Origin of the sequence: Brucella sp., assembly GCF_032066345.1 — a bacterium.
GTDB lineage: Bacteria > Pseudomonadota > Alphaproteobacteria > Rhizobiales > Rhizobiaceae > Brucella > Brucella pseudogrignonensis.
Genome location: NZ_DAMBKZ010000011.1, coordinates 115,024 through 168,893, shown reverse-complemented (window position 1 = coordinate 168,893; position 53,870 = coordinate 115,024). Strand labels below are relative to the sequence as shown.

Here is a 53,870-nt window from a genome sequence, read left to right as displayed (position 1 = left end):
GATGTTGACCAGAATGCCCTGGACAGCCGGATCGGCGGTGATGATCTTGAACGCAGACGTGACTTTCTCCTTGGTAGCGCCGCCACCAACGTCGAGGAAGTTAGCTGGCTCAGCACCGTAGAGCTTGATGATGTCCATGGTTGCCATGGCAAGGCCTGCGCCGTTGACCATGCAGCCGATGTTGCCATCAAGAGCGACGTAAGCGAGATCGTGCTTGGAAGCTTCGATTTCCTTTTCGTCTTCTTCCGACAGATCGCGCAGTTCCTGAATGTCTGGATGACGGAACAGTGCATTGCCGTCGAACGATACCTTGGCATCGAGAACGCGCACGCGGCCATCGGTCATGACGATCAGCGGGTTGATTTCCAGAAGGCTCATGTCCTTTTCGGAGAATGCCTTGTAGAGGATCGGGAACAGCTTGAGGCCGTCTTCACGCGCTGCATCCTTAAGCTCTAACGCATCGGCGAGCTTGTTGGCGTCTTCATCGGTCACGCCCTTGGCAGGATCGATAGCAACGGTGATGATCTTCTCAGGAGTTTCTTCAGCAACAGCTTCAATGTCCATGCCGCCTTCGGTCGAAACGACGAAAGCAGGACGGCCAACGGTGCGGTCGATGAGGATCGAGAGATAAAGCTCGCGCTCGATGTCTGCACCATCTTCGATGTAAAGACGGTTGACCTGCTTGCCGGCTTCACCGGTCTGCTTGGTCACGAGCGTGTTGCCGAGCATTTCCTTTGCATGGGAAACAACTTCTTCGATCGACTTTGCAAGGCGAACGCCGCCCTTTGCATCAGGACCGAGTTCCTTGAACTTGCCCTTGCCGCGTCCACCAGCATGGATCTGGCTCTTGACGACATAAAGCGGGCCTGGAAGCGTCTTTGCCCATTCTTCCGCCTGTTCGACGGAATAAACAGCCACACCATTGGCGATTGGGGCGCCGAAAGTGTGAAGCAGGCGCTTGGCCTGATATTCGTGAATATTCATCTGGTTGTCCTCTGCGGATTAACAGCCGGAAAAGGCCGGGCTGCTCTCAAGAGCGATCCGGCCTAGTCTGGAACTTATTTCAGTGACGGAGCGATACCGACGCAAGCTTCGCAAAGACCGGCAACAGATGCGACCGACTTTTCGAACTCGGCCTTTTCGTCCTTATCGAGATCGATCTCGATAATACGTTCAACGCCGTTGGCACCGATCACAGTTGGAACGCCGACATACATGTCCTTGACGCCATACTGACCGGAAAGCTGTGCTGCGACTGGCAGAACGCGCTTCTTGTCCTTGAGGTAGGATTCAGCCATCTGGATTGCAGAAGCAGCCGGTGCATAGAAAGCAGAACCGGTCTTGAGCAGGCCGACGATTTCTGCGCCGCCATCACGGGTGCGCTGAATGATCTTGTCGAGCTTTTCCTGGCTGGTCCAGCCCATCTTGACGAGGTCTGGAAGCGGGATACCGGCAACGGTCGAGTAACGAGCGAGCGGAACCATGCTGTCGCCGTGGCCACCAAGCACGAATGCAGTGACGTCTTCGACCGACACGTTGAATTCTTCCGACAGGAAGTAGCGGAAACGGGCGCTGTCCAAAACGCCAGCCATGCCGACAACCTTGTGTGCTGGCAGACCGGAGAACTTCTGCAAAGCCCAGACCATCGCATCAAGCGGGTTGGTGATGCAGATGACGAAAGCTTCAGGCGCATATTTCTTGATGCCTGCGCCGACCTGTTCCATGACCTTCAGGTTGATACCCAGAAGATCGTCGCGGCTCATGCCCGGCTTACGCGGCACGCCTGCGGTTACGATGACAACGTCTGCGCCTTCGATTGCGGCATAGTCGTTTGCACCGGTGAACTTCGCATCAAAACCGTCAACAGGTGAAGATTCTGCAATATCCAGTCCCTTACCCTGCGGAGTACCTTCCGCAATGTCGAAAAGGACGACGTCGCCGAGTTCCTTCAGACCAGCAAGATGAGCGAGCGTGCCGCCAATCATACCGGAGCCGATGAGGGCAATCTTGTTGCGTGCCATGTTGTTTCTTTCCTCAAGTTTGATCCAGAAACGCATGAAGCTATCCGGTTTCCTCCCGGAAAACGCGTCTGCGCTGCGAGGGTTCGATAGGACTCTTTGCAAAAAAACTCAACTCATTATTTTGCGACCAATGTTTTCAATCGGTTAGATTTATATGTTCTTACGTAAACGTAAGATATTTTGGCAAAATGGAGGCAACTGAGTCTTATCGTCCGGCTGTTACGCATTGCTCAGAACACGCCAGCCTGGCCGTCATTCATTTTTAAAGGCCATTCACGTCTACAGGAGGAAACACGATCAGCAAACAACCGCATTCAACCCAAGCTCTTGCCAAAGCAACATAGCCCTCGAATGCTATAAGTCGAGTCTGTGGCAGTTCGATGATGGAGCGCATCCCAAAAGCAGAGGAATGCGAACCGTCTCAGCCTGCTGATTTTTCTGCAAATGCTTCCAGATATTCCGCGCTCTGCATTTCAAACAGGCGGGAAGCCGTGCGGTCAAACTCAAAAGCTTCTACGCCTTTGCTTGCTTGATAAAGCTTTTCAGGCTGGGCTTCGGCAGAGATGAACAAACGCGCGTGATGATCGTAAAGCACGTCGATCAGCAGAATGAAGCGCTTGGCCTCATTGCGACGCGAATAATCGAGCACCGGCACATCCTCAACAAACAGCGTCTGATAGCGTGTGACGATGGCGATATAATCGTTGGCTGCAAGCGGCTGGGCGCACAGTTCATTGAAGGTGAAGCGCGCGGCCCCCGGCACTGCATGACGCACGGGAATATCGCGCCCCTTGATATGCACCACGTCTGGCTGTTCTTGCTGACCATCCTTATGCGCGGTCCAGGCGGCATCCATGCGCTTGGTCGTCTCGGAACCAAGCGGCGTCAGATAAACCGGCTGACGGTCGAGCTTTTCAAGTCGGTAATCGGTGCGTGAATCGAGATTGATCACATCAACATGCTGTTTAAGGATATCGACAAAGGGTAGAAACAGCTGACGGTTCAACCCGTCGCGATAAAGATTGTCGGGCGCCACGTTGGATGTCGCGATCAGCACCACGCCGCGCGCAAACAATGCATTGAACAGGCGCGACAAGATCATCGCGTCGGCAATGTCGGTCACAGTAAATTCGTCGAAGCAAAGCACCCACGCCTGTTCGGCCAAAGCTTCAGCCACCGGCGGGATCGGATCTTCCTGTTTGGTTTCGCCACGCTTCAGGGCCTGACGATGCGCATTGATGCGCTCATGCGCATCAGCCATGAAATCATTGAAATGCGCACGGCGTTTGCGTTCGACCGGCAAAAGCTGGAAGAACATATCCATCAGCATGGTCTTGCCGCGACCAACTTCGCCATGAACATAAAGTCCTTTGACGGTGGCAACTTCCTTGCGCTTGCCAAACAACCAGCCCAGCGCACTCGATTTGCGCGAAAGACGTTTGGTGCAAACTTCCTCGATCAGACGGTCATAGCGTGCAGTCAATTCAAGCTGTGCGGGATCGGATTCGACCTCCCCTGCCTTGACCAGCGCGTCATAATGCTCGCGAACCGAGGGGAACGCCTTCAAATTACCGTCGAAAGACATGATTGCCTGTCCCACCGCTCAATTACGAAAAAGGCGGAGCGTCTCACGACTGCCCCGCCTGTCTTTAACTCAATAGGCTTATCAACGCGACAGCGAAACTGCCTGACCGCTCGTGGTCTGACCGTCGAATCGGCCCTGACCGGAAGAATAAAGCGTAGCGACCGTGCCGCCATTCGCATCATAGAGCGAAAGCTGCTTGCCATTGACCGACCAGGAAGCGAGGCTTCCGAGTTCACCCGGGCAGCGCAGCGGACCAGCGCGATAGCCCTGACCATACTTGGTCTGTGGCGTTGCGATCTTACAATTCTGACCGGCAAGCGATGCATTCCATACGCCTGCGACTGTGCCCGGCGTCAGATCAGGTGCCGATTCGGGCGGCAGGCTTGCAACCTGCGTTCCGGCCGCTGGCTGCGACATGTCGGTCGTCGGCGCCGTCGGAAACGAGTTAGGAGCGTTCAGATTACCAGACTGTACGGAACTGACGGGAGCAGAACGCAGCGGTGCTGGTGGCGGTGGCGATGCATTGTTGTCAAAACCTCCGACTCGGGAGCTTTGGCAACCGGCCAAAATGACGCCCGCCGCAGCAATGCTGAGCAAACTTGCTTTTGAAATTCCCATCTGGTTCTCCAATTTCGCCAAAAGTCCTGGCATGTTCGTGGGGCTGACTATTCGGGGGAGTGCCCCTCGCACCGTCGAGTTTGAAAGCTCGACCTAAAAACAATATTGCACCGATAAAATGGCGATATGGTTAAAAAATCAACAGCAAGCTACCGTGAATTTATGCAAAAGCATCCATAGAAGGCTTGAAATAGCTTAGAAATTTTCAAAATGGCGCAGGAAGGACACAGTTTTTAGGTAAACACCGATCCACAAATTCAGTAATCAGACCGGGCTTGAGCCAATAACGCGCCGGTACTGGCAATTTGTGGGCTTTTCCGCCATATAGAGCGCATCCCGAAAAGTGTGAAACGGTTTTCGGACAAGATGCGCGTTAAAACAAATGCTCGGAACGCCGATCTGATCCAGTCAGAACGAAACACGCTCCAGAGCCTTTCCGATATAGACAGGACCCGGAACCAGCAATGAGTAAGGCCATCTTCGCCAAGATGAACGGACTGGGCAACAAAATCATTGTTGCCGATATGCGCGGACGCAGCGATCGTATCGCTCCGACTGCTGCCATCCGTCTGGCCGGAGAAGAGGCAACTTCCTTTGACCAGATCATGGCCATCCATGATCCAAAGACGCCCGGCACTGATCATTATATTGAGATCATCAATTGTGACGGCACACAGGCGCAAGCATGTGGCAACGGCACACGCTGCGTTGTGCAGTGGCTTTCTAATGAAAGCGGAAAACAGGATTACACTTTCCAGACACTGGCTGGCATCCTGACCGCCAATGAGCACGAAGACGGGCTGATTACGGTCGATATGGGCAAGCCGCATTTCGGCTGGAAGGAAATCCCCCTCGCACATGAAGTGGACGACACCAGCGCCATTGATCTGTCTGCTGGCCCTGCCGATGCGCCTGTTCTGCAAGCGCCGTCGATTGCATCCATGGGCAATCCGCACGCGATCTTCTGGGTCGAAAACGATGTCTGGTCCTATGCGCTCGATCAATATGGGCCGGGGTTGGAACATGATCCGATTTTCCCGGAACGCGCCAATATTTCCATCGCTCAGGTCACATCGCGCGACAGCATGAACCTGCGCACATGGGAACGTGGTGCGGGCCTTACCCTCGCATGTGGTTCTGCCGCCTGCGCTGCCGCCGTCTCAGGCGCACGTACTGGCCGTACCGAACGCAACGTCACGGTCAATGTCCCCGGCGGCCCGCTCAAGATTGAATGGCGCGAAGACGATCACGTCATGATGACCGGTCCCGCTGAATGGGAATTTGATGGCACATTCGATCCCGCAACCGGCGAATGGGAGTACGCCCCTAATCAGAGCAGAGGTGCTGCCTGATGGCCGTTGAAGTCGTAACTTTCGGATGCCGCCTCAACACCTATGAATCCGAGGTGATGAAGCGCGAGGCGGATAGCGCCGGCCTTGGCGAACTCAAAGATGGCGCGATCATCTTCAACACCTGCGCCGTTACGGCAGAAGCCGTACGTCAGGCACGTCAGGCCATCCGCAAGGCACGCCGCGACAACCCGGAAGCGCGCATTATCGTCACCGGTTGTGCTGCGCAGACGGAATCGGCCAAATTCGAGGCCATGGATGAAGTCGACCTCATTCTGGGTAATGAGGAAAAGCTCAAGGCCAACTCCTATCGCATGTTGCCCGACTTCGGCGTGAACCAGTTCGAAAAGGTGCGCGTCAACGACATTATGGAAGTACGCGAAACCGCGAGCCATATGGTCGATGCGATTGAAGGCCGCGCGCGCGCATTTGTGCAGGTGCAAAATGGCTGCGATCATCGCTGCACCTTCTGCATTATCCCTTATGGTCGCGGCAATTCACGCTCGGTGCCGATGGGCGGCGTGGTCGATCAGGTCAAGCGCCTTGTCGATAACGGCTATCGCGAAGTGGTTCTGACCGGCGTGGACATGACCTCTTACGGTCCCGATCTGCCGGGAAGCCTGCGTCTCGGCAAGCTGGTGAAGACTGTTCTCAATCAGGTGCCGGATTTGCAGCGCCTGCGCCTGTCATCCATTGATTCCATCGAGGCCGACGAAGACCTGATGGAAGCAATCGCCAACGAAAAGCGCCTGATGCCCCATCTGCATCTGTCGCTTCAGGCAGGCGACGACATGATTTTGAAGCGCATGAAGCGTCGTCATCTGCGTGATGATTCCATCCGATTCTGCGCAGATGTACGCGCACTTCGCCCTGACATCGTGTTCGGTGCCGACATTATTGCAGGTTTCCCGACCGAGACTGAAGAGATGTTTGCAAACTCGATGAAGATCGTCGAGGAATGCGGGCTGACGCATCTGCACGTCTTCCCATACAGCGCACGCGAAGGCACACCGGCTGCGCGTATGCCGCAGGTCAGGCGCGAAATCGTCAAGGAACGCGCAGCGCGGTTACGTGGCGTTGGCGACCGAGCTTATGAAAAGCACCTCGCTTCTCTCAATGGCACTGTGCAGCGCCTGTTGATCGAGAAGGAAGGCATTGCCCGCACGGAAGGCTTTACGCTGGCCGCTGTTGATCAGGGTAACGCTGGCGAAATTATCGAACGAATTGTGACGGGGCATGACGGTGAAAAACTCCTCACCCGTCAGACAGAGCCGCAAGCGGCTTAAAGCTTAAGGGCATCAGATTTCATGGCAATGGGTTTCATCAAGAAAATGTTCTCCTTCGGCAAGAAGGAGGTTGAAGAAAAGCCGGTCGAACAGCCCGCTCCTGATGCCGTGGAAGCGGCTTTAGAAACACAGCTTACTGAAACCGTCGAAGCGCCTAGCGAAACCGAAAACACCGTCGTTGAAGTGGTTATTTCCGAACCGGAAGCACCAGTGATCGCCAGTGAGCCTGAGCCAGAGCCAGAGCCTGAGCAGATTGAAGAGCCTGCCGCTGAACCGGTTGAGGAAGAAAAGGCAGAACCGGAGCATCCGGTTGCCGAGATCGAAATCCCGATTGAACAGCCACCGGTGATGGAACCGATCGTGGTTGAAGCACCTGTGCCAGAGCCCGTTGTCGAGCCAGAGCCAGAGCCTGTTGCTGAACCCGAACAGGTTGAAATCGCGAAAGCTCCTGAAGTTTCAGAGGCACCCGTTGTTGAGGAAATAGTCGAGCCCGCAACTCAGCCAGAGGCAGCGAAGCCCAAAAAGGTCAAGGTCGCAAAGGCCGTTGAAGAACATCAGGAAGAAGCGCCGGTCGAGGCAGCGCCGGAGCCAAAGCTTTCCTGGTTCGAGCGCCTGCGTCGCGGCCTGCTGCGTTCGTCGAATTCATTGAGTGATTCCATCAGCGGTATCTTCACCAAGCGCAAGCTCGATGAAGACACTTTGCAAGATCTTGAAGACGTGCTCATTCAGGCCGATCTCGGCCTTGAAACGGCTATGCGTGTGACCGATGCGCTGTCATCCGGCCGCTATGGCAAGGACGTGACTGGCGAAGAAGTGCGCAACATCATGGGCGCGGAAATCGAAAAGGTGCTTGGGCCCGTCGCAAAGCCTTTGGAGCTTGATCTCTCGCACAAGCCGCATGTCATTCTGGTTGTCGGCGTCAATGGCACCGGCAAGACAACGACCATCGGCAAGCTTGCCGCAAAGCTCACCGCTGGCGGCCTCAAGGTCATGCTTGCGGCTGGTGATACTTTCCGCGCCGCCGCCATCGAACAGCTCCATATCTGGGGCGAGCGCACCGGTTCCCCGGTTGTTTCGAGCAAGCTCGGGGCCGATGCAGCGGGCCTTGCCTATGATGCATGGAAGCAGGCCAAAGATGCAGGCAGCGATGTTCTTATCATCGACACTGCAGGCCGTTTGCAGAACAAGGCCGAACTGATGGACGAACTCGCCAAGATCGTTCGTGTTCTTGGCAAACACGATCCGGAAGCCCCACACACGGTTCTCCAGACCTTGGATGCCACCACCGGCCAGAATGCGCTCAATCAGGTCGAGATTTTCAAGAATATCGCTGGCGTCAATGGCCTCGTCATGACCAAGCTTGACGGCACGGCACGCGGCGGCATTCTGGTGGCCATTTCGGCCAAGCATAAGCTTCCGATCTATTTCATCGGCGTCGGCGAAGGCGTCGACGATCTTGAACCATTTGCGGCCAAGGATTTTGCCCGCGCCATCGCAGGAGTTGCCTGATGGAGCATCCCGTTTTCGAACGCGATCCGTCGCAAAAGACCGAAGCAGAACGCAAGGAAGTCCCGCCGCTGCTCAAGCTTGCGCTGGAACTTGGACCGCTGCTGGTGTTCTTTTTTGCCAATGCGCGTGGTGAAAGCCTGATCGAGCGCTTTCCGGTGCTTGGCCAGATTGGCGAACCGATCTTTCTGGCAACCGCGCTCTTCATGGTTGCAACCGTCATTGCGCTTGCCATTTCATGGTCGATGACACGCACCCTGCCGATGATGCCGCTCATTTCCGGCATCGTGGTTCTGGTGTTTGGTGCGCTGACGCTCTGGCTGCACAACGACACCTTCATCAAGATGAAGCCGACCATCGTAAACACGCTGTTTGGCGCGATCCTGCTCGGCGGGCTTTTATTCGGCAAATCCTTGCTTGGCTATGTGTTTGATTCGGCTTTCAAGCTGGATGCAGAGGGTTGGCGCAAGCTGACTTTCCGCTGGGGCCTGTTCTTCATCTTCCTGGCAATTGCCAATGAAGTGGTGTGGCGCAATTTTTCGACCGATGCCTGGGTTTCCTTCAAGGTCTGGGGCATCATGCCGATAACCATTGTCTTCACGCTTTCACAAATGCCGCTTATTCAGAAGCACACTTTGCCAGAAGCTAAAAAAGACTAAGACATTTTGAGGAGGATGCCATGTTACGCTTGGACATTGAACAATTCATCTGCCGCAGCGATAATTATGGCGTTCTCATCCATGATCCTGAAAGTGAGCTGACCGCGGCAATCGACGCGCCGGATGCGCACGCAATCGAAGCGGCGCTCAAGCGCCGTGGCTGGACGCTCGACTTCATTTTCACGACGCATCATCACCTTGATCACGTCGAAGGCAACGAGGCGCTGAAAGCCAAATTCGGCGTCAGCATCATCGGACCAAAGGCTGAGCAAAGCAAAATCCCGACACTTGACCGTACAGTTCAGGACGGCGACGAGTTCACCTTCGGACTTTTCAAGATCAAAGTGATTTCCACGCCCGGTCACACGGCTGGCGAGATTTCCTTTTATCTGCCGGAAGCAAAAGTCGTGTTTACAGGCGACACGCTTTTTGCACTGGGCTGCGGTCGACTGTTTGAAGGAACACCGGATATCATGTTCCAGTCGCTGCAAAAGCTTGTGGCGCTACCGGGCGACACTGCCGTTTATTGCGGCCACGAATATACGCAGAGCAATGCACGCTTTGCCCTCACCATCGATCCCGACAATTCGGCATTGAAGGAACGTGCAGCCGAGATTGCGCGGCTTCGCGCAGCTGATAAGATGACCCTGCCCACAAGCATAGCGCTTGAAATGGCAACCAATCCATTTCTTCGCTGGCACGATGGCCGCATTCGCACGCGGCTTGGAATGCAGGGCGCAACTGATGAAGCGGTTTTCGCGGAAATCCGTAAGCGCAAGGATTTATTCTAGGACATTACCATGATGACGATTTCTCGCTTCAAACAGTTTCATGCAGCAGCTCTGCTCGGCCTTTCTCTTGCGATCCTTCCGCAGTCAGCGAACATGGCCTTTGCCGAAGACATTCTGGCAATTGCAACGCCACCGCAGACACCAGCTGACATCAACAATTTCAAGCTGACCGAAGACCTCCTGACGCGTATGGAAAAAATCCATACGCAGCTTGAGGATATGCAGCTTTCACCGACTGCCGAAGAAGGTCAGGATGCGCAGCCGTCGATGGATTCCATGGTCAAGAGCATCGAATCGCGCCCGCAAGTGGTTGAGCTGATGAAGGCGGAAAACATCGAGCCACGCGATTATCTTCTCGCCTATTTCGCCATGATGAGCGCGCTTGCAGCAGCCGATGCCGAAGAAGAAGATCAGCTTGTCGATGAAGTGAAGCAGATCAATCCCGAGCACCTCGCCTTTGGCAAACAATATGGCGACCGCATTCGCGAACTGATCGGGGAATAGAGTATCAAAAAAAACCGGCGAAGTTTCCTTCGCCGGTTTTTTCTTTCAAGATGATTGCCTTAGCAGCCGTAGTGCGTTGATTGTCACCAGAACGGTCGCGCCGGTATCGGCCAGAATTGCCGGCCAGAGGCCAGTGATCCCCAGCACCGTGGTCACAAGGAATACCGCTTTAAGACCAAGTGCGATTGTAATATTCTGATGAATATTACTCATGGTCCGCTTCGACAGATCGACCATCGCAGCCACATCACCGACGCGACCATGCAGCACCGCTGCATCCGCAGTTTCCAGCGCCACATCCGTACCGCCACCCATGGCGATGCCAACATCGGCCGCAGCAAGCGCTGGCGCATCATTGATACCGTCGCCAACCTTGGCAACAACCTGACCCGCATTGCGAAACTCGCCAACGATCCGCTGCTTGTCTTCCGGCAGGAGTTCGGCACGCACTTCGATGCCCAGATCCTTGCCGATAGCTTCTGCCGTGCGACGATTATCGCCGGTCAGCATAACGGTACGAATACCGGCATCCTTCAGCGTCTTAAGCCCAGCAATCGCATCCGCGCGCGGCTCGTCACGCATGGCGATGGCACCTGCAATTTTGCCGTCTGCAACCAGAACAGAAACCGTCTTACCTTCATCATTGCAGGCAGCAATCCGCGCCGCCAGATCGTCCGGAATGGCAGAGATTTCATTGGCAGCCTTGCGCGAACCCAAGAACAGCTCAATGCCATCAGCTTTACCTGACACACCCTTGCCGCCATGTGCCTTACCTGCCGAAACGGCTGAGAGTTTCAGGCCACGCGTATCAGATGCACCGACAATCGCTAAGGCTAACGGATGGCTTGAACCTGCATCAAGTGATGCAGCCAGACGCAAGACTTCTTCTTCCGAAAGTGCGCCAGGCAGAACATCCGTTACCTGCGGCTTGCCTTCAGTCAGCGTGCCGGTTTTGTCGAAACAGGCGGTCGTAATCTTGCCTATGGTTTCAAGAACTGCGCCACCTTTCAGCAACAGCCCGCGCCTCGCACCAGCCGAAAGCGAGGCGGCAATGGCTGCAGGCGTCGAAATAACCAGCGCACAGGGGCAACCAATCAGCAGAATGGCCAGGCCTTTATAAATCCATTCGCCCCATTCAGCACCCGCGACTAGCGGCGGCAGAATGGCAACCAGAGCCGCCACGACAACCACACCCGGCGTATAGTAAGTCGAGAAGCGATTGATGAAACGCTCTGTGGGTGCTTTGGCTTCCTGTGCTTCCTCAACCAGCCGCACAACACGCGCAATCGTGTTGTCCTGCGCTGCGGCTGTCACTTCGACCCGCAACAGCCCGTCGCCATTGATGGTGCCTGCAAAGACGCTGTCGCCGACTGCCTTGCCGACAGGCGTGCTTTCACCCGTGACGGGTGCTTCATCGATTGCACTTTCACCAGAAATAATCTCGCCATCAGCAGGCATACGATCACCGGGACGCACCGCAATTACGTCGCCCACGCTCAGCTCTTCCGCTGGTACTTCTTTTGTGGAGCCATTGCTTTCCAAAAAGGCGGTCTTCGGCACCAATGCCGTCAGCGACTGAATGCTTGCGCGCGCCTTGCCTGCGGCCACACCTTCCAGCAATTCACCAACCAGAAACAGGAAGACGACAGCGGCAGCTTCTTCGGTCGCACCGATGATGACAGCGCCAATGGCCGCAATAGTCATCAGCATTTCAATCGAAAACGGCGTGCCATTGATGGCTGCGGAATAAGCACGCTTTGCAATCGGTATGAGGCCGATCAGCATTGCAGCCGTAAAGGCCCATAATTCAATCGGCGGATAAAGATGGCCAACGATATAGGCAACCACCAGACCACCGCCACAGGCGAGCATCATCTGGCCCTTGCCGCTCTGCCACCAGCGCTTCGGTTTTGAAGGCACCTTTGGCTGAGCTTTGAGCGCCCCTGTCGATTGCGCGCTGGCTTTGTAGCCAAGTGCCGTAACCTTCGCGGCAATCTCGTCAACACTGGCCGAGCCGTCATGATTGACGGTCATGGTGCCATTTGTCACGGAAACAGACACATCCTGCACCCCGCCGACACGACGAACAGCCGTGTCAATCTTGGCGGCACAGGAGGCACAATCCATACCTTCAACGCTGAAGCGTAAACTGTCGGCGCCCGCTGCGATCTGCTTTGCTTCGGGTTCGTCATGAGCGTGGTCGTGCTTGTGGTCATGATCATGGCCGCTACAGCCTGCATGGTCATGGTTATGGTCATGGTCGTGATCGTGATCGTGATCGTGATCGTGATCGTGATGCTCATGCTTGGCAGGCGCTTTTTCGTCAGCCAATGGTTCGATGCCATAGCCAAGACTACGGACCTTTTTGGCAACACTTTCCAGATCGCTGCTGCCATCATGGCGCACCGTCATCATGCCCGTCGTCACGGACACGGAAACATCTTCCACGCCCGAAACGCGGCGCACAGCCGTATCGATTTTTGTCGCGCAGGAAGCGCAATCCATGCCTTCAACGCGAAAACGGTTTTGTTTCAAAATCTCGTTCATGACCTGCCCCTATCGAGACCACTCTTGAATTGTCTGAAACAAGGTCTACATCCTCTAGTGACTAGAGGAGCAAGAGAAAAAATGATTACCAATGTTCCGATTGGCGAAGCATCGAAAGCCAGCGGTGTGAAAGTGCCAACTATCCGTTATTACGAGCAAATCGGGCTTCTCCCGGTGCCTCCGCGCACGGAAGGAAATCGCCGCCTTTATGACAATGCCGATATTCAGCGGCTGTTATTCATCCGCCATGCGCGCGATCTGGGCTTTGAAGTGGATGCGATCCGCACGCTTTTAGACCTTCAGGACAATCCCGGCCAGTCATGTGCTGCAGCTGATTCTATTGCACGCGCGCGCCTGATCGATGTCGAGCATCGCATCACCAAACTATTGTCTTTGAAAACTGAACTTTTGCGGATGCTGGATTGCACGGCACATGGCCGTATCGACCAGTGCCGCGTTATCGAAATCCTGGGCAATCACGATGAATGCGTACATCCGAAGCACTAAACTTCAGACGCAACCATCAATAAGCGGCCATCGCCTTACTGAATCTTCTCGAATCGAGTCGCCTCGATTTTCAGCGTCCCGAGCTGCGTGCCTATGCGGGCAACAACCGGCGCATAGATGCCGGAATTGCCTAATGAAGCGAAAGAGATCGTCATCTTGCTGCGCGTGCTCAGATAGTCGATGGCCTTCTTGCCCTTCTGGTAGCCTGAGATCGGCACGAACTTGGCCGAGCAGATCACCGATTCGCCCGTAAAACCTTCCGTCGTGAAAGATTCTGTGCCATTGAACGCCAATCGAATATCGGCACGGGTCTGACCATCGAAAACTTGAAGCGTGCGATTGCACACGGCTTTTGGATCTTTTGTTGGAATCATCAGCGCACTGAGCGGGTCACTCACATTGACCAGATCATTGGGGGCTGTTTCCACCCAAGGATCGCGCTTTTTAACCGGCGGCAGATTTTCCGATTCGGTCACATTACCACTCGAAAAACGTATCTTGGTACTCTTGTTCTTTCGCCCATGCTTGTAAGCAAGATCAAAAGCGGATGGAATAACTTTACCCTGAACCGAGTTGCCGCCAACATAGACGGTGCCGTCCGTATCATCGAAAACGCGCGCGATGCCTGATGTCTTGAAGCGGCCATTCACACCGTAACTCGAACCTTTGACGGTGGTTTCAATCGCAGAACGCGCGATCGAAAGGCCGAACATCGAGATTTCATACTCTGTTCGGTAGAGAGCGTCTGCCTGAGCGCTGCTTATTGCAGCCACACTCGCAATCGCCAATCCGGTTAGCAATGCAACACCCCGCCGCGCTGCCCCATTCTGCATCCACTCGCTTTTCACCGGCTTGAAGAAATGCGATCGCTCGATCATGCCAGATTTTCCTTTCACGATATTCGCCCCGTGAAGCACCGTGCACCCGCACGAACAGTGCCCCAGCAATCCAAATCCACGCATCGCGTCAGCAAAACCGATTCTGTTTTTCCGACCCATGCTGTAGTTTGTCTTTGCGCTTTTGACTATAAATGGCTCCAAATCTGCGTAGAATTCTCTTTCAGCATTAACTGTCGAACAGCAAAAATCGGCGAAGTTATGATCGGGAGGGTCTTCCGATACCGCAAAAGGCCGTAAATGCGCGCCTTTGGGCCATCATGACGGAATCTATCTTGACTGTAATCGCTACTCTCACTATAGAAACGCGACTTTCCCAATAGGCCGCCTGTCCGAGATCGCGCGCCAGCAGCAGAAATACTGCTATGATTGCGTTGAATTCGGACATTCGAGTCGGGGCCTGAGAAACAAAAATTTGAAGGTGAGACCAAAATGTCCCGCGCTTGTGAATTGACCGGCACCTCGGTCCAGTACGGCAACAATGTAAGCCACGCGAACAACCGTACGCGTCGTCGCTTTCTGCCGAACCTCTGCAACGTTACGCTGATGTCCGAAGTTCTCGGCCAGAGCTATCGTCTGCGCATCTCCGCTTCTGCTCTGCGTTCGGTTGAGCATCGCGGTGGTCTTGATGCATTCCTCGTCAAGTCTGACGACAAGGAACTTTCGCAGCGCGCTCGCCTGCTGAAGCGTCAGATCGCTAAGAAGCAGGCTGAAGCTGCTGCATAAGCAATCAGCTTTTTAAAGTTTGACAAAAAAGGCTGACTCGCGTCAGCCTTTTTTGCTGGTTCCATCACCCAGGATAAAAAAATGCCTATGACAGGTCCTTCTTTTGCCCGGCTATTGCCGGCGGTGATAGCGATGTGTGCAGCTGTGGCTGCATCGAACATCCTTGTCCAATATCCTTTCCAGCATTTTGGCCTTGGTGAACTGCTCACCTATGGTGCTTTCACCTATCCGGTCGCATTCCTCGTCAATGATCTGACGAATCGCCGCTTCGGTCCTTCAGCCGCGCGCAAGGTCGTCTATGCCGGGTTTGTGCTGGGCGTCCTCATGTCGATCTGGCTTGCAACCCCGCGTATTGCCATTGCATCCGGCTCGGCATTCCTGATCGCACAGCTCATGGACATTACAGTCTTCAACAGCCTGCGTCAGAAGACCTGGTGGAAGGCGCCCTTCGCAGCTGCAATGTTCGGCTCGGTCGTTGATACGATCCTGTTCTTCTCCATCGCCTTTGCTGCAAGCTTTGCGTGGATCGACGCGATGACCGGCATGCCCGATTCGTCGCTGGCAGAACCGGCCTCGTTCCTTGGCCTTGGCGTACCCCTCTGGGCTTCGCTGGCTTTCGGTGACTTCTTCGTAAAGGTCGTGATGGGAACGCTGATGCTGGTGCCTTATGGTGCCATTCTGGCGGTTTTCGCACCGGCACTCTATGCGCCAGACCGAGCCAACACCGCGAAAAACACTCATCTTTAGAAGTCACGATCCGTTTATCTGAAAAGAAATTGGTTTTTCTCAGCGAGTAAAGCCTATAAGAACCGCGCTTCGATAAAAAGACGGATGATCGTCCGTCTTTCTTTATCGGAGCCATTTTCTATATTGTTCACAAGAAGCATGATCCGCACAGATTTACTTCTTTAGCGGTCTTAATGCTTCTTCGTTGAGATATTTATATTTAGATAAGGATGAATTAGATGTCCTTTAATAAGGAAGAACTTCCACTCGTCATTATTACCGGCGCAAGTTCTGGCATTGGCCTGGCTACTGCGAAGATGTTTGCTGATCGTGGCCATCCGCTGCTGCTTCTTGCACGTCGACTGGACGTCATAGAAAAGCTCAATCTGCCAAACACGCTCTGCAAGTCGGTCGACGTAACCGACCGAAAGGCGCTAGTAGCGGCAGTTCAGGAAGCCGAAGCCAAGTTCGGCCCTGCAGATGTCATCGTCAACAATGCCGGTGTCATGTTGCTGGGCGATGCAACGAAGCAGAACCCGGATGAATGGGACCGGATGCTTGAGGTCAATGTCAAAGGCCTTCTTAATGGCATCCATGCCGTCTCGGCAGGCATGGTGGCACGCAAACATGGCACCATCATCAACATCAGCTCGGTGGCAGGTCGCAAGACATTCGCTAATCATGTGGCCTATACGGCCACGAAATTCGCCGTACACGGGCTTTCTGAGAATCTGCGTGAGGAACTCTCGCCGCATGACGTTCGCGTTGTGACGATAGCTCCAGGTGCCGTCGAGACCGAACTTCTCAGCCACACCAACGACGCAGGCATCAAGGCAGGCTATGAAGCGTGGAAGAAGGATATGGGCGCGCCTGTGCTTTCAGCGGACGACGTTGCCCGTGCCATTGTCTACGCCTATGACCAGCCACAGGGCGTTTGCATTCGCGAAATCGTGCTCGCGGCAACCCGCCAGCAGGCTTAAAAGAAGCCCGAAAGCGCAGTCCCAAAAGTGGAATCCGGTTTTAAGATAAAATGCGCGCCACAAAGACCCTCTATCTTATGCCAAAACTCCATGAGTATGATTCATGGAGTTTTGGTTAAGCTCGAGTGGGCAGTGGTCTTTTTCAAGGCGCGATGCGCCAGCGTCTCGGCGCCTTGCTATTATCGGCCACCTGCGCGACGGCGTCCACGGCCTTTGCCTTCTGCGCCCCGTTCTTCGAACAAGGATGCAAGCTGCTCGGTCATTGCACCGGCCAGCTCTTCCGCGTCCACGATGGTCACGGCACGCTGATAATAGCGGGTGACGTCATGACCGATACCAATAGCGATCAGCTCAACCGGCGAACGGGTTTCGATCTCTTCGATGACCGCGCGTAAGTGGCGCTCAAGATAATTGCCCGGATTGACCGAAAGCGTTGAATCATCCACCGGCGCACCGTCGGAAATCATCATCAGGATCTTGCGCTGTTCAGGACGAGCCAACAGGCGCTGATGCGCCCAGATCAGCGCTTCACCGTCGATATTTTCCTTGAGCAGACCTTCGCGCATCATGAGGCCGAGATTGCGTCGTGCGCGGCGCCATGGCGCGTCTGCCCTCTTATAGATGATATGGCGCAAATCGTTGAGGCGGCCCGGATTGGACGGCTTACCACGACCCAGCCATGCTTCGCGCGACTGACCGCCCTTCCAAGCCTTGGTGGTGAAGCCGAGGATTTCGACCTTCACGCCGCAACGCTCCAGCGTGCGGGCAAGAATATCGGCGCAGGTCGCTGCAACCGTGATCGGACGACCACGCATCGAACCGGAATTATCGATAACCAGCGTTACGACCGTATCACGGAAATCCGTATCGCGTTCCATCTTGTAGGAAAGCGGCTGTGTTGGGTCGATAACGATACGCACGAGACGTGCACTATCGAGATAGCCCTCTTCCAGATCAAAATCCCAGGAACGGCTCTGCTGCGCCATCAGACGGCGCTGTAGGCGGTTTGCGAGACGTCCAACAACGCCCTGCAGATTGGCCAGCTGCTTGTCGAGGAAGCCGCGCAGACGATCAAGCTCAGCCTCATCGCACAGATCGGTGGCTTCTACTTCCTCATCGAATTCGCGCGTGAAAACATTGTAATCGACATGCTCTGCGAAATTGGCAAAAGGCTGGTTCTGACGGCGCGTGTCGCCCGGCGTTTCCGCATCGACATCTTCGCTGTCGTCCATATCGTCGGAAGCCGCATCGGCGGCGTCCATTTCGCCCTGCTCACCTTCTTCGCTGGAACTGTCCGATTCTTCGCTTTCAGCCGAATCAGAGCCTTCCTGGCTTTCTTCGCCGCCTTCCTCGTTTTCGTCTGAGTCGGGCGTCTGTTCGTTATCTTCGTCCTGCTCGTCGCTTTGCTCTTCCTGAGAAAGCTCCTCGGCCATATCCATGGAAGCGAGCATATCGCGCACGGTGCGCGCAAAAGCCTGCTGATCTTCCAGATTTTCGCCAAGACGGGCAAGCTCTGCACCAGCCTTTTGTTCGATCCACTCGCGCCAGAGATCGAGCACAGGGCCAGCTTCGGCAGGAGCTTTGCGACCGGTCAGTTTTTCGCGCAACAGAAGCGAGATCGCTTCTTCAAGCGGCGCATCTTCCTTGTCGGTCACATCGGAGAAATTGGCGCGGGCATATTTATCTGCGAGCATAGTCGCAAGATTATCGGCAACACCGGCCATTGCGCGGGCACCAATGGATTCCACACGCGCTTGCTCGACCGCATCATAGATTGCGCGCGCCTGCTTGCCTTCCGGCGCAAGGCTTGCGTGAATACGGGCATTATGGCGCGCCTGACGCAACGCCATGGAATCACCCAGACCGCGCGTAACGGCAACATCATGCGCCGTCGGACGTTTTGGCAGATCGGGCAGGCGGGCACGATTGGCGGTCAGCGCCGGACGATCATTGCTGAAAGCCACTTCCAGCTCATTCTCGCCGGAAATAGCGCGCATGGTCGCGGTCATTGCCCGCTTGAACGGTTCGGAATCAACCGGCCCGTTTTTACGCTCGCGCGAATTATCGCCTATTGCTGACTTCTGGCCCGACATCTGCCTATCCTGACTTTATACAAAGCACCGCCGCCCGTTATGGGCGGCAGGTTTCATCCAGCCTTATGCCAATACGATATTGGCAGCAGATTCTGGAAGTTCCTCACCGAAAGCACGCTGATAGAACTCAGCCACCGTCTGGCGCTCAAGCTCATCGCACTTGTTGAGGAAGGTCAGGCGGAATGCAAAGCCGACATCATTGAAGATCGCGGCATTTTCAGACCATGTAATGACGGTACGCGGGCTCATCACGGTCGAAAGATCGCCGTTGATGAAAGCCTGACGGGTCATGTCGGCAACGCGAACCATCTTGTTCACGATCTCACGGCCTTCCGCATTCTGGTAATGCTTGGCCTTGGCGAGAACGATGTTCACTTCGTTATCGTGTGGCAGATAGTTGAGCGTGGTGACGATCGACCAGCGGTCCATCTGGGCCTGGTTGATCTGCTGCGTGCCGTGATAAAGGCCGGTCGTGTCACCCAAACCAACGGTGTTGGCGGTCGCAAACAGACGGAAAGCCGGGTGCGGATGGATAACGCGGCTCTGGTCGAGCAAGGTCAGACGGCCCGAAGTTTCCAGAACGCGCTGGATCACGAACATGACGTCCGGGCGACCCGCATCATATTCGTCGAAAACCAGAGCAACATTGTGCTGATAGGCCCAAGGCAGAATGCCGTCCTTGAATTCAGTGACCTGCATACCGTCTTTTACGACGATTGCATCCTTACCGACGAGATCGATACGGCTGACATGGCTGTCGAGGTTGACGCGAACGCAAGGCCAGTTGAGGCGTGCAGCGACCTGTTCGATATGGGTCGACTTACCGGTGCCGTGATAGCCTGAAACCATCACGCGGCGGTTAAATGCAAAACCTGCGAGGATCGCGAGCGTCGTCTGACGGTCGAAAAGATAATCCGGATCGCGTTCCGGCACATAGGAATCGCCTGCCGCATAGGCCGGCACCCGCATGTCGGAATCAATTCCGAACACTTCGCGCACCGAAACCGTTGTATTCGGCAAATTGGCTATATCCCGCTCAACCTTGTTCATCATGCCTCCAGAGCGGCAGGACTGTCCGGCCGCGACATTCAAATTCGATCAGGGAGCCTTTCGGTGAACCGGATGACGCCCTTCTGTTCAGTTGCGGGCATCCGTAATCGCATCTGCGCGCAAGCGCAGTAGATGAATGTCCGTCAGGGCATTGAACATGCCCTGATACTCGGCCTCATAAAGCCCACAGAGGCTTTAGCAAAAACCTGCTGTCTTGAGCAATTGATAAGCCTGAATGACCTCGCGAAATCTTTCTTCAGACCCGCGGTCACCACCATTTGCATCGGGATGGTGTTGCTTCACAAGTTCTTTATAGCGCGACTTGATCATATCGCTAGTCGAATTTGCATCAAGACCGAGCGTCGCAAGCGCCTTTACTTCCAAAGTGCGCGGTTTGCGCTGCACAGCTTTGGCAGTGCCGGGATTGCTTTTCGCATCTTTGACGAAATTGAACGGATCGCGCAGACGATTGTGATAGGCAGCCGAACCCGAACGACGGGTCGCCATATCCGGCGACGTGCGTGCGGAAGCGGTGGAGTTGGATGCCGTCGACCAAGTCGGGCGATTGCCAGTGATCGCATCCTTCTGGAATTTCGAGATTTCACCGTCGGACAAACCGGAGAAATAATTGAAATTCTTATTATATTCCCGGACATGATCCACGCAGAAATGAAGGTATTCACCCTCGCGCATGCGCCCGACCGGCGCACGATGCGTGCCCGGCTTATCGCAACCGTCCCACTGGCAGCAGGGACCGCTGGACTTCTTTTCCGCTTCCTTCTTGGGACGGATGCGGATGCTGTCGAAAAGTTTTGAGTGCGTTGTCATCGAATCGGATTATGCGAATTAAGAGTGACTAAACAAGAATTGACATTTCATCCTGAATGGTTTTGGCCATGAATTCAGGGCGAAATTTTGATGCAGATTGCAATTCCTGTGCGGATTTGCCCCACGGGTTGCCGCCGAGGCGACGTCTATATGAGGCACAACGTCTATATGGGGAGAACTGGCCAAAATGTCCATTCACAATAGCAAACAATCTTCAATGGAAGCCAAGCTTAATGCAGCTTTCTCTCCGGAACGGCTTGAAATCATAAATGAAAGCCACCTCCATGCAGGCCATCATCACGAAGATCGTGGCCATCATGAGGTCTATGATGGTACCGGCGAAACACATTTTCGCGTGCGCATCGTATCTGCCAAGTTTGAGGGTATGAGTCGTATCGCTCGCCATCGCGCCATCAACGATCTTTTAAAAGAAGAGCTGGAAACCGGCGTTCACGCACTCGCACTGGAACCTACCGCACCCGGTGAAGCGACGCGCCGCTGATGTTTTATGCTGACGCCTTAAGCCATTTGCGCAGACGACCACGCGCATTGGCATAGGGCGATGACGTGTTGAACTGGATCATGCGGCCCAGCGTATATTTTTCATACCAGAGGACGCCGTAAAGCTCAGTGTCCGCGCGCGCCTCGATTAAGGTCAGCAGCGCATTCTTTGCCGTTTCAAATCGCGATAAAAGCGCTTCAAAGGATAGCGTTTCGTAATCCCGGTAAAACTTGGCCGCTAAAGCACCAAGTTCATTCCATTTGAAACCTGTTTCCGGAAAATCGACTGTAAGCCCCTGATCGCGCCGTTCGCACCATTTGAGCACCAGCTCGTTCCATCCGGTCAGATAGGCGACGAGATCATGCACGCTCATCAGCGTGCCCTTTGCATGACCTTCCATGGTTCTGGATTTGGCCTGCTCCGGCTTAACGCGTGAAAGATCGAGCACGAGCCGTGCATAAGTTGTTTCAATTGCCTCAAGCAGTTCCTGTTTGCTGGATGGCACAGCCATCAGGATGAAACCTTCGCAACGACGACACCAGAAAGCGGTTTGCCATCGGCATCCAGCGGCACGATGCGCAAACGCGTGAGGCGGTTCTTTTCCTTTTTCAGCACCGAAAAGCGCTTTCCGTGGAAGGTAAATGCCTGCTTCACTTCCGGTATGGTCTGCGTTTCATGAATCACCAGACCGGCAACGGTGGTCGCTTCCTCATCTGGGAGCTTCCAGCCGAGCGCGCGATTGAGATCACGGATCGGCAAAGAGCCATCGACCAGAATGGAACCATCCGGCTGCAACCGCAGACCCTGCATGTCGATATCGTGTTCATCGGAAATGTCGCCGACGATCTCTTCGAGAATGTCTTCCAGCGTTACCAATCCCTGCACATCACCATATTCGTCAACAACGACGGCAATATGCGCCTTGCGGCGAAGAAACGCGTCAAGCTGGTCCTGAAGTGTGGTTGTGTCAGGCACAAACCACGGTTTGCGCGCCACTTTCATGATGTCGATGCGGGAAAAATCATTATCGACATCGTAAAGCGCGCGCAGCAGGTCCTTGGTATGGATGATGCCGACGATATTATCGATCTCATCCCGCCAGACCGGCATACGCGTGTGTGGGCTTGCAAGAATATCACCGACGATCTGATCGGCAGGCGCATCAGCATTGATCGTGCCCATGGATGTGCGATGCACCATGACATCGCTGACTTCCAGTTCTTTAAGATCCAGCAGACCGCCAAGCTGATCACGATCTTCCTTGATCAGCGATTTATCGCGGTGCAGCACTTCGACCGCACCGCGCAATTCTTCCTGTGCGGAAAGCATCGAACGGCCGGATGCGAGATTAACACCGAACAATCGGAGAATTTTGCGCACGATCCAGTTCACCAGCCCCGAAACCGGGCCGAGAAAAGTTACAACCGCTGAAACAGGGCGTGCAACATTCAACGAAAAGCGGTCAGGGCTGGAAATGGCCCAGGATTTGGGCAGTACTTCAGCAAAAATGACCAGAATGATGGTCATCGCCAGCGTCGAATAAGCCACCCCTGCATCACCAAACAGGTGCAAAAAGATATTGGCAGCAATCGACGAGGCAAGAATATTGGCGAGGTTGTTGCCAATCAGAAGCACACCAATCAGCCGGTCGCGCCTTCCAATGAGATATTGAACCACTGTTGCGCGTTCATCGCCATTATGCGCGTAAGTGAGCATTCGGGCGCGGGATGCGGCGGTCAGTGCCGTCTCCGCGCCGGAAAAAAAGCCCGACAGAATGATGCAGAGCAGGATGATGCCACACATGATCCACAGCTCGAAAATCATTCTCGTATTCCTTTCGGGGTCAGACGGAGAGGTGTTCCTTCAGAAATTCCAATACTGCTGCAGGCGGTACGTCCTTGGCAATGAAGGATTGACCGATGCCGTGCGTCAGAATGAATGTCAGCGCACCACGCGCCACTTTCTTGTCCTGTGCAATATAATCCATCAGCTTTTCAGCATCCGGCAGGCCACCCGGTACTTCATGCAACGATGTCGGCAGCCCGACGGCTTTCAGATGCGCTTCAACGCGTTCGGCAGCCTCGACGCCACAAAGGTTCATCTTGACCGAAAAGCGATGCGCTAAGGCCATGCCAATGGCAACGCCTTCGCCGTGCACCATACGGCTTGAATCATAGCCGGTCGCGGTTTCAAGCGCATGACCGAATGTGTGTCCGAGATTGAGCAAAGCACGGTCACCATTCTCACGCTCATCGCGCGCCACAACCGCGGCCTTCGAACGGCAGGATTCGGCAATTGCTTGTGTGCGCGCAGCACCACCTGCAAAGACTTCACCCCAGTTCTTTTCAAGCCAGGCGAAGAAATCCGGACGGTCAATCAGGCCGTATTTGGCCACTTCTGCATAGCCTGCACGGAATTCACGCTCGCTCAGCGTATCAAGCACTTCCGTATCGGCCAGCACAAGCTGCGGCTGATAAAACACGCCGACAAGGTTCTTGCCAAACTGGGTGTTGATGCCGGTCTTGCCGCCAACGGACGAATCCACCTGTGCAAGCAACGAGGTTGGCATCTGAACGAAGTTCATGCCGCGACGCACGATACCGGCAACAAAGCCTGACAGATCACCCACAACACCGCCGCCAAAAGCCACAACCGCATCACCACGTTCGAGACGAGCAGCCAACACGGCATTGGTCACAGTTTCCAGTGTCGAGAAGGACTTTGACTTCTCACCGGGCGCCACAATAACCGGCGTGGATTCGATACCTGCACGGGCAAAACTGGCCGTCAGAGCTTCGAGATGAGCCTTGGCAACATTTTCGTCGGTGACGATTGCCACACGAATCCCCGGCAGACGCTTTGCGACTTCTTCGCCAGCGCGCGCGATCAGGCCTTTTCCGATCAGAATTTCATAGGATCGGTCCCCCAGCGAAACCGGAACTGTCACACTGTCGGCGCTCAAAGGGGTATTCATGCAGATAGTCTCCTAATGCATGTTGCGGAAAATTTAGAAGCGGTTTTCCGATAACGACATGCGTAAAAACAACAAAATAGAGCGAGCGTGGCGTTTAAGATTAAGCGCGACACGCTCTATTATCAGGCTTCGCCCTTGGTGAGATGCGCGGTGAGAACGTCGATCAGTTCACCGGCAATCACTTCCTTCTTGTCGTCCCGCGTCATCACATGCAGATCAGCGAGCGCATAAACCGGATAGCGCACGTCCATCAACCGCTGCATCACGCCGCGCGGATCGTCATTCTTGAGAAGTGGGCGGTTCTGACGGCGCGAAACACGATCCATCAGCACATCAAGCTCGGCATTCAGCCAGATGGACACGCCATTGGCAGCAATCGCCTCACGGGTTTCGGCATTCATATAGGCACCACCACCAGTGGCAAGCACCATCGGACCATCTTCAAGCAGCCGCAGGATAACCCGGCGCTCCAGATCGCGAAACTCGGCTTCGCCATAGGCATCGAAAAGTTCGGGCACGGTCATACGGGCTGCAGATTCAATCTCATTATCCGCATCTTTAAACGGCAGTCCGAGCATGGTTGCGACCTTGCGGCCGACGGTCGATTTTCCTGCGCCCATCAGCCCAACAAGAACAACGACTTTCGCACCAAGAAGCTGACGGACAGCATCCGCTTGCTCGTTAAGATTTGTCTGTTTTGTTGTGCTGCTCATTGACCTCATCCATTTCCTCCGGTTCCACATGAAAAACCGTGCGGCGTCAATCGCTTTCATCGGCTAAAATGAACCGGACATGGGTTTTTATGCGCCGGAACTGCCCGTCCTTGCTTTCGTCTCAATAGCACAGCATAAACGCTTCATGCCCACGCTGACGCGCATCATTGCCTTGCTCGCTGTTATTGCTGCCATAGTCTATGGCGCAATGTTCTCACTTGCCAACTTTGTGAAACCGACCACCCACGAAATTACGGTCGAGATTCCCTCATCAAAACTGAAGCAGACCGTCGTGGCACCGCCGCCGCCTGCCATATCGGACAATGAACCGGTAACAAGCGAAACGGGACAGGAGTAATATGCGCGCTTCACTGGCCATCGAAAACTTTCTTGAAATGATGAGCGCTGAACGTGGAGCTGCGGGCAACACGCTTGAATCCTATCGCCGCGATCTAGAAGCTGCGGCCGATGTGATGCAGACGCGTGGCGTTAATCTGGCAGAAGCGAAGACCGAAGATGTCCGCCATGTTCTCGATGGCATGTCGAACGAAGGCTTTGCCGCCACCTCGCAGGCACGGCGTCTTTCGGCACTCAGGCAATTCTTCCGCTTTCTTTATTCCGAAGGCTTCCGGCAGGACGATCCGACCGGCGTTATCGATGCCCCTAAAAAGCAGAAACCGCTGCCAAAGATCATGAGCGTCGAAAATGTCGGCCGTCTTCTTGATCGCGCCGATCTTGAGGCAAGGGAAGCGCCGGAACCGGCTGAGCGTATCAAGGCGTTGCGTCTGCACGCACTACTTGAAACGCTTTATGCAACGGGCCTGCGTGTCTCGGAGCTGGTCACGCTTCCAGTCAGTGTGGCACGCACCGATCATCGTTTTCTGATCGTTCGCGGCAAGGGCTCGAAAGAACGCATGGTCCCACTGTCGCAAAAAGCGCGTGAAGCACTGCAGAACTTTCTCTCTCTGCGCGATTCATTGCCCGGCTATGACGACAATCCCTGGCTGTTTCCGGCTTTCTCCGAAAGCGGTCATCTGGCGCGACAGGTCTTTGCGCGCGAATTGAAAGGGCTTGCAGCACGAACCGGCCTGTCCAGCGCCTCGATCTCTCCGCATGTGCTGCGCCACGCTTTTGCCAGCCATCTTTTGCAAAACGGCGCTGATCTGAGAACCGTGCAGCAATTGCTCGGCCATTCGGATATTTCTACCACCCAAATCTATACGCATGTTCTGGAAGAAAGACTGCATAAGCTGGTAAGTGAGCATCACCCGCTTGCCGATTAAGCGCTCTGCGGGTAAGAGAATTTCAGAAAAATTTGCAAGATGCGCATGAAGTAAATATGTAAGGCGTCGTAAAACAGCCGTTTTCTAGCGTGTTTTATGGCCAACATCTCTGGAAACGCACAATAGTCAGGCCCGATGTATAACTATCTCGATTTTGAAAAACCCGTCGCCGACCTCGAAGGCCAGATCCTTGAGCTGAAGAAACTCGCTCAGGAACAGGGCAGTGTCGAGATGAGCGACGAGATCAGCCGTCTCGAGAAACGCTCGGCCGATGCGCTTAAAGATATCTACCGCAAGCTGACCCCATGGCAGAAGGCGCAGATCGCCCGCCATCCGGATCGTCCGCATTGCCTTGAATATATCGACAAGCTGTTCACGGAATTCACGCCACTGGCGGGCGACCGTCAGTTTGCCAATGACGAAGCCATTCAGGGCGGCTTTGCCCGCTTCAATGGTCAGGCCGTTGCCATTCTGGGCCAGGAAAAAGGCTCGGATACCAAGACGCGCCTCAAGCACAATTTCGGCTCGGCCCGTCCGGAAGGCTACCGCAAGGCTGTCCGCATCATGGAAATGGCTGACCGTTTCCAGCTGCCGCTGATCACCTTCGTCGACACTGCCGGTGCCTATCCAGGCGTGAGCGCTGAAGAACGCGGTCAGGCGGAAGCCATTGCGCGCTCCACCGCTGAATGCCTCAAGCTGCGCGTGCCTGTCATCTCAATCATCATCGGTGAAGGCGGTTCGGGCGGCGCGATCGCGATTGCTGTCGCAAACCGCGTCTATATGCTCGAACATTCGATCTATTCGGTGATTTCACCTGAAGGGGCAGCTTCGATCCTCTGGCACGATTCCACGCGTGCAAAGGATGCAGCTTCCAACATGCGCATCACTGCGCAGGATCTGTTCGATCTCAAGGTCATCGACGGCATCATCCCGGAACCGCTTGGCGGCGCACATCGCGGCAAGGATGCCGTTATTGCGGCTGCGGGCGACATCATCACCGCCTCGCTGCGTTCGATGAAGGATGTCGATGGCGAAACGCTCAAGCAGGAGCGTCGTCAGAAGTTCCTCGACATCGGTCGTAACCTTTAATTTACCAACAATTTCAAAAATTGGCTCCGGCGCGCCCTTGGTGCGCCGGATTTGCATCGTGCCATTATTTCCGCCATATTGCGGACATTCTGTTTTTTAGGTATTTGAGCAACGGTTTATCAACGATACCGAAAGGTTTAGTTGTTAATATCCGGGCACCGAAAAGTCAGATTTGCTTAAATGCGTCGGTGACGCAGCTTCGATCAGATTCTGATGAAAGTTGAATACTGGTTGTTCTACCTATTTGTTTTTACGCATTATCCTATGCAAAACCGCTTCGCACTTTTGCTGGAAATGCTCTAACAGGCTCGATGCGATATGAAGATCAGAACCGCACTTCTTGGAACACTATTGGCATCCGCTCTGCTTGCCGGTTGTCAGGGCTCGTCCGTTTCCGATCTCAGCTTACGCGCTGAAAAACCTCTTTCCGAGAAAATCGTCGCCAAGATGAAATCGAAGGGCATGACGCGCACTTCGCCGGTGATGGTTCGTATTTTCAAGGAAGAAGGCGTCCTCGAAGTCTGGAAGCAGAAGAACAACGGAAAATACGACCAGATTGCCTCTTATGAGATCTGCAAATGGTCAGGCAAGCTTGGTCCGAAATTCGTAGAGGGTGATCGTCAGGCGCCAGAGGGCTTCTATAATGTTCGCCCGGCACAAATGAACCCGAATTCGCAATATCACCTTGCCTTCAACATTGGCTTCCCGAACGCCTATGACCGCGCGCACAACCGTACCGGACAGAATCTGATGGTGCATGGCGCTTGCTCGTCATCGGGTTGCTATTCGATGACCGACGAAAGCGTCAGCGAGATTTATGCCTTTGGCCGCGATGCCTTCAAGGGCGGTCAGCGCGACTTCCAGATTCAGGCTTTCCCGTTCCGCATGACCGCAGCCAACATGGCACGTTACAAGAGCGACCAGAACTACGCATTCTGGAAGATGCTCAAGCAGGGCTATGACGCTTTTGAAACAACCAAGGTTCCGCCAAAGGTTGATGTCTGCGAAAAGCGTTATGTCTTCAACGTGCCAACGCCAGATGGTCAGCCGCTTTCAGCGACCGATGCCTGCCCACCTTCGGTCGGCTCGGAATCCATGGCTTACACGTCTTCTTATGAAAAGACGTTCCAGTCCGCATTCAGCGCAGCACAGAAGAAGCCTTCGCCGTCCATTCAGGGCATCGCAGAAGCCAAGCTGGTCTCCGCATGGAGTGCAGCGCGTGCACGCGGCGAGAAGGTAACGCGCGAACCGCCGTCGCTTTCGCCAGCATCGGCTGAAACGCCAAATGCACCGGATATCCAGCCTGCGGCAACGCCGATCTCGGCACAGCCTGCGACAGCCATTGCGGCAACGCCAGCAGTTGCTACTCCGGCTCAGACTGCGGCAGTCCCTGTTCCGCAGGAAAATCCGGCAGCGGTTTCACCGATGACCACCGCAAGCACGGTCCCAGATGCTGTTGCAGCACCTGCACCGGAAAAGAAGAAGGCCTGGTGGAAGCTGGGTGGTAACTAATACCAGATGGATAAAGACGTTCCCGTCTATGATCTGAGAGGGCTTAAGTGCCCTCTTCCCGTTTTAAAGACGCGCAATCGCCTGCAGGATTTGCCGAGCGGCGCGCTTCTCTGGGTTGAAGCAACCGATCCTTTATCCGGTATCGACCTTCCGCATTTCTGCACGCAGGAAGGCCACGCTCTGCTCAAGCAGGAGCGTGACGAAAACCTTCACCGTTTTCTTATTCAGAAGAAATAAGGTCTGGAGCATAAGTCCCATCGAAGTGAAACGAGGGTCGATAAGATTATGCTTCAAATAAAAGCCTTAGAGCGCCGATCTGATACAATCAGATCGAAACGCGCTCTAAAGCATATCGCAGAAAAGTGCGAAGCGGTTTTCGGAACAAAATGCGCATAAAAAACAAAGAGATAGAGCGAGCGCAGCGGATACACTAACCGCGACAAGCTCTAGCGTGTTGAATAGCCCGGAATAGCCAGCGGATTGTCCATCATCGCAGCACGGTCTGGACGATCAATGCCTGCCTTGCCGAGAAACGCGTCGAAAAGCTCGCGCACATAGGTTTCCGGCAGATCCTTCACGATCATCACCAGCAGCGTTTCATGCTCAGCCTTCGGCCATTTCGGCAGGCGTGCTGGCGGATGAAAGATTTTCTGCACACCATGAATGACCAGCGGGCGATCCGGGTCTTCGGCGATCTGAACAATGCCCTTCACGCGCAAAAGCTTTTCGCCATGGGTCGAGCGCAGCAGATCGAGAAACATCTCGAATGTCGAGAACGGGATCGGTTCCTTGTGACGCAGAGAGAAGGAACGAATGGCATCATCATGATGATGATGATGATGATGGTGGTGATGGCCGTGGTCATGATCGTGATCACAATCCGGTCCGCAGACATGGCCATGCCCGGAATGCATATCGTGATGATGGTGCGAATGATCGTGGTCATCATGATGATGGTGATGATCATCCTCATAGGCTTCCGCACGAAGCCAGCGCTGAACATCCGCCGTCTTTGTTTCCGGATTATAAAGCCCACATTCAAACAAAGCCGCATAGCCGGTGCGGCCATCGGATGCTTCAAGAATATCGGCACCCGGATTAAGCTGTTCGAGCCGTGCCTTGAGATCTGCAAGTCCGGCTTGCGCCTCCGGCAGATCAGCTTTGGTAACGATGATGCGATCAGCCATCGCTGCCTGACGAACAGCTTCCTCATGATTGTTGAGAGTTGCCATACCGTTGACGGCGTCAACCGTTGTCAGCACGCCATCAAGGCGCAGAACCTGCATGAGAACCGGATGACCCATGATTGAGTGCAGCACAGGTGCCGGATCGGCAAGACCTGTCGTCTCGATGATAATCCGCTTCAATGCCTTGATGCGCCCGGTCTGGAGGCGGTCGATCAGGTCAGCCAGCGTATCGACCAGTTCACCACGCACGGTGCAGCACAGGCAGCCGTCGGCAAGCTCGATCACACCTTCACTGGCCTTTTCCACCAGCAGGTGATCGATGCTCACTTCACCAAATTCATTGATGATGACTGCCGTATCGGTCAACTCTGGATCTTTCAGCAGCCGGTTAAGCAGTGTCGTCTTGCCCGAGCCGAGAAAGCCGGTCAGTACAGAAACAGGAATTGGTTGTGGCATGATCTCAGACTTAGTTGATTGTGGCTGCATTCACACCGGCAGCTGCGCGCTGCGGGCGTGGCATCGGGACAGGAACCTGCGAAATATCAAGCTGACCGACTTTCGTCACCTTTGCAGGTGGAGCCGAAACAAGGCCGACTTCAACGGGAACCGGTTCGCGGGTCATCGCATGAATATAGGGCGAGTTGAGCTGCAAACGGCCCTCGACATCGCGACCGTCCCAGCGGTCGGCCATGGCCTGCTGGCTGCAGATGGCTTTGCGCATATCAACAGCCTGATAGGCGGCGCTGTTTGCAGGCGGCACCATGCTGCCAAGCGTTGGCACTCCGGCACCATTGTTGCGGAAAGCATCGGTCATCAGCTGTGCTGCCTGAACCGCACGCGTTTCCTGACGATCAGCACCCAGAACCACAGCCAGAATGGTGCGGCCCTGACGGGTTGCAGAGCTGGCCAGATTGAAGCCCGAAGCACAAACGAAGCCGGTCTTCATGCCATCAGCACCATCGAAACGGCCAAGCAGAATATTGTAGTTGGCCTGTGGCTTCTTGCCGTCGCCCGTATCGATGGCTTCGGTTCCAAAGTAATGGGCATATTGCGGGAACTCACGACGCAGTTGCACGCCCAGAACGGCCAAATCATGCGCGGTCGAATAATTATTCGGATCATGCAGGCCATTCGGGTTTGCAAAATGCGAACCGCTCATACCGATGCGCTGCGCTTCTGCATTCATGCGCTGCACGAAAGCCGATTCCGAACCGCCAACGGATTCAGCAACAGCAACCGCCACGTCATTGGCGGACTTTACCAGCATGATCTTGAGCGCAGTATCGAGCGTCATCACGGAGCCCGGGCGATAGCCCATCTTGCTCGGCGGCTCTTTCGAGGCATTGACGGTCATTTTCACTGGCGATTCAAGCGTCATCTGACCGGACTGAAGTGCGCGGAACGTGACATAAGCGGTCATCATCTTGGTCAGCGAAGCCGGATACCAGCGCTGGAAAGGGTCCTGCGCGGAATAAACCTTACCGGTTGCAACATCGACAGCAATCGATGGATTAGCCAGAGCAGCAGACAAGGTCAGGGCCGAAAGAGCCGCTGCTGTGCACAGGATTTTCAACGACTTCGAGATCATTCGTAGTTCCAATCAGCAAGAGCCGCAATGTCTGCGGGCGATCGATTCCGCTTCCTGTTGTATCAACCTGCTAAAGTGACAACGGCGTGCGAATACGTCATTCAAAAAGGAAGATTTACACTGCTTCTATCTAAGCCATATGGCAATCAAAAGGCAAATAGGGATTGCCCGCTTTCACTGAAACGTCATATCCTCACTACTTCTGCTTATTGAGAATCTCAGGATATTTCCGAAATGCCAGTGCTTAATCGTGTCGTCGAAACTGCAAGCGAGATCGCCGCATGGCGTCGCCATCTGCATCAGAACCCTGAACTGCTCTATGACGTTCACGAAACGGCACGCTTTGTCGAAGAAAAGCTGAAATCTTTCGGCTGCGATCTGGTCGAAACCGGCGTCGGACGCAGCGGCGTCGTCGCGGTCATCAAGGGTCGTCACGGTGATGGTCCGGCCATTGGCCTGCGCGCCGATATGGATGCGCTGCCAATCACTGAAACCAGCGGCGTTGAATGGGCATCGAAAAATTCGGGCAAGGCACATTCCTGCGGACATGATGGCCACACGGCGATGCTGCTGGGTGCCGCACAGTATCTCGCTGAGACCCGCAACTTCCGTGGTTCTGCCGTTCTGCTGTTTCAGCCAGCTGAAGAAGGCGGCGCTGGCGCGCTTGCCATGGTTCAGGACGGTGTCATGGATCGCTTCGGCATTTCGGAAGTCTATGGCGTTCACAATCTGCCAAGCCTTCCCGTCGGCCAGTTTGCCATGTGCAAAGGCCCGATCATGGCTGCGACCGATGAATTCGACCTTTCGATCAAGGGACGCGGTGGCCATGCAGCCCAGCCGCACCGCACGATTGATCCGATCCTTGCCGGTTCACAGCTGCATCTCGCCATTCAGGGCATTGTTTCGCGCAATATCGATCCGCTCGATTCCCTCGTGATCTCGGTCACGAAGTTTCACGCAGGCGAAGCCTATAACGTCATTCCTGAAACGGCCAAGCTTTCAGGCACAGTGCGCACCTTGAGCAAGGAAACCCGCGCCTATGCCGAAAAGCGTATTCGTGAAGCAGCAGCAGGCATTGCATCGGTCAGCGGTGCAGAAATTACCGTTCGCTACAAGAACAACTATCCTGTGACCTACAACCACGATGACCAGACTGATTTTGCAGCCCGCGTTGCAAAAAATGTGGCAGGCGAAGGCAAGGTGAAAACCGATGTGGCTCCGATGATGGCTGCAGAAGATTTCTCCTACATGCTGGAATCGCGCCCGGGCGCCTATATCTTCCTGGGCAATGGCGACACGCCCGGCCTGCATCATCCGGCCTATGACTTCAACGATGAAGCAATTCCATATGGCGTGAGCTATTTCGTGTCGGTGATCGAAACAGCACTTGCTGCCTGATCCAGAGTTCAAAAGAAATGCGCCTGCCCCGCTTTTTGCGGGGTTGGCGAAAGCCATGAAAAACAGTATGTGTCGAAAAATGCTCGAACCATTGGAATCAATGGCAAATACGAGCGTTTCTGATGACTGGTCCCGTAGCTCAGTAGGATAGAGCGCAAGATTCCTAATCTTGAGGCCACTGGTTCGAATCCAGTCGGGATCACCATTCATCGTCCGGGCAGGCAAATCCCTTCGCGCTCAAATTATCTTGAAGTCCTGTGATTTTCCGTAACCTGTGCTATACCCGCTCACGGTCTTGCGGTGGGCTTCTTAGTCCCTCTAACTGGTTGGCATGTTTTTTTGCCGTGCGCTCGTCTTGCGACAAAGCGCAGAACTGTTCCTGGAACCAAAAGCCTGACCGTGAACACATCCCCCAGGATCGTCCGAGACGATCGACCGTAATGCTGGCTGCTTTGACGGGCAGACCCGCGCCTTCGCAAAGCTGAAACTACCATGAGTGTTATGCCGGAAGCCCAGACTTCAACCAGTGAACCAACCGCGTCACTGGAAGCGAAAAGCAATTTCCGGATTATTGCCCTGATCGTTGCAAGCGCGATGCTGATGGAACAGCTCGACGCTACCATCCTTGCGACTGCCCTGCCGACAATGGCCCGGGATTTCGATGTCGCCGCCCCTTCGATGAGCGTGGCGCTCACCTCCTATCTGCTCAGCCTTGCGATTTTCATTCCTGCAAGCGGCAAAATTGCCGATCGCTTCGGCACCCGAACCGTGTTCCGCTTTGCCATCGGCATTTTCATACTCGGCTCGATCCTTTGCGCGCAGGCACCAAATCTGCCCTTTCTGGTCTTTGCCCGTCTGTTGCAAGGTGCCGGCGGAGCCATGATGCTGCCAGTCGGGCGTCTGGTTCTGATCCGCTCGGTCGAGCGCAAGGATCTCATCTCGGCAATGTCGTGGATGCTGGTTCCAGCCCTGATGGGCCCAATCCTCGGCCCTCCCATCGGTGGTCTGTTCGTGACCTGGCTCGATTGGCGCTGGATTTTCTACATCAATGTGCCGATTGGCATTCTGGGCATGATCTTCGTCTCGCTCTATATTGGCGAATATAAAAGCGACACCAGAGAGCCGTTTGATTTCGTCGGCTTGATCCTGTCCGGCATAGCACTTGGCGCGCTGCTTTTCGGCCTTGAAAGTGCAAGCACGACCAGCGGTCTGGCAGCCAAGTTCTTTGTGGTCGGCATCGTGTTTGCAATTGCAACCGTCATCCACTCGCGCCGCCATCCCGCCCCGCTTCTCGATTTTTCGCTGATGCGGATTGAAAGCTTCGGCACCTCGATGATTGCCGGATCGATCACCCGCATCACGCAAGGGGCGCATCCCTTCCTGCTGCCTTTGATGCTGCAGGTCGCCTTTGGCATTTCAGCGGTTTCTGCAGGCAATATGGTACTGGCCACAGCGCTCGGTTCCATGGCTATGAAAGCCTTCGCGCCCAAGATCATCCGCCGGTTCGGTTTCCGCTCGTCACTGGTGGTGAACGGCATATTCTCATCATGCAGCTATGCGATTTGTGGCTTCTTCGGCCCTGAATGGCCACATTGGCTGATTTTTGCCGTGCTGTTCATGTCCGGCTTTTCAATGTCGTTCCAGTTCACCGCCTATAATACGGTGGCCTATGACAAGGTTGATGAAAAGCGGATGAGTTCGGCCAACAGCTTTTACTCAACCTTCCAGCAGCTCATGCTGTCCTTTGGTGTGTGTATCGGCGCGCTGGCCCTTCATTCATCCATGGGCTGGCACGACCGAGACGTGCCACTAACCTCGGATTTCTCGATCGCCTTCTTTATCGTCACCGGAATATCGCTGACAGCAACTTTCTGGAACCTGCGCTTTGCAAAACACGCAGGCGAACAGATGCGCGGACGCTAAAGCATGTCGTGGAATAGTGTGAGACGCTTTTGCGGGGAAATCAGTCCACTGGACTAATTTATGATCTCGCTACGATCGGAACAAGATACCTGTTAGAATAAAATACATTGAAATTATTGATTTATCTCGATAAACGATCGGGCGAGGTTGCTCGCCCGATCGCCTCTTATCAAGAGCTGAGACGACGAACAGCCTCAATCTTGCTACCTGGGTGAAGCTTTCCAGTGTTAACTTCTGAAATGCGACCACCGTTCGTATCAAATTTAGCAGCGATACGGCTCTGCAATTCGCCCTTCAAGATCAGCAAATGAACCTGAACGGCTTCTTCATAGGTCAGTTTATGCGAAGGCGTACTCATCGGTATTTCCTTTTCCAAATACCGGAAGAAGCCTTGACTTGTGTCGCGAATGCGAACATGTTCGCCTCGTGATCACAAATTTCCGCCTCTTCTCGGCGGTTCTCTATAAAGACCAGCCTTGTTGCTAGCTTGGCTGGTCTTTCCTTTTGTTGCGTACGAATCGCTCCACAAGCAACAGTAGAATTTTGATAGAGAAAGAGAAAAACTGCAATCCAATATATAGGAAAAACCCCAGACATAAGCAGAACATTCTATATCTAGTAGGTAGGTTGTGAATAACGGGGAATGGGTTGGTTGTGAGTAAACTCTTCTTTCGCTGTAAAAGCGCTCAAAAACGAAAACTACTCGGTAGCTAGGCAAACATTTAATTGTGCCAGATCGCTTACCTTAATCCTCCAAAACGGATTGGTACCCTTTCACTTTTCATAAGGCCAGTTGGCCTGCGAGAATACACCACCATCAACCCAGAGCGTCTGCCCTGTCACAAAACGCGCGGCGTCGGACGCCAGAAACAACACCGGCCCTGATATATCCTCAGCAGAACCAACGCGACGCAACGGCGTAATCCGGCTCCAAGTGTCTGCATAGTCTGGCTGTTCCTGCATCGTGCGTTCGTTGAGAATGGCGCCCGGCGCAACACAATTGACCCTGATACCATTCGGCCCGAGCTCAACGGCAGAGACTTTGGTAAACTGCTCGATACCGCCTTTTGATGCCGTATAAGAAACGAGGCTGGGAAAAGCGAGCTTGTTGCAGCCCGAGCCTATATTGATAATCGCACCGCCTTTGCCGACCACGACCATGCGCCGGGCTGCTGCCTGTGTGTTGAGAAAACAGCCCTTCATATTGGTGCGAATGACATCGTCCCAATCGTCTTCCGAAAGCTCCAGCAACGCCCCCCAGGTCTGAATACCGGCATTATTGACGAGCACGTCAGGCGCATCGCCATACCAGCTGCAGACTTCATCGAAAAATGCGTCAACGTCACTTCCAACGCCGACATCACAAGCGACACCCAGCGCCTGACCGCCTGAAAGCTCAATCTCATCCATGAGTGTCTCTGCAGCGTCTTCATCGCCAAGATAGCTGAAAGCCACAGTGTAACCTGCTTCGGCAAATGCTGAGACCAGATGCCTGCCAATGCCCGTGCTGCCACCGGTGACGACCGCAAATCCACTCATAAAATTCCCTCCCGAAATCTTGTGAGTGAGACTTTAGTTGAGTTTTTCCAATGGTAAAGCCGGAAAGACTGAAATAAAATTCTGGCGAAAGAGGAGATCCGAATGAACCCCAATATTGAAGTTGCCAATGGTGCCTGCCACTGCGGAACCGTTCGCTTTCGCGTCAAACTATCAGATGGCCTTAACACTGCGCGCCGCTGCACCTGCTCCTATTGCAGAATGCGTGGAGCTGTCGCCGTTTCCGCAGATCTGAATGGCGTTGAAGTTCTGGAAGGCGAAGATGCGCTGACGCTCTACACATTCAATACGGGCGCGGCCAAGCATTATTTCTGCTCGAAATGCGGGATCTACACCTTCCACCAGCGCCGATCCAACCCTCAACAATTCGGTGTCAATGCCGCCTGTCTCGAAGGCGTCTCACCTTTCGACTTCAAGGTCATTCCGGTCAATGACGGCGTGAACCACCCGTCCGACAATCCGAACTACAACGGCTCCGGCATCGCGGGTTATCTGCGTTTTGAGGTGAACGAAGACTAGCCCCGCGCGCGCCGCTTGTGTTCGTTTTTCTCCCATGAGAACACAACAGGCGGCAGCGGGTCGAGACCACGAATAATATCCGCACCCTTTTCGCCGACCATGATGGTCGGCGCATTGGTGTTGCACGAGGGAACGCGCGGCATGATCGAGCTGTCGCAAACCCGCAGACCTTCAAGACCACGCACTTTAAGTTCCAGATCGACAACGGCCATCGCATCCGTCCCCATCCTGCAGGTGCCGACCGGATGATGATCGGTCTTGGCATTGGCGCAGGCATAATCGAACAGATCATCGTCACTGACGACCTTTGGCCCCGGCAGACGTTCGGCCATGACATAGGGCTTTAGTGCGTCTTGCTGCAAAATTTCGCGCGCGATCTTCAGACCTTCAAGCGACATCTTCCGATCATGCGGATCACTCCAGTAATTCGGATCGATCAGGGGTGCTGCAGCCGGATCATTGGAAGCCAGCCGCACGGTTCCACGCGAACGCGGATGCAGATAAGCAGAATTAAGCGTCACGCCTGCATTCTTGAGCTTCTCGACGCCAGCTTCAATGCCCGAACCAAGCCCCAGATGAAACTGAATATCCGGTGAGCGGGCATCCGGATCAGCATACCAGAAGCCGCCGGTTTCAAAGAGGCTGGACGCCACCGGGCCAGAGCGCAGAAAGATATATTGCAGGCCCGCGCCCAGCGTCCGATGCAACTTTGCCACGCCATCATAGGTGTGATCGCCCGTACATTCGGCAATGACAAACAGATCGAGGTGATCCTGCATGTTCTCACCCACACCCGGCAGATCATGCCTCACATTAACGCCAGCCTTTTTAAGATGATCAGCAGGGCCGATACCCGATTGCAGCAGAAGCTTCGGTGAGCCGATAGCGCCGGACGAGACAATCACCTCACGGTTTGCGTGCAAAACCTCGCCGTTCATCAGTGTTACGCCGGTGACTAGGGTCTTTTCCAGATCGATACTGCGCACCGGCGCATTCATCCGCACGGTAAGGTTCTTGCGATCCCTGATCGTCGCGAGATAGGCAAGGGATGCTGACGAGCGGCGGCGATTGCGCTGGGTGAGCTGATAAAAGCCGACACCTGCCTGCTCACGACCATTGAAATCCGGGTTATACGGAATGCCGAGTTCTTGACCCGCGCGGATATAGGCGTCGCAAATCGGCAATGGTGCAGACGGCATCGAAACGCCAAGCGGCCCGCCATAGGAGTGAAAATCATCGTTGAAACGCTGATTGTCTTCGGCCCGTTTGAAATAGGGCAGCACATGGCGATAGTCCCAGCCGGTACAGCCGTCTTCGCCAGCCCATAGATCATAATCGGCTGCATTGCCGCGTGTATAAATCTGCGCATTGATGCTGGAGCCGCCGCCAATGACTTTTGCCTGCGTATAGCGCAACACACGGTTTTTGAGGTGCTTCTGCGGAACGGTTTCCCAGCCCCAGCTTGCTACACCCTTGGTCATCTTTGCAAAACCGGCAGGCATGTGAAACAGCGGATTCCAGTCGCTTCCGCCTGCTTCCAGCAGCAGCACTTTGATCGCTGCATCTTCGCTCAGACGATTGGCGAGAACGCAACCGGCAGGACCGCCGCCAACAATGATATAGTCATACTTCATGCGTTTCTCCTCCCGAGAAACTAAAGCTTCGCAATCGACAGGCCACCATCGGCATTGATCGCCGAGCCAGTCGCAAAAATGAAATCGCCGCCTGCAAGCCCAGCCACAATAGCGCCGACATCGCCTGCCTCACCCCAGCGTTTCATCGGCACCAGACCACCTTCGATCAGTCCGTCATAACGCTCGGCAACACGCGCTGTCATATCGGTGCGGATGATACCGGGACGCACTTCGAACACGCCGATCCGTGCTTCGGCCAGCCGAAGCGCAAGCCCCTGCACGAAGGCTGTCAGACCTGCTTTGCTGATGCAGTAATCAAGCCTTTCGGGCGAAGTCATCACTGACGAAACCGAACTGATCGTCACAATACTGCGCGGAAAACGCACATCCGTCACCGCCAGCATGGCCTTCACCACCGCTTGCGTAAAAAACACCGTGCCGCGCAGGTTCACATCAATAATTGTGTCGAAATTCTCAGGTTTCAGCCCGAGAAAGTCACCGCGCTCAACCGAACCCATGCCCGCATTGTTGACCAGACAATCGATGCCGCCAAGCTCATTCACAACGGCTTCAACCGTCGCTTCATGCGTTTCGATAGACGCCAGATCGCTTTCAAAGAAAGCCACCCTTCCCCCAAGCCCGCGCAATTCATGGATAACCGCCTCATCACGTTCACGGTCGGTAATCGCCAGATCAAACCCTTTGGCGGCCAAAGCACGCGCTATGCCAAGCCCGATACCACGCCGCCCGCCAGTCACCAGTGCCACAGGTCTTTGACGGTTCATGCAAGCACCTCCGTTTTAATGTGGTCGGCAACGCGCAGAGCCTGCGCAGCAATCGTCAGCGCGGGATTAACCGCCGCCGATGTCGGCAGAAACGACGCATCGACCACATAGAGATTGGGATGGTCATAAGCACGGCAATAAGGATCAAGCGGCGCTGTTGCTGGATTATTGCCGATACGTACCGTGCCGCATTGATGCGATGGTGTTCGCCTGTCGAACGCCCGCGACAGCACGATTGGAAATCCTGCTGCACGCAGCGCGGATTTGAGCTTATCAACCAGCATCAGATGCGCCTTCCAGTTGGAACGCACCCAATGCAGAATGATGCGGTCACCATCCATGCTCACGCGACTTTCCGGCGATGGCAGATCTTCGCTCATCGCGTAAAAATCAATCGTATGCCCGGCAATGCGGTTTAAAAGCCATTCCGGCACCTGGCGCATATTGGATTTCAGGATCGCGCCCGACACACGCCCCAGCAATTGCACATTGCCAAGCGGCGGCCCGCCAGCCCCATCGCTGAGATAGTAATCGTTAAAGCCAAAGGTCTTCTGGTAAACGCTGTCATTGCGATAGCGCGGATCAAATCCGATCACCGCACTGGCATTGTGGTTCATAAAATTGCGACCGACCTGATCGGAACGGTTCGCCAGTCCGGAACGCAGCAAAAGCGCGGCCGACTGCACCGCTCCCGCTGAAAGAATGACGAGCTTTGGACGTAGGACCAATGCCTCGCCGTTCTTCACATAGTGAACTGCCACGATGGTTTTACCATCGGGCCCGGTTTCCAGCTTCGTTACCCGCGCGGAAGTTTCAAGCCGGACATTTGGATGTTTGAGCGCAAGTGCTAACGGACAAGTCTCAGCATCCATCTTGCCGTCATTGCTGTTGGGATGCGCGTCCCACGGCGTTTTGGCCTTCGCCAGCCAGCGCTCAATATCAACACCCAATGGCAAGGAAGCCGGATGCAACCCCGCCTTCTTCAGTCGTGCACGCAGATCGGCAATCGGGCTTTCATCACGGATGGCCGGATAGGAATAGGGCTTTGAATGATAGGGTTCGGTCGGGTCATCGCCCAATTCACCGCGCACCTGAAAAAGCTCTTCCGCCTTGCAATACCAGCGCTCAAGTTCATCATAGGCAAAAGGCCATGCCGGAGACACCCCTTCAAGATGCGCAAGCTCCTCAAAATCCTCGCGCCGATAACGCACCAGCACTGCGCCATAGAATTTGGAATTGCCGCCGACATTGTAATAATTTCCGGGATTAAACGGCGTGCCATCCGTCTCATACCAGAACTCTTTCGGGCGAAAGAAACCACGCTGGAAAATGGCGCGTGGATCGCGGTTTTCCGGTCTGTCCTGCAGATGCTCCCCTGCCTCAAGAATAAGAATGTCGGCACCTGATGCGCTCAGACCGGCGGCCATCGTCGCGCCGCCGATTCCTGATCCGATAATGACAATATCCGGCTGTCCTCCCAAAGCCGTCACTCCTTACTTTCCTTGCGGCATCCACCAGCCAGTACGCGCACCGATATGCATGTTGAGCGTCTTGGTCTCGGTATAATCCTCCACCGCATGACGGCCCAGCTCACGACCCAGACCTGACTGGCGGTAACCGCCAAAAGGCAGTTCCGGTGTGCCGTCCATGAAGGTGTTCATCCAGACTGTGCCTGCCCGCACTTTGCGGCCAATGTTCATACAAGTATCGAAATCGCGGCTCCACACGCCAGCCGACAAGCCATAATCAACCGCATTGGCAATGGAGATTGCCTCATCCACCGTATCGAAGGAGAGGACCGACAGAACCGGCCCGAATACTTCTTCACGCGCAACAGCCATGTCAGCATTCACGCCCGCAATGATGGTCGGTCCCATATATTGGCCAAGGCCGAGATCCAGCACATCGCCGCCATGTGCAATTGCAGCACCCGCCTTTTTCGCCTGATCGACATAAGCGCCAACCTTGCTCAGATGCTGCGGCGTGATGATCGCGCCCACCTGCGTACTAACATCGAGGGGATCACCGACGATGACCTTTTTCGAAAGATCAGCGACCCTCCCGACAATCTCATCGACAATAGAGCGATGCACGATCAACCGCGAACCGGCATTGCAGCATTCGCCCGCATTGAACCATGCGCCGAACACCGCAGCGTCGATGAAGGCATCCATATCCGCGTCCGGGAACAGGATTTGCGGGTTCTTGCCACCAAGCTCCAGCGACACTTCTTTCAGCGTCTGCGCCGCATTGGCCATGGTCAGCTTGCCCACACCTGTGGAACCGGTGAACGACACCATGTCCACATCCGGATGCGTGCTCATATGCTGGCCGACATCAGCGCCCGTTCCGGTGATGATGTTGACGACACCGTCAGGGACGCCTGCCTCAGTCAGAATTTCGCCGAGTAACAATGTTGATCCGGAAGTCAGCTCCGAAGGCTTTACGACTGCCGTGCAGCCCGCGGCCAGAGCAAATGGCAGCTTCTGGCCCACGATCAGGAACGGGAAATTCCAAGGCGTAATGATGGAAACAACGCCAATTGCCTCACGCAGCACGACGCCTAAAGTGCCATCACCCAGCGTATTATAGCTTTCGCCATGCAGATCACGCGCAAGCGCTGCCGCATAGCGCCAGATATCGACCGAACCGGCAATTTCGCCGCGCACCTGAGAAATTGGTTTGCCGGCTTCAATCGCATCGAGATAAGCAAGCTCTTCCGCCCGTGCTTCAATCAGATCGGCGGCTTTCAGCAAAATCAGCGAACGCTGCGATGCGGTTTTAGACGACCAGCGCCCGTCGTCGAAAGCCTTACGCGCGCTCGCAACCGCGCGTTCCACATCGGCCTTGTTGCCAGCAGGATAGCGGCTTACCGTGACGCCATGGCCGGGCGCTACGCGTTCAATAGTCTCGCCGCTTTGACTGCCAACCCATTTACCATCGATCAGCATCGAGAATTCACGAACTTCAAGCCCGTTTAGCGGCTGCGGTTTTACGACTACGCTCATCACCATTTTCCTTCAAAATTTGCTTCGCGCTTTTCGGTAAACGAGCGCACGCCTTCTTTCAGATCGCCGGTCTTGGCAACCAGAATGGAACCCAGCGCCTCAACTGCCGTGCCATTATCCTCGCCATTGGCGACCGACAGCATCAGTTTGGAAATTTCCAGCGCAGCCGGTCCGCGCTTGGCCACCCGCGCCGCATAGTCTTGCGCCGCCTGCAGAGCTGCGCCCGTCTCCACTACATGATCGACAATCCCATGCGACAGCGCTTCCTCGGCCGTGAACATTTCGCCACCCAGCACCATGCGGCGCACGATCTGCGCACCGAAACGGCGCACAAGACGCTGCGTGCCCGACCAGCCGGGGATCATACCAAGCGATGTTTCCGGCAGGCCGATTTTTGCCTGCCGCTCGACAATGCGGATATCGGCAGCACCTGCCAGTTCCAGACCACCACCCAAAGCATGACCATTCATTGCTGCGATCAGCGGCACACGCAAAGTCGCAAGCCGCTCGAACACACGGTGACCGTAGCGCACCCAGGCATGGCCGAATTCCGCCGGTTCCATGCCGCCCCAAGCCTTGATGTCACCACCTGCGGAAAAGGCCTTGCCTTCGCCCGTCAGGATCGCAACGCGCACGGTGTACTCCGCTTCCACCCGATCACAGGCCACAGACAATTCCTGCAGAAGCTCGATATCAAACGCATTGAGCTTTTCGGGCCGCTTGATGGTCATGACGGCGATGTGGTTCTCAATCGAGATGTCTATCCGTTGAGCCATTTAAGCCTCCAGCTTCCGCGCAGGCTTTTGCGGCAATTCAAGGCCTATCGGCTCGTCACGGAACAGTGCTTCATCCATGATTTTAAGCTGATCCGAAATAATCAGCGGAAACTCGGCTTGGTCCAGAATATGCTTCTGCAAATCCACACCCGGCGCAATCTCGGTGAGCACAATGCCATCCGCCGTCAGCTTCAGAACAGCACGTTCAGTGACATAGGTAATATCCTGCCCCTGCTCGACACCACGCGGACCTGAGAAAGTAACATGCTCAACCTCATTAACGAGCTTTTTGAGCTTACCTTCCTTCTCAATCACCAGCTTGCCGTCAGCGACCGACAATTTCGCCCCTGCATTGAACATGCCGGAGAAGACAATCTTCTTGGCCCTTGCAGTAATATCGACAAAACCGCCAGCACCAGCAGTCACATGCGGACGGAATGACAGCTTCGACACATTGACGGAGCCGTCGCGTCCGATCTCAAGGAAGGACAGAAGCGAGGCGTCGAAGCCTGCGCCCTGAAAATAAGTGAACTGATAGGGTGACGGCATATAGGCGTCTGCATTGGACGCACAGCCAAAGGCAAAATCGAGGAGCGGCACGCCCCCAACAGCCCCCTGCTCAATCACCCAGGTCACTGCGCCATGCAGGCCCTCTTCCAGCAGAATGCGCGGCACATTGGCGGAAATGCCGAAGCCAAGATTAACCGCACTTCCTGCCTGCAACTCCTGTGCGACACGCCGCGCAATCGCCTTCTGAATGTTGAATTCAGGCAAGCGGAATGTATCGAGCGGACGGAAAATCTCACCGGAAATTGCCGGATCGTAAAGTGTCTGCGTTGTCTGCTTCTGATCGGGATCAACGACGATATAGTCAACCAGAACGCCCGGCACGCGCACATCATGCGGTTTCAGCGTGCCTTCCTTGGCAATGCGCTTCACCTGCACAATGACGATGCCGCCATTGTTGCGCGCAGCCAGCGCCTGATCCAGCCCACCAAGATATGCGCCCTCATGTTCATAGGTGAGATTGCCGCGTTCATCGGCAGTGGTGGCGCGGATGATCGTCACATGCGGCACGATATTGGGGAAATAGAGCCAGTCTTCACCTTCAAAACTGACCTGCTTGACGACAGGCTCCTCACGCGCCTTGTCGTTCATTGCCGATCCCTGACGCTTGGGATCAACGAAAGTATCAAGCCCCACTTTGGTCAGTACACCGGGACGCTTGGCAGCTGCCTCACGATGCATGTCGAACAGAATACCAGACGGAATATTATAGGCCGGAATCTCATTATTGGTGATCATCTGCCAGATCAGCGGCGGCTCAGAACTTGATGGCCCTGACGGATAAGAACCACCGATGATCTTTTTAAGAAGCCCCTTTTTGGCGATGTAATCGACACCCTTGATGCCACTCATATCGCCAGCAGCGATCGGGTGCAGCGTGGTGATATTCTGGGGATGACCGGTTTCATCAAAACGCTCGCCAATGGCTTTCAGCATCATATCCGGACAGCCGAGGCCGCTCGATGAAGAAACCGAAACGACAGCGTTGTCGGGAATAAGTGCTGCTGCTTCCGCAAATGAAATATGTTTGCTCATAATTTTCAAAGTCCTGAATGAACAGCGGTTGCCTTACCGGTCTTTGCAGCCTCAAGCACGGCAAGCCCGGTCGCAAGCGACCAGATGCCATCCTCCAGAGTTGCGGAAGGCTGGCCTTTACCTGCGATGGCATTATGGAAAGCCCGCAAGGCGGTTTCGTAGAGATTCTTCTGGTCAAGCGGCAATTCGTGCTCGCCATCCTTGTCGCGCAGAATGACGGTTCCCACCGGCTTCTGCGTCATGACATTGCGTGCAATGAGCGAGCCTTCGCTGCCATGCACTTCAAAGCCGGTTTCCGCATATTTGGTGGTGAACGCATCGTGGAATTGGGCAATCGCGCCGGAGGAGAAGCGCAGCACACCCATCACACCGTCTTCCAGCCCCGCGCCGCTTAAGCCACCCTGCTGGCTGAAAGCCACAGCTTCGACCGGATTTTCACCCAGCACAAAGCGCAATGTGTCAGCATCATGCACGGTAATATCGAGGATCACACCGCCGCCAGCATCGGGGCGCTCAATGCGCCATCCCTGCAAATGCGGCGGCAGATAAACTGCATGAAAAACCCGCGCGGCAAGCACTTTGCCGATCTTGCCTTGAGCGATCGCATCACGCATGGCGCGGTGGCTTGCAGCATTGCGCAAATGATGGTTGGTGCCAGCCACAACGCCCGCTTCACGCACGGCTTTCAGCATCTGATGCGCGTCGCCAATCGTCAGAGCCAGCGGCTTTTCGCACAGAATATGCTTGCCTGCTTTGGCGGCGGCAATCGCCTGATCGCGATGCAGTTCATTGGTGGTGGAGATATAGACAGCGTCGATTTCCGGATCGGACAACAGCGCATCAAGGCTTGTCACCGAGCGGGCAATCCCGTTCTCGCGGGAATAGGTTTCGCCACGCGCAGCATTGGTGCTGTAAACGGACGCAACTTCGCCGCCGGTCGCGCGAATGGCACCGATTACCCATTCTTTTGCAATGGTGCTTGCGCCTATAAGGCCCCACTTTGCCATGCGAATTTCTCCTCCTTTTTAGATTGCGTACCGCAACTTGCACGCACCGCAAGACGCACCGCCAAACGCTGCGCCTCCGCCTCCACCCGTTCCGAATTGATCTGTTTCAGCAAAAGCTGCGCCGCACGTTCTCCCAAACCTTGCGGATCAACAGCTACAGTTGTCAGTGCCGGAACAGCGGTCTTTGCTTCGATCACATCGTCAAAACCAACCACCCCGAAATCCCGGCCCGGCTCCAGATTTGCAGCGCGCAAACCATCGCAAACCCCAAAAGCCACAGCATCATTGAAGCACACCGCTGCCGTCGGCTTCATGCCGTGCCGCAACATGCGCTCAACTGCTTCAACACCGCCAGCACGCGAAGGCGCAGAGGTAAAGACCAGCGCATCATCAAACACGATGTCCGCCTGCTCAAGCCCCGCACGATAGCCCGCAACTCTTTCAGCAAAAACAGCGGTATCCGCATAGCCGCCCATGAAAGCGATTACGCGATGCCCCAGCGAGAGAAGATGCTCAACCGCCTTTGCCACGCCGCCACGATTATCCGAAACAATCGACGACACACCCGATCCCGGCACATCACGCACCATCTGCACAACCGGCAGGCCGCTTTTTGCCAATGGTTTCAGATCACTAGCCTCGGTGCCACGCGCCGGCGAAACGATCAGCCCGGCAATGCCATGCTCACGCATCGAGGCGATCACTTCGCGCTGACGATCAATGCTTTCCGCGGTATTGGCGAGAAACTGCACATAACCTGCCGATTGCATGACACGATCAACACCAACGGCAAGCTCGGCAAAGAAGCTGTTGGTCAGATCATTGACCACAAGCCCGATGATCTTCGATTTCGACTGCCGGAGATTGGCGGCCGAGCGATTATAGACATAGCCGAGCTTCTCAATCGCTTCCTGAACCTTAGCCCGGGTCTCGGCATGAACCAGAGGACTATCACGCAGAACAAGCGATACAGTCGACTTCGACACGCCTGCTTCGCGTGCGATATCGATGACCGTGATGCTGCTCTTGCTCATATCCGTCTCCTGTTCCCTTAAGTTAATTGGAACGATCCAAATTTGTCAACTTTTTTAACAAACACGGAATTGCCATATTCTTGACATCGGTTTTCCTTAATTTTTGAAGCATTTCGTGACGTTAAATGCAAAATCAGAGCCTGAAATCGCATTTTTTAAGCACCATATTGAAATTTGGAACGATCTAAATTATTCATGTCGTCGTGGAGTTGGAGGACTGACATGAGCGCATCATCAGAAAACGTACTGACCCTGCCATTCGCTGACGGCAGTATAAAACCCTATCGCCTGATCGGTACCCCGACACCGCGCCCCGCCTCTCCTCCGAAATTCAACCGCATTGCCTATGCCGCAGCGCATGTTGTTTCAGACCCGCTGAGAGACAGCAATCCGTGGAACGCTCCGGCAATTGACTGGAATGCGACAATGGCTTTCCGCCATCACCTCTGGAGCCTCGGCTTTCAGATCGCGGAAGCGATGGACACCTCGCAACGCGGCATGGGTCTCAATTGGGCCGGAGCGCAGAAGCTGATCCGCCGCTCGCTGGCAGAAAGCAAAACCGTAGCAGGTGCTGATCTGGCTTCTGGCGCTGGCACTGACCATCTCGACCCGTCGGAGGCAAAAAGCCTTGACGACGTGATTAAGGCCTATGAAACCCAGGCTGAATTCATCGAAAAACACGGCGGTCGTTTCATTCTGATGGCCAGCCGCGCACTCGCCCGTGTTGCCCGCTCGCCAGAGGATTATGCCAAGGTTTATGGCCATATTCTCACTCATGCCCGCGACAAGGTCGTGCTGCACTGGCTGGGAGACATGTTCGACCCACAACTCAAAGGCTATTGGGGTTCAGACAAGTTTGAAGACGCTCTTGATACGGTCATCAGTATTATAGAGGCCAATCGCGACAAGGTTGAAGGCATCAAGATTTCACTGCTCGAAGAGCGCTACGAAATCGCGCTGCGCAACCGCCTGCCGGACGGCGTTCTCTGTTTCACGGGCGATGATTTCAACTATGCACCGCTGATCGAAGGCGACGGCGACAAACACAGTCATGCGCTGCTTGGCATTTTTGACGCCGTAGCACCACAGGCTTCAAGCGCGCTTGCTGCGCTCGCCGACGGTGACAATGCCCGCTTCCGCGCGATCATCGAGCCAACCGTGCCACTATCGCGCAAAATCTTTGAAGCGCCGACGCAGTATTACAAAGCAGGCGTTGTGTTTCTCGCCTGGCTCAATGGACACCAAAGCCATTTCACCATGCCTGCCGGAATGCAATCGGCACGCAGTATCCTGCATTATGCCGATATTTTCCGCCTCGCGGATCAGGCAAATGTTCTCGATCATCCGGAAATTGCCCTCACCCGCATGAAACATCTTCTGGCGGTTTACGGCTTAAACTGACCGCCGAAAAAGAAAAATGGCAGCTCTTAACCCTAAGCAAGCTACGCCCCTTTCGGGTGCGGAGCAATATTACACGCCTCTGCTTTACCGCTCATCAATCGAGTAGCTCAACATCACCAAATTATCATAGCCGTAAAATTTAAATACACGTTTAAGTAGAATCAATATATATTGCATACCTATTAAATATACTAAATTTATAAGACTCTAATAGAGAGCTATTACTTTAATGAAAAAATATAAGATATTTATAAATTCTATAATACTTAGTTTTTTCACTTCTCAAGCATGGGCTGATGTACCCACTTTCGAGGTTCATGGTTCATTTGGCGGTGAACGTGCTGATGCGGCTGGCATATCGGCGGATGGCAAAACAATTGGCATACGCCGATCATCTGCGGGCGGTGATTACGATAAATCCTTTATCGTGACGCCGACAGGTATAACCGATATCGGCTCGTTAAGCGGTTCAGAACGAACAGCACTTTTGGCAGTTTCATCCAATGGTCTTGCCGCAATAGGCAGCGCATTTGTCAATCAAGCTGAATCACATGCCTTCTGGTGGTCCCGCGAAACCGGAATAAGAGATATCGGAACACTGGGCGGAACGAATTCATATTCCAGAGGAATTTCGGCCAACGGAACTGTTGTTACCGGAGACAGCTACCTCGCAGGCGACACCATAACCAATGCATTTCGCTGGACACTTCAGGATGGCATTACCAGCATCGGTACACTGGGCGGGTCATCGTCATTTACCCATGCGATTTCGGCTGATGGCAGTACGATCGTGGGTTACAGTTTGACGGCATCGTCCGATGTCCACGCCTTCCGATGGACCGAGGCCAGTGGCATTGTAAGTCTTCAAACTTTGGGTGGAAACACGTCGACAGCGCGTGCCGTTTCCGCTGATGGGAGTGTCGTTGTAGGCACCAGCGACACCGCCGATAGCTCCCAGCATGCATTCCGCTGGACTGCCGAGACCGGCATGGTCGATATCAATATTCACGGAAATGCGCTGTATAGTATTGCCGATCTGGTTTCAAACGATGGCAAGGTTGTGGTGGGGACAGCCTCATTCAACAATGGGTTCAACCAGGCTTTTCGCTGGACCCAGGAAGCAGGCATGATCAGTCTGGGCTCGCTAGGCGGCGGCCTGTCTCACGCTCTCAGCCTCAGCGACGATGGCACAGCGATCGTCGGCTATAGCTATACCGATACGATGGCGCTCCGTGCATTTCGCTGGACAGCCAGTGACGGCATAATTGATTTGGGAACAATTGGCGGCAACAACGCGATTGCCTGGGATGTATCAGGGGATGGCAGCGTGATCGCCGGAACAGCTGAAACAGCTGAAGGAGCGCTTCACGCCACGCTGTGGAAATTTCCAAAGCCCGATCCGGGAACGATACCAACTGATCCCGAAACCAATCCGGGAACCACTCCAACTGATCCTGAAGGCAACCCGGGTACCACGCCGACAAATCCGGGCTCCGGTCCAACGGAAAACCCTTCTGCTGAAAAACCTGTCACGTCTCCAACAATCATTGACCTTGATCATACGGTTACGACGGTCTTCAAACAGGCAAATAACAGCTTTTCGGCCATGGAAGCCCAGCGCCTTACATTGAACAAGCTGCAAAACTTCTGCGATGTCGAAAGAGCCGGCCAGACCTGCTATTCGCTTTTTACCGATATCAGCGGCTTTGGCGGTCAGAAGGATTTGCTGACAGGTTTCACGCTTGGTTACGGCTTCACCGACAATTTTTCAGCAGGTGTCACCCTCGCCCATTCTTTCTGGCGTGATCTGCCGGACGGTTTTGATACCGGAAGCGATAATTTCGGCACTGGCATCTTTGCGCAGTGGAAAGACAAGACCGCTATAGGGGATTGGTATATGCGGGCGAGCCTGGCAACCAATCGCTATGATACCGACATCACGCGGCCAAAGCTCGCCTATACAGAAGCTGGAACCGGCGAAAGCAGGTTACAAGGCTGGAGCACTGCGCTGGAACTGGGGCGGACAGACAATCTCAATTTCCATAATGCCCGTCTCGGCTATTATGGCGGTCTGCGCTACAGCAATCTGTCCATGGATGGCTATACGGAAAGCAATGCGCTGTTTCCGTTCACTTATGGCGACATGAAATATGAGCTGACAACGGCTTATGCGGGTGCAAATTTCACTATGCCGCTGACCGACAGAATCCGATGGTCGATCAATCTCGAAATCGAGCAGGATGTTGCGCACAAGGATCCCGAATTTGACGCCAGAGCTGATTATATCGGCGTATTGACGCTCGATTCCGACTTCTCACATACCCGAGGCTCCGCCTGGACAAGTGTGAGTTATGCTGTCAGCGACGCGGTTGAACTTTCACTGACGCCCTATGTGACCCGCACGGCATCGCGGGACAATGCGTTTGGTGCCATGGTCCGGCTTTCCGGGAAATTCTGACCAAAAAAACCCCGCAGCAAGTGAATGCTGCGGGGCTGTTTTTGAAGTAAAATGATCTCAGCGCCAGCCAAGTCCCGGTGCAACATGCTTGAGGATCGACTCGATCACATGCGCGTTGTACTCGACACCAAGCTGGTTTGGCACGGTCAGAAGCAGTGTATCAGCTTCAGCAACCGCCTCATCCTTGGCAAGTTCCTTGATCAGCTGGTCTGGTTCAGCTGCATAGGACCGGCCAAAGACCGCACGCAGATTTTCCTCGATATAGCCAATCTGGTCCTGCTCTTTGCCGCCATTGCCGAAATAGGCACGGTCACGATCATTCACCAGCGCAAAAATGCTGCGGCTGACTGAAACGCGCGGCGTGCGCGTATGTCCGGCTTCTTTCCAGGCTTCGCGATAAGCGCGAATCTGCTTGGCCTGCTGAATATGCAAAGGCTCGCCGCTTTCGTCCTTCTTCAAGGTCGAGCTTTGCAGGTTCATACCAAGCTTTGCGGCCCAGATTGCGGTTGCGTCAGAAGCAGCCCCCCACCAGATACGATCTCTGAGACCTTCCGAGTGCGGTTCGATCTTCAGAAGCCCCGGAGGGTTTGGAAACATTGGCCGCGGATTTGGCTGTGCAAAGCCTTCGCCTTTCAGCGCCTCAAAGAACACCTCACCATGCTTGCGGCCCATATCGGCATCGGTCATGCCTTCTTCCGGCTCATAGCCGAAATAACGCCAGCCATCGATCACCTGTTCGGGTGAACCACGGCTGATCCCGAGCTGCAGGCGTCCTTTGGAGATCAGATCCGCAGCGCCTGCATCTTCGACCATGTATAGCGGGTTTTCATAGCGCATATCGATGACGGCAGTACCGATCTCGATCTTGCTGGTCCTGGCACCTACAGCTGCAAGCAGCGGAAATGGCGAAGCAAGCTGGCGGGCAAAATGATGCACACGGAAATATGCGCCATCCGCACCAAGCTCTTCAGCAGCGACAGCAAGGTCTATCGACTGCAAAAGCGCATCGCTTGCAGAACGCGTGCCGGACTGTGGCGAAGGCGACCAATGACCGAATGAGAGAAAGCCGATATTTTTCATGACTATGTTCCTCAGAGCATGATCCGGCCAGCGTGAAACAGGACGCGGCAGAACAATGCTTCAAACTTTGTGCAGGGGCACTTTTCATCTGTTTTGTCAGAATATGGCGGTGCGCGATAGCCATTGAAAGGGCACTGAACACTGTGTTCATGAAACAGAATATAGCGGGCTGGAAAGCGCCTGCGATGACGACACGTTGACAGCCCAAACGGACCCGATTAAGCCTCAATCTCAGGCGGATAGATCTTCAATCCCATTCTGGAAAAAATGGTATTGGATATAAGGTGTATGCCGACAAAATGCCCAAATGGGCAACGCACCAAAACAGGGGAGATTTTCATGCGTTCTATGCTTCTGGCCTTGCTGGCCGCAACGGCTCTTGTAACGACGGCTCAGGCCAAGGATGTAACGGTTGCCGTTACTGCTATCGTTGAACATCCGGCACTTGATGCTGCGCGCGACGGCGTGAAAGACGCGCTGGCTGCTGCTGGCTTCAAGGAAGGCGAAAACTTGAAGTTCGTCTACCAGTCCGCTCAGGGTAATCCAGCAACCGCTGCGCAGATCGCACGCCAGTTCGTTGGCGAAGCTCCAGACGTAATCGTTCCGATTTCCACGCCTTCGGCTCAGGCTGTTGTTTCCGCAACGCGTGATATTCCGATTGTCTTCACCGCTGTTTCCGATCCGGTTGGCGCACAGCTCGTCAAGGACATGGCAAAGCCGGGCGGCAACGTAACCGGCCTCTCCGACATGTCGCCAGTGGCTGAGCACATCAAGCTCATCAAGGAAGTGATGCCGAACATCAAGAAGCTCGGCTATCTCTACAATTCCGGCGAAACCAACTCCGTGTCGCTTCTGGCAGCACTGAAGGAAGCCGCTTCTGCTGAAGACATCGAGATCGTTGAATCGGCTGCAACCAAATCGGCGGAAGTTCAGGGCGCAGCCCGTGCCCTCGTTGGCCGTGCAGATGCGATGTATGTGCCGACCGACAACACCATCGTTTCGGCTCTCGAAAGCGCCGTCGGTGTTGCCGAAGAAAGCAAGCTGCCGCTCTTCACCGCGGATACGGATTCCGTCAAGCGCGGTGCGCTCGCCGCTCTCGGCTTCAACTATTACGACGTTGGCAAGCAGACCGGCGCTGTCGTTGTGAAAATCCTCAACGGCGAAAAGCCAGGCGATATCGCTGTCGACATCGCCAAGGGCACCGACCTCGTCATCAATCTTGCTGCTGCAAAGAAGATGGGCGTCGAGTTCCCGCAGGCTGTTATCGACCGCGCAACCAGCAAGGTCGAATAATTGCAATTTCTATCCTAAAGAAAAGGGCGGGACGATTTCCCGCCCTTTTCTTTTAAAACTGTCGAGTTTTCAAAATGCCTGCCATTCGTATCCTTCCCGCTGATGACAACACCAATGGCTGGAGCAGGATATTACCTGCCCGTGCGCCACGAGCTGCACTTAAAGGCGATATCAAAGCTGACTGGATTGTGCTGGGCGCTGGATATGCAGGCTTAGCCGCCGCCCGGAGGCTGGCCGAAAACCGGCCCAATGACCAGATTGCACTCATCGATGCGCAGGAAGTCGGAAAAGGCACATCCGGACGCGCTGCAGGCTTTGCCATTGATCTGCCGCACAATGTCAGCTCATCGATGGAGGAGCTGGCCAAGTCGCACAGCTACCGTGCGCTGGCGCGTGCAGCCATCGACCATCTGAAACAGCAGATTGACCAGCATGGCATCGACTGCGACTGGCGGCAGGATGGAAAGTTTCACGCAGCTGTTTCCGATCAGGGGATGCGTGAGGTTCTTGAGCCAACCGTCAAAGAGCTGGAGCGCCTTAAAGAACCCTTCGACTGGCTTGAAGGCGATGCTCTTACCAAACGGCTCGGTACCAGCCATTTTAAAGCAGCGATCTTCACCTATGGCACATCACTGCTGAACCCTGCTGCTCTGGTGCGTGGCCTTGCCGACAACCTTCCTGAAAATGTCACGCTTTATGAGAACTCTGCCGTAACCAAGATCGATTATGGCGACCGTATCCTCATAAGCACGGCAAAGGGCCAGGTTCAGGCACCCGCCATGATCCTGACTGTCAACGGCTTTGGTGAGCAGTTCGGCTTTTTCAGGCGCAAGCTTCTGAATTTCGCAGCCCATGCGAGCCTCAGCCGCAAGCTT

The 53,870-nt window shown here is 54.6% G+C and carries 49 protein-coding genes and 1 tRNA gene (1 of these 50 running past the window's edge); 24 read left to right on the top strand and 26 right to left on the bottom strand.

The window, feature by feature from the left end; all coding sequences use genetic code 11:
• The 4 genes from sucC to RT142_RS15245 form a co-directional block, all read right to left on the bottom strand.
• A partial coding sequence (sucC, locus tag RT142_RS15260; protein ID WP_313029688.1) for an ADP-forming succinate--CoA ligase subunit beta occupies positions 1 to 984 on the bottom strand: 984 nt, incomplete at its 3' end.
• Positions 985 to 1,058: 74 nt separating this feature from the next.
• The gene (gene mdh, locus RT142_RS15255) at positions 1,059 to 2,021 is read right to left on the bottom strand and encodes a malate dehydrogenase (protein WP_007872232.1); all 963 of its coding nucleotides are present in this window, start codon (positions 2,019 to 2,021) and stop codon (positions 1,059 to 1,061) included.
• Positions 2,022 to 2,442: 421 nt separating this feature from the next.
• Positions 2,443 to 3,606, bottom strand: a complete 1,164-nt coding sequence (gene zapE, locus RT142_RS15250) for a cell division protein ZapE (RefSeq protein WP_313029685.1) — start codon at positions 3,604 to 3,606, stop codon at positions 2,443 to 2,445.
• 81 nt (positions 3,607 to 3,687) lie between these two features.
• Positions 3,688 to 4,224: a protease inhibitor Inh/omp19 family protein gene (locus tag RT142_RS15245; protein ID WP_064322189.1), complete on the bottom strand. Its 537-nt coding sequence runs from the start codon at positions 4,222 to 4,224 to the stop codon at positions 3,688 to 3,690.
• 464 nt (positions 4,225 to 4,688) lie between these two features.
• On the opposite strand from RT142_RS15245, the gene dapF reads away from it, so the two are divergent.
• From dapF to RT142_RS15215, 6 genes are read left to right on the top strand one after another with little or no spacing between them, the layout of a single operon-like run.
• Entirely contained in the window at positions 4,689 to 5,576 is an 888-nt protein-coding gene (dapF, locus tag RT142_RS15240) for a diaminopimelate epimerase (protein ID WP_313029682.1), read from the top strand.
• The gene (mtaB, locus tag RT142_RS15235; RefSeq protein WP_112807141.1) at positions 5,576 to 6,859 is read left to right on the top strand and encodes a tRNA (N(6)-L-threonylcarbamoyladenosine(37)-C(2))-methylthiotransferase MtaB; all 1,284 of its coding nucleotides are present in this window, start codon (positions 5,576 to 5,578) and stop codon (positions 6,857 to 6,859) included. The genes dapF and mtaB overlap by 1 nt, the downstream gene beginning before the upstream one ends.
• Before the next feature lie 21 nt (positions 6,860 to 6,880).
• The gene (gene ftsY / locus RT142_RS15230) at positions 6,881 to 8,368 is read left to right on the top strand and encodes a signal recognition particle-docking protein FtsY (RefSeq protein WP_313029679.1); all 1,488 of its coding nucleotides are present in this window, start codon (positions 6,881 to 6,883) and stop codon (positions 8,366 to 8,368) included.
• Positions 8,368 to 9,024: a septation protein A gene (locus RT142_RS15225; protein WP_112807137.1), complete on the top strand. Its 657-nt coding sequence runs from the start codon at positions 8,368 to 8,370 to the stop codon at positions 9,022 to 9,024. Before ftsY ends, RT142_RS15225 begins: the two co-directional genes overlap by 1 nt.
• A 20-nt stretch (positions 9,025 to 9,044) precedes the next feature.
• On the top strand, positions 9,045 to 9,815 hold the full coding sequence (gene gloB, locus RT142_RS15220; RefSeq protein WP_112807135.1) for a hydroxyacylglutathione hydrolase: 771 nt from the start codon (positions 9,045 to 9,047) through the stop codon (positions 9,813 to 9,815).
• A gap of 9 nt (positions 9,816 to 9,824) precedes the next feature.
• A complete protein-coding gene (locus RT142_RS15215) occupies positions 9,825 to 10,319 on the top strand; it encodes a hypothetical protein (protein ID WP_313029676.1) in 495 nt (164 codons plus the stop codon).
• A gap of 45 nt (positions 10,320 to 10,364) precedes the next feature.
• On the opposite strand, the gene RT142_RS15210 is transcribed toward RT142_RS15215, so the two are convergent.
• Complete coding sequence (locus RT142_RS15210; RefSeq protein ID WP_313029675.1) at positions 10,365 to 12,866, bottom strand: heavy metal translocating P-type ATPase; 2,502 nt, start codon at positions 12,864 to 12,866, stop codon at positions 10,365 to 10,367.
• 84 nt (positions 12,867 to 12,950) lie between these two features.
• Here RT142_RS15210 and RT142_RS15205 point away from each other — a divergent pair, with 84 nt between their 5' ends.
• Positions 12,951 to 13,373 carry a MerR family transcriptional regulator gene (locus RT142_RS15205; protein WP_192797994.1) on the top strand — a complete coding sequence of 141 codons (423 nt, stop codon included), beginning with the start codon at positions 12,951 to 12,953 and terminating at the stop codon, positions 13,371 to 13,373.
• Between the two features lie 35 nt (positions 13,374 to 13,408).
• Here RT142_RS15205 and RT142_RS15200 read toward each other — a convergent pair whose 3' ends face one another.
• Entirely contained in the window at positions 13,409 to 14,206 is a 798-nt protein-coding gene (locus RT142_RS15200) for a DUF3108 domain-containing protein (protein ID WP_235819019.1), read from the bottom strand.
• A gap of 495 nt (positions 14,207 to 14,701) precedes the next feature.
• Here RT142_RS15200 and rpmB point away from each other — a divergent pair, with 495 nt between their 5' ends.
• The 3 genes from rpmB to RT142_RS15185 all read left to right on the top strand — a co-directional run bounded on the left by rpmB (position 14,702) and on the right by RT142_RS15185 (position 16,701).
• Positions 14,702 to 14,995: a 50S ribosomal protein L28 gene (gene rpmB, locus RT142_RS15195; RefSeq protein WP_007872272.1), complete on the top strand. Its 294-nt coding sequence runs from the start codon at positions 14,702 to 14,704 to the stop codon at positions 14,993 to 14,995.
• Positions 14,996 to 15,076: 81 nt separating this feature from the next.
• Positions 15,077 to 15,742, top strand: a complete 666-nt coding sequence (locus RT142_RS15190; RefSeq protein WP_313029672.1) for a queuosine precursor transporter — start codon at positions 15,077 to 15,079, stop codon at positions 15,740 to 15,742.
• A 218-nt stretch (positions 15,743 to 15,960) separates the two neighbouring features.
• Positions 15,961 to 16,701 carry an SDR family oxidoreductase gene (locus RT142_RS15185; RefSeq protein ID WP_313029669.1) on the top strand — a complete coding sequence of 247 codons (741 nt, stop codon included), beginning with the start codon at positions 15,961 to 15,963 and terminating at the stop codon, positions 16,699 to 16,701.
• A gap of 179 nt (positions 16,702 to 16,880) precedes the next feature.
• Here the strand turns inward: RT142_RS15185 and cobT are convergent, their stop codons facing one another.
• From cobT to RT142_RS15170, 3 genes are all read right to left on the bottom strand, one after another.
• Entirely contained in the window at positions 16,881 to 18,794 is a 1,914-nt protein-coding gene (gene cobT, locus RT142_RS15180; protein WP_064322196.1) for a cobaltochelatase subunit CobT, read from the bottom strand.
• Between the two features lie 63 nt (positions 18,795 to 18,857).
• The gene (cobS, locus tag RT142_RS15175) at positions 18,858 to 19,844 is read right to left on the bottom strand and encodes a cobaltochelatase subunit CobS (RefSeq protein WP_313029699.1); all 987 of its coding nucleotides are present in this window, start codon (positions 19,842 to 19,844) and stop codon (positions 18,858 to 18,860) included.
• A gap of 195 nt (positions 19,845 to 20,039) precedes the next feature.
• Positions 20,040 to 20,672: a J domain-containing protein gene (locus RT142_RS15170; protein WP_007872284.1), complete on the bottom strand. Its 633-nt coding sequence runs from the start codon at positions 20,670 to 20,672 to the stop codon at positions 20,040 to 20,042.
• A 187-nt stretch (positions 20,673 to 20,859) separates the two neighbouring features.
• Here RT142_RS15170 and RT142_RS15165 point away from each other — a divergent pair, with 187 nt between their 5' ends.
• The gene (locus RT142_RS15165; protein WP_064322198.1) at positions 20,860 to 21,174 is read left to right on the top strand and encodes a BolA family protein; all 315 of its coding nucleotides are present in this window, start codon (positions 20,860 to 20,862) and stop codon (positions 21,172 to 21,174) included.
• Between the two features lie 4 nt (positions 21,175 to 21,178).
• On the opposite strand, the gene RT142_RS15160 is transcribed toward RT142_RS15165, so the two are convergent.
• The 4 genes from RT142_RS15160 to RT142_RS15145 form a co-directional block, all read right to left on the bottom strand.
• A complete protein-coding gene (locus RT142_RS15160; RefSeq protein ID WP_105519030.1) occupies positions 21,179 to 21,685 on the bottom strand; it encodes a ClbS/DfsB family four-helix bundle protein in 507 nt (168 codons plus the stop codon).
• Positions 21,685 to 22,998 (bottom strand): HlyC/CorC family transporter, encoded by a 1,314-nt coding sequence (locus RT142_RS15155; protein ID WP_007872290.1) that lies wholly within the window; start codon positions 22,996 to 22,998, stop codon positions 21,685 to 21,687. Before RT142_RS15155 ends, RT142_RS15160 begins: the two co-directional genes overlap by 1 nt.
• Positions 22,999 to 23,017: 19 nt before the next feature.
• Positions 23,018 to 24,148: a 3-dehydroquinate synthase gene (gene aroB, locus RT142_RS15150; RefSeq protein ID WP_313029662.1), complete on the bottom strand. Its 1,131-nt coding sequence runs from the start codon at positions 24,146 to 24,148 to the stop codon at positions 23,018 to 23,020.
• Positions 24,149 to 24,270: 122 nt separating this feature from the next.
• On the bottom strand, positions 24,271 to 24,861 hold the full coding sequence (locus tag RT142_RS15145) for a shikimate kinase (protein WP_007872292.1): 591 nt from the start codon (positions 24,859 to 24,861) through the stop codon (positions 24,271 to 24,273).
• 145 nt (positions 24,862 to 25,006) lie between these two features.
• Between RT142_RS15145 and RT142_RS15140 the strand changes: the two genes are divergently transcribed.
• From RT142_RS15140 to RT142_RS15120, 5 genes are all read left to right on the top strand, one after another.
• Complete coding sequence (locus RT142_RS15140; RefSeq protein WP_079212624.1) at positions 25,007 to 25,219, top strand: hypothetical protein; 213 nt, start codon at positions 25,007 to 25,009, stop codon at positions 25,217 to 25,219.
• A 1-nt stretch (position 25,220) separates the two neighbouring features.
• Complete coding sequence (gene xerD, locus RT142_RS15135; RefSeq protein ID WP_064322202.1) at positions 25,221 to 26,144, top strand: site-specific tyrosine recombinase XerD; 924 nt, start codon at positions 25,221 to 25,223, stop codon at positions 26,142 to 26,144.
• 135 nt (positions 26,145 to 26,279) lie between these two features.
• Complete coding sequence (locus RT142_RS15130; RefSeq protein ID WP_007872298.1) at positions 26,280 to 27,233, top strand: acetyl-CoA carboxylase carboxyltransferase subunit alpha; 954 nt, start codon at positions 26,280 to 26,282, stop codon at positions 27,231 to 27,233.
• A 318-nt stretch (positions 27,234 to 27,551) separates the two neighbouring features.
• Positions 27,552 to 28,745 carry a murein L,D-transpeptidase family protein gene (locus RT142_RS15125; protein ID WP_064322203.1) on the top strand — a complete coding sequence of 398 codons (1,194 nt, stop codon included), beginning with the start codon at positions 27,552 to 27,554 and terminating at the stop codon, positions 28,743 to 28,745.
• A gap of 6 nt (positions 28,746 to 28,751) precedes the next feature.
• Complete coding sequence (locus RT142_RS15120) at positions 28,752 to 28,982, top strand: sulfurtransferase TusA family protein (RefSeq protein WP_079212439.1); 231 nt, start codon at positions 28,752 to 28,754, stop codon at positions 28,980 to 28,982.
• A gap of 209 nt (positions 28,983 to 29,191) precedes the next feature.
• Here RT142_RS15120 and RT142_RS15115 read toward each other — a convergent pair whose 3' ends face one another.
• Complete coding sequence (locus tag RT142_RS15115) at positions 29,192 to 30,388, bottom strand: GTP-binding protein (protein ID WP_313029655.1); 1,197 nt, start codon at positions 30,386 to 30,388, stop codon at positions 29,192 to 29,194.
• Positions 30,389 to 30,398: 10 nt separating this feature from the next.
• Positions 30,399 to 31,520, bottom strand: a complete 1,122-nt coding sequence (locus RT142_RS15110) for a D-alanyl-D-alanine carboxypeptidase family protein (protein ID WP_007872307.1) — start codon at positions 31,518 to 31,520, stop codon at positions 30,399 to 30,401.
• Between the two features lie 234 nt (positions 31,521 to 31,754).
• On the opposite strand from RT142_RS15110, the gene RT142_RS15105 reads away from it, so the two are divergent.
• The 3 genes from RT142_RS15105 (at position 31,755) to RT142_RS15095 (ending at position 34,841) form a co-directional block, all read left to right on the top strand.
• The gene (locus RT142_RS15105; protein WP_007872315.1) at positions 31,755 to 32,918 is read left to right on the top strand and encodes a M20 aminoacylase family protein; all 1,164 of its coding nucleotides are present in this window, start codon (positions 31,755 to 31,757) and stop codon (positions 32,916 to 32,918) included.
• 128 nt (positions 32,919 to 33,046) lie between these two features.
• Positions 33,047 to 33,123: transfer RNA gene (locus RT142_RS15100), tRNA-Arg, on the top strand.
• A 287-nt stretch (positions 33,124 to 33,410) separates the two neighbouring features.
• Entirely contained in the window at positions 33,411 to 34,841 is a 1,431-nt protein-coding gene (locus tag RT142_RS15095; RefSeq protein ID WP_105519037.1) for a DHA2 family efflux MFS transporter permease subunit, read from the top strand.
• Between the two features lie 169 nt (positions 34,842 to 35,010).
• Here RT142_RS15095 and RT142_RS15090 read toward each other — a convergent pair whose 3' ends face one another.
• Positions 35,011 to 35,199, bottom strand: a complete 189-nt coding sequence (locus RT142_RS15090) for a hypothetical protein (protein WP_105519038.1) — start codon at positions 35,197 to 35,199, stop codon at positions 35,011 to 35,013.
• Between the two features lie 416 nt (positions 35,200 to 35,615).
• Positions 35,616 to 36,380: an SDR family NAD(P)-dependent oxidoreductase gene (locus RT142_RS15085; protein WP_313029649.1), complete on the bottom strand. Its 765-nt coding sequence runs from the start codon at positions 36,378 to 36,380 to the stop codon at positions 35,616 to 35,618.
• A 102-nt stretch (positions 36,381 to 36,482) separates the two neighbouring features.
• Here RT142_RS15085 and RT142_RS15080 point away from each other — a divergent pair, with 102 nt between their 5' ends.
• Complete coding sequence (locus RT142_RS15080; protein ID WP_313029646.1) at positions 36,483 to 36,917, top strand: GFA family protein; 435 nt, start codon at positions 36,483 to 36,485, stop codon at positions 36,915 to 36,917.
• Here the strand turns inward: RT142_RS15080 and RT142_RS15075 are convergent.
• From RT142_RS15075 to RT142_RS15040, 8 genes are read right to left on the bottom strand one after another with little or no spacing between them, the layout of a single operon-like run.
• Positions 36,914 to 38,551, bottom strand: coding sequence for a GMC family oxidoreductase N-terminal domain-containing protein (locus tag RT142_RS15075; protein ID WP_313029644.1), 1,638 nt, complete (start codon positions 38,549 to 38,551; stop codon positions 36,914 to 36,916). The two genes, RT142_RS15080 and RT142_RS15075, sit on opposite strands and share 4 nt — an antisense overlap.
• A gap of 20 nt (positions 38,552 to 38,571) precedes the next feature.
• Positions 38,572 to 39,336 carry a 3-ketoacyl-ACP reductase gene (locus RT142_RS15070; RefSeq protein ID WP_313029641.1) on the bottom strand — a complete coding sequence of 255 codons (765 nt, stop codon included), beginning with the start codon at positions 39,334 to 39,336 and terminating at the stop codon, positions 38,572 to 38,574.
• Positions 39,333 to 40,817, bottom strand: a complete 1,485-nt coding sequence (locus tag RT142_RS15065; protein ID WP_313029696.1) for a GMC family oxidoreductase — start codon at positions 40,815 to 40,817, stop codon at positions 39,333 to 39,335. The genes RT142_RS15070 and RT142_RS15065 overlap by 4 nt, the downstream gene beginning before the upstream one ends.
• A 12-nt stretch (positions 40,818 to 40,829) precedes the next feature.
• Complete coding sequence (locus RT142_RS15060) at positions 40,830 to 42,350, bottom strand: aldehyde dehydrogenase family protein (protein WP_313029639.1); 1,521 nt, start codon at positions 42,348 to 42,350, stop codon at positions 40,830 to 40,832.
• Complete coding sequence (locus RT142_RS15055) at positions 42,344 to 43,120, bottom strand: enoyl-CoA hydratase/isomerase family protein (protein WP_313029637.1); 777 nt, start codon at positions 43,118 to 43,120, stop codon at positions 42,344 to 42,346. The genes RT142_RS15060 and RT142_RS15055 overlap by 7 nt, the downstream gene beginning before the upstream one ends.
• Positions 43,121 to 44,722 carry an acyl CoA:acetate/3-ketoacid CoA transferase gene (locus RT142_RS15050; protein WP_313029635.1) on the bottom strand — a complete coding sequence of 534 codons (1,602 nt, stop codon included), beginning with the start codon at positions 44,720 to 44,722 and terminating at the stop codon, positions 43,121 to 43,123. It abuts the gene before it with no gap.
• Between the two features lie 5 nt (positions 44,723 to 44,727).
• Complete coding sequence (locus tag RT142_RS15045) at positions 44,728 to 45,729, bottom strand: Gfo/Idh/MocA family oxidoreductase (protein ID WP_313029633.1); 1,002 nt, start codon at positions 45,727 to 45,729, stop codon at positions 44,728 to 44,730.
• The gene (locus RT142_RS15040; protein ID WP_079212450.1) at positions 45,708 to 46,763 is read right to left on the bottom strand and encodes a LacI family DNA-binding transcriptional regulator; all 1,056 of its coding nucleotides are present in this window, start codon (positions 46,761 to 46,763) and stop codon (positions 45,708 to 45,710) included. Before RT142_RS15040 ends, RT142_RS15045 begins: the two co-directional genes overlap by 22 nt.
• Positions 46,764 to 46,985: 222 nt before the next feature.
• Between RT142_RS15040 and RT142_RS15035 the strand changes: the two genes are divergently transcribed.
• Together RT142_RS15035 and RT142_RS15030 are read left to right on the top strand one after the other, a co-directional pair.
• Positions 46,986 to 48,164 (top strand): dihydrodipicolinate synthase family protein, encoded by a 1,179-nt coding sequence (locus RT142_RS15035; RefSeq protein ID WP_113158731.1) that lies wholly within the window; start codon positions 46,986 to 46,988, stop codon positions 48,162 to 48,164.
• A gap of 229 nt (positions 48,165 to 48,393) precedes the next feature.
• Positions 48,394 to 50,622: an autotransporter domain-containing protein gene (locus RT142_RS15030; protein WP_313029629.1), complete on the top strand. Its 2,229-nt coding sequence runs from the start codon at positions 48,394 to 48,396 to the stop codon at positions 50,620 to 50,622.
• A 57-nt stretch (positions 50,623 to 50,679) separates the two neighbouring features.
• Here the strand turns inward: RT142_RS15030 and RT142_RS15025 are convergent, their stop codons facing one another.
• Positions 50,680 to 51,702 (bottom strand): LLM class flavin-dependent oxidoreductase, encoded by a 1,023-nt coding sequence (locus tag RT142_RS15025; RefSeq protein WP_007872368.1) that lies wholly within the window; start codon positions 51,700 to 51,702, stop codon positions 50,680 to 50,682.
• 339 nt (positions 51,703 to 52,041) lie between these two features.
• On the opposite strand from RT142_RS15025, the gene RT142_RS15020 reads away from it, so the two are divergent.
• A complete protein-coding gene (locus tag RT142_RS15020) occupies positions 52,042 to 52,995 on the top strand; it encodes an ABC transporter substrate-binding protein (protein ID WP_113158734.1) in 954 nt (317 codons plus the stop codon).
• Positions 52,996 to 53,069: 74 nt separating this feature from the next.
• On the top strand, positions 53,070 to 53,870 hold the 5' portion of the coding sequence (locus tag RT142_RS15015; protein ID WP_313029624.1) for an FAD-dependent oxidoreductase. 519 nt of this gene lie beyond the right edge of the window; the window shows 801 of its 1,320 coding nt (coding positions 1-801); its start codon is at positions 53,070 to 53,072; its stop codon lies off the right edge, out of view.

Bases quoted from the DNA above. Each gene is read 5' to 3' on its own strand.
- RT142_RS15105 (WP_007872315.1), top strand. From the start codon at position 31,755: ATGCCAGTGCTTAATCGTGTCGTCGAAACTGCAAGCGAGATCGCCGCA.
- RT142_RS15210 (WP_313029675.1), bottom strand. From the start codon at position 12,866: ATGAACGAGATTTTGAAACAAAACCGTTTTCGCGTTGAAGGCATGGAT.
- RT142_RS15075 (WP_313029644.1), bottom strand. From the start codon at position 38,551: ATGAAGTATGACTATATCATTGTTGGCGGCGGTCCTGCCGGTTGCGTT.
- RT142_RS15200 (WP_235819019.1), bottom strand. From the start codon at position 14,206: ATGCAGAATGGGGCAGCGCGGCGGGGTGTTGCATTGCTAACCGGATTG.
- RT142_RS15130 (WP_007872298.1), top strand. From the start codon at position 26,280: ATGTATAACTATCTCGATTTTGAAAAACCCGTCGCCGACCTCGAAGGC.
- RT142_RS15030 (WP_313029629.1), top strand. From the start codon at position 48,394: ATGAAAAAATATAAGATATTTATAAATTCTATAATACTTAGTTTTTTC.
- RT142_RS15070 (WP_313029641.1), bottom strand. From the start codon at position 39,336: ATGAACCGTCAAAGACCTGTGGCACTGGTGACTGGCGGGCGGCGTGGT.
- RT142_RS15245 (WP_064322189.1), bottom strand. From the start codon at position 4,224: ATGGGAATTTCAAAAGCAAGTTTGCTCAGCATTGCTGCGGCGGGCGTC.
- RT142_RS15080 (WP_313029646.1), top strand. From the start codon at position 36,483: ATGAACCCCAATATTGAAGTTGCCAATGGTGCCTGCCACTGCGGAACC.
- RT142_RS15225 (WP_112807137.1), top strand. From the start codon at position 8,368: ATGGAGCATCCCGTTTTCGAACGCGATCCGTCGCAAAAGACCGAAGCA.
- RT142_RS15035 (WP_113158731.1), top strand. From the start codon at position 46,986: ATGAGCGCATCATCAGAAAACGTACTGACCCTGCCATTCGCTGACGGC.
- RT142_RS15170 (WP_007872284.1), bottom strand. From the start codon at position 20,672: ATGACAACGCACTCAAAACTTTTCGACAGCATCCGCATCCGTCCCAAG.
- RT142_RS15125 (WP_064322203.1), top strand. From the start codon at position 27,552: ATGAAGATCAGAACCGCACTTCTTGGAACACTATTGGCATCCGCTCTG.
- RT142_RS15025 (WP_007872368.1), bottom strand. From the start codon at position 51,702: ATGAAAAATATCGGCTTTCTCTCATTCGGTCATTGGTCGCCTTCGCCA.
- RT142_RS15095 (WP_105519037.1), top strand. From the start codon at position 33,411: ATGAGTGTTATGCCGGAAGCCCAGACTTCAACCAGTGAACCAACCGCG.
- aroB (WP_313029662.1), bottom strand. From the start codon at position 24,148: ATGAATACCCCTTTGAGCGCCGACAGTGTGACAGTTCCGGTTTCGCTG.
- cobS (WP_313029699.1), bottom strand. From the start codon at position 19,844: ATGAACAAGGTTGAGCGGGATATAGCCAATTTGCCGAATACAACGGTT.
- RT142_RS15115 (WP_313029655.1), bottom strand. From the start codon at position 30,388: ATGCCACAACCAATTCCTGTTTCTGTACTGACCGGCTTTCTCGGCTCG.
- RT142_RS15155 (WP_007872290.1), bottom strand. From the start codon at position 22,998: ATGATTTTCGAGCTGTGGATCATGTGTGGCATCATCCTGCTCTGCATC.
- RT142_RS15045 (WP_313029633.1), bottom strand. From the start codon at position 45,729: ATGGCAAAGTGGGGCCTTATAGGCGCAAGCACCATTGCAAAAGAATGG.
- mdh (WP_007872232.1), bottom strand. From the start codon at position 2,021: ATGGCACGCAACAAGATTGCCCTCATCGGCTCCGGTATGATTGGCGGC.
- RT142_RS15160 (WP_105519030.1), bottom strand. From the start codon at position 21,685: ATGGCTGTGCCATCCAGCAAACAGGAACTGCTTGAGGCAATTGAAACA.
- dapF (WP_313029682.1), top strand. From the start codon at position 4,689: ATGAGTAAGGCCATCTTCGCCAAGATGAACGGACTGGGCAACAAAATC.
- RT142_RS15145 (WP_007872292.1), bottom strand. From the start codon at position 24,861: ATGAGCAGCACAACAAAACAGACAAATCTTAACGAGCAAGCGGATGCT.
- RT142_RS15190 (WP_313029672.1), top strand. From the start codon at position 15,077: ATGCCTATGACAGGTCCTTCTTTTGCCCGGCTATTGCCGGCGGTGATA.
- ftsY (WP_313029679.1), top strand. From the start codon at position 6,881: ATGGCAATGGGTTTCATCAAGAAAATGTTCTCCTTCGGCAAGAAGGAG.
- RT142_RS15090 (WP_105519038.1), bottom strand. From the start codon at position 35,199: ATGAGTACGCCTTCGCATAAACTGACCTATGAAGAAGCCGTTCAGGTT.
- RT142_RS15120 (WP_079212439.1), top strand. From the start codon at position 28,752: ATGGATAAAGACGTTCCCGTCTATGATCTGAGAGGGCTTAAGTGCCCT.
- zapE (WP_313029685.1), bottom strand. From the start codon at position 3,606: ATGTCTTTCGACGGTAATTTGAAGGCGTTCCCCTCGGTTCGCGAGCAT.
- RT142_RS15140 (WP_079212624.1), top strand. From the start codon at position 25,007: ATGCCCACGCTGACGCGCATCATTGCCTTGCTCGCTGTTATTGCTGCC.
- mtaB (WP_112807141.1), top strand. From the start codon at position 5,576: ATGGCCGTTGAAGTCGTAACTTTCGGATGCCGCCTCAACACCTATGAA.
- cobT (WP_064322196.1), bottom strand. From the start codon at position 18,794: ATGTCGGGCCAGAAGTCAGCAATAGGCGATAATTCGCGCGAGCGTAAA.
- rpmB (WP_007872272.1), top strand. From the start codon at position 14,702: ATGTCCCGCGCTTGTGAATTGACCGGCACCTCGGTCCAGTACGGCAAC.
- RT142_RS15185 (WP_313029669.1), top strand. From the start codon at position 15,961: ATGTCCTTTAATAAGGAAGAACTTCCACTCGTCATTATTACCGGCGCA.
- RT142_RS15215 (WP_313029676.1), top strand. From the start codon at position 9,825: ATGATGACGATTTCTCGCTTCAAACAGTTTCATGCAGCAGCTCTGCTC.
- RT142_RS15040 (WP_079212450.1), bottom strand. From the start codon at position 46,763: ATGAGCAAGAGCAGCATCACGGTCATCGATATCGCACGCGAAGCAGGC.
- RT142_RS15020 (WP_113158734.1), top strand. From the start codon at position 52,042: ATGCGTTCTATGCTTCTGGCCTTGCTGGCCGCAACGGCTCTTGTAACG.
- gloB (WP_112807135.1), top strand. From the start codon at position 9,045: ATGTTACGCTTGGACATTGAACAATTCATCTGCCGCAGCGATAATTAT.
- RT142_RS15165 (WP_064322198.1), top strand. From the start codon at position 20,860: ATGTCCATTCACAATAGCAAACAATCTTCAATGGAAGCCAAGCTTAAT.
- RT142_RS15060 (WP_313029639.1), bottom strand. From the start codon at position 42,350: ATGGTGATGAGCGTAGTCGTAAAACCGCAGCCGCTAAACGGGCTTGAA.
- RT142_RS15055 (WP_313029637.1), bottom strand. From the start codon at position 43,120: ATGGCTCAACGGATAGACATCTCGATTGAGAACCACATCGCCGTCATG.
- RT142_RS15085 (WP_313029649.1), bottom strand. From the start codon at position 36,380: ATGAGTGGATTTGCGGTCGTCACCGGTGGCAGCACGGGCATTGGCAGG.
- RT142_RS15110 (WP_007872307.1), bottom strand. From the start codon at position 31,520: ATGATCTCGAAGTCGTTGAAAATCCTGTGCACAGCAGCGGCTCTTTCG.
- RT142_RS15050 (WP_313029635.1), bottom strand. From the start codon at position 44,722: ATGAGCAAACATATTTCATTTGCGGAAGCAGCAGCACTTATTCCCGAC.
- xerD (WP_064322202.1), top strand. From the start codon at position 25,221: ATGCGCGCTTCACTGGCCATCGAAAACTTTCTTGAAATGATGAGCGCT.